Origin of the sequence: Flavobacterium sp. FlaQc-52 (assembly GCF_044007495.1) — a bacterium.
In the GTDB taxonomy this organism is placed as follows: Bacteria; Bacteroidota; Bacteroidia; order Flavobacteriales; family Flavobacteriaceae; genus Flavobacterium; species Flavobacterium cupriresistens.
Genome location: NZ_JBIPCV010000002.1, coordinates 460,593 through 518,263 on the forward strand (window position 1 = coordinate 460,593; position 57,671 = coordinate 518,263).

39 protein-coding genes (2 of these 39 cut by a window edge) are annotated in these 57,671 nt (G+C 36.3%); 28 read left to right on the forward strand and 11 right to left on the reverse strand.

Annotated elements, in window-relative coordinates:
- From ACHRV5_RS05775 to ACHRV5_RS05785, 3 genes are all read right to left on the reverse strand, one after another.
- Window positions 1–2,560, reverse strand: partial view of a CusA/CzcA family heavy metal efflux RND transporter gene (locus ACHRV5_RS05775; protein WP_395426086.1) — the 5' portion only. Its footprint begins 1,757 nt before the window's first position; only the first 2,560 of its 4,317 coding nucleotides appear in the window; its start codon is at window positions 2,558–2,560; the stop codon falls past the left edge of the window.
- Window positions 2,561–2,654: 94 nt separating this feature from the next.
- Window positions 2,655–2,981, reverse strand: a complete 327-nt coding sequence (locus tag ACHRV5_RS05780) for a DUF6660 family protein (RefSeq protein ID WP_053004236.1) — start codon at window positions 2,979–2,981, stop codon at window positions 2,655–2,657.
- A gap of 522 nt (window positions 2,982–3,503) precedes the next feature.
- Window positions 3,504–4,601, reverse strand: coding sequence for a DNA alkylation repair protein (locus ACHRV5_RS05785; protein ID WP_395426087.1), 1,098 nt, complete (start codon window positions 4,599–4,601; stop codon window positions 3,504–3,506).
- 404 nt (window positions 4,602–5,005) lie between these two features.
- On the opposite strand from ACHRV5_RS05785, the gene nadC reads away from it, so the two are divergent.
- The 5 genes from nadC (at window position 5,006) to priA (ending at window position 10,689) form a co-directional block, all read left to right on the forward strand.
- Window positions 5,006–5,863, forward strand: a complete 858-nt coding sequence (nadC, locus tag ACHRV5_RS05790; RefSeq protein ID WP_395426088.1) for a carboxylating nicotinate-nucleotide diphosphorylase — start codon at window positions 5,006–5,008, stop codon at window positions 5,861–5,863.
- Window positions 5,864–5,974: 111 nt separating this feature from the next.
- On the forward strand, window positions 5,975–6,895 hold the full coding sequence (locus ACHRV5_RS05795; protein ID WP_047775830.1) for a YihY/virulence factor BrkB family protein: 921 nt from the start codon (window positions 5,975–5,977) through the stop codon (window positions 6,893–6,895).
- A 3-nt stretch (window positions 6,896–6,898) separates the two neighbouring features.
- Window positions 6,899–7,330: a DUF2147 domain-containing protein gene (locus ACHRV5_RS05800; protein ID WP_047775828.1), complete on the forward strand. Its 432-nt coding sequence runs from the start codon at window positions 6,899–6,901 to the stop codon at window positions 7,328–7,330.
- A 25-nt stretch (window positions 7,331–7,355) separates the two neighbouring features.
- Window positions 7,356–8,111: a subclass B1 metallo-beta-lactamase gene (bla-B1-FLAV, locus tag ACHRV5_RS05805; RefSeq protein ID WP_395426089.1), complete on the forward strand. Its 756-nt coding sequence runs from the start codon at window positions 7,356–7,358 to the stop codon at window positions 8,109–8,111.
- 127 nt (window positions 8,112–8,238) lie between these two features.
- Window positions 8,239–10,689, forward strand: coding sequence for a primosomal protein N' (priA, locus tag ACHRV5_RS05810; RefSeq protein WP_230001695.1), 2,451 nt, complete (start codon window positions 8,239–8,241; stop codon window positions 10,687–10,689).
- Window positions 10,690–10,691: 2 nt separating this feature from the next.
- On the opposite strand, the gene ACHRV5_RS05815 is transcribed toward priA, so the two are convergent.
- On the reverse strand, window positions 10,692–11,390 hold the full coding sequence (locus ACHRV5_RS05815) for a LytTR family DNA-binding domain-containing protein (RefSeq protein WP_026729423.1): 699 nt from the start codon (window positions 11,388–11,390) through the stop codon (window positions 10,692–10,694).
- A 177-nt stretch (window positions 11,391–11,567) separates the two neighbouring features.
- Between ACHRV5_RS05815 and rpsF the strand changes: the two genes are divergently transcribed.
- The 10 genes from rpsF (at window position 11,568) to ACHRV5_RS05865 (ending at window position 37,737) form a co-directional block, all read left to right on the forward strand.
- Complete coding sequence (gene rpsF, locus ACHRV5_RS05820; RefSeq protein ID WP_047775818.1) at window positions 11,568–11,909, forward strand: 30S ribosomal protein S6; 342 nt, start codon at window positions 11,568–11,570, stop codon at window positions 11,907–11,909.
- A gap of 5 nt (window positions 11,910–11,914) precedes the next feature.
- Window positions 11,915–12,211: a 30S ribosomal protein S18 gene (gene rpsR, locus ACHRV5_RS05825; RefSeq protein ID WP_002987043.1), complete on the forward strand. Its 297-nt coding sequence runs from the start codon at window positions 11,915–11,917 to the stop codon at window positions 12,209–12,211.
- A 67-nt stretch (window positions 12,212–12,278) separates the two neighbouring features.
- On the forward strand, window positions 12,279–12,719 hold the full coding sequence (gene rplI, locus ACHRV5_RS05830; protein ID WP_047775815.1) for a 50S ribosomal protein L9: 441 nt from the start codon (window positions 12,279–12,281) through the stop codon (window positions 12,717–12,719).
- A gap of 99 nt (window positions 12,720–12,818) precedes the next feature.
- Window positions 12,819–16,016: a carboxypeptidase regulatory-like domain-containing protein gene (locus ACHRV5_RS05835; RefSeq protein WP_395426090.1), complete on the forward strand. Its 3,198-nt coding sequence runs from the start codon at window positions 12,819–12,821 to the stop codon at window positions 16,014–16,016.
- 109 nt (window positions 16,017–16,125) lie between these two features.
- Entirely contained in the window at window positions 16,126–16,599 is a 474-nt protein-coding gene (locus ACHRV5_RS05840) for a DUF6495 family protein (protein ID WP_230001697.1), read from the forward strand.
- A gap of 1,256 nt (window positions 16,600–17,855) precedes the next feature.
- Complete coding sequence (locus tag ACHRV5_RS05845) at window positions 17,856–31,889, forward strand: gliding motility-associated C-terminal domain-containing protein (RefSeq protein ID WP_395426091.1); 14,034 nt, start codon at window positions 17,856–17,858, stop codon at window positions 31,887–31,889.
- A 43-nt stretch (window positions 31,890–31,932) separates the two neighbouring features.
- On the forward strand, window positions 31,933–32,865 hold the full coding sequence (locus ACHRV5_RS05850; protein WP_047779272.1) for a type IX secretion system membrane protein PorP/SprF: 933 nt from the start codon (window positions 31,933–31,935) through the stop codon (window positions 32,863–32,865).
- A gap of 11 nt (window positions 32,866–32,876) precedes the next feature.
- Window positions 32,877–34,811: an OmpA family protein gene (locus tag ACHRV5_RS05855; protein WP_395426092.1), complete on the forward strand. Its 1,935-nt coding sequence runs from the start codon at window positions 32,877–32,879 to the stop codon at window positions 34,809–34,811.
- A gap of 246 nt (window positions 34,812–35,057) precedes the next feature.
- Window positions 35,058–37,064, forward strand: a complete 2,007-nt coding sequence (gene ligA, locus ACHRV5_RS05860; protein ID WP_395426093.1) for an NAD-dependent DNA ligase LigA — start codon at window positions 35,058–35,060, stop codon at window positions 37,062–37,064.
- Window positions 37,051–37,737, forward strand: a complete 687-nt coding sequence (locus ACHRV5_RS05865; protein WP_047779274.1) for a lysoplasmalogenase family protein — start codon at window positions 37,051–37,053, stop codon at window positions 37,735–37,737. The genes ligA and ACHRV5_RS05865 overlap by 14 nt, the downstream gene beginning before the upstream one ends.
- A gap of 31 nt (window positions 37,738–37,768) precedes the next feature.
- Here ACHRV5_RS05865 and ACHRV5_RS05870 read toward each other — a convergent pair whose 3' ends face one another.
- From ACHRV5_RS05870 to ACHRV5_RS05880, 3 genes are read right to left on the reverse strand one after another with little or no spacing between them, the layout of a single operon-like run.
- Window positions 37,769–38,677 (reverse strand): hypothetical protein, encoded by a 909-nt coding sequence (locus ACHRV5_RS05870; RefSeq protein WP_395426094.1) that lies wholly within the window; start codon window positions 38,675–38,677, stop codon window positions 37,769–37,771.
- A gap of 39 nt (window positions 38,678–38,716) precedes the next feature.
- Window positions 38,717–39,628 carry a bifunctional UDP-sugar hydrolase/5'-nucleotidase gene (locus tag ACHRV5_RS05875; protein WP_047779276.1) on the reverse strand — a complete coding sequence of 304 codons (912 nt, stop codon included), beginning with the start codon at window positions 39,626–39,628 and terminating at the stop codon, window positions 38,717–38,719.
- Between the two features lie 49 nt (window positions 39,629–39,677).
- On the reverse strand, window positions 39,678–40,454 hold the full coding sequence (locus ACHRV5_RS05880; protein ID WP_395426095.1) for a 5'-nucleotidase C-terminal domain-containing protein: 777 nt from the start codon (window positions 40,452–40,454) through the stop codon (window positions 39,678–39,680).
- A gap of 47 nt (window positions 40,455–40,501) precedes the next feature.
- Here ACHRV5_RS05880 and ACHRV5_RS05885 point away from each other — a divergent pair, with 47 nt between their 5' ends.
- The 13 genes from ACHRV5_RS05885 (at window position 40,502) to ACHRV5_RS05945 (ending at window position 53,140) form a co-directional block, all read left to right on the forward strand.
- Window positions 40,502–41,014, forward strand: a complete 513-nt coding sequence (locus ACHRV5_RS05885) for a DUF6913 domain-containing protein (RefSeq protein ID WP_395426096.1) — start codon at window positions 40,502–40,504, stop codon at window positions 41,012–41,014.
- Window positions 41,015–41,029: 15 nt separating this feature from the next.
- A complete protein-coding gene (dapA, locus tag ACHRV5_RS05890; protein WP_047779279.1) occupies window positions 41,030–41,923 on the forward strand; it encodes a 4-hydroxy-tetrahydrodipicolinate synthase in 894 nt (297 codons plus the stop codon).
- Between the two features lie 125 nt (window positions 41,924–42,048).
- Window positions 42,049–42,843: an outer membrane protein assembly factor BamD gene (locus ACHRV5_RS05895; RefSeq protein WP_047779280.1), complete on the forward strand. Its 795-nt coding sequence runs from the start codon at window positions 42,049–42,051 to the stop codon at window positions 42,841–42,843.
- A gap of 9 nt (window positions 42,844–42,852) precedes the next feature.
- On the forward strand, window positions 42,853–43,170 hold the full coding sequence (locus ACHRV5_RS05900) for a DNA-directed RNA polymerase subunit omega (protein WP_047779281.1): 318 nt from the start codon (window positions 42,853–42,855) through the stop codon (window positions 43,168–43,170).
- Window positions 43,171–43,177: 7 nt separating this feature from the next.
- Window positions 43,178–44,386 (forward strand): bifunctional phosphopantothenoylcysteine decarboxylase/phosphopantothenate--cysteine ligase CoaBC, encoded by a 1,209-nt coding sequence (gene coaBC / locus ACHRV5_RS05905; RefSeq protein WP_047779282.1) that lies wholly within the window; start codon window positions 43,178–43,180, stop codon window positions 44,384–44,386.
- An 81-nt stretch (window positions 44,387–44,467) separates the two neighbouring features.
- Entirely contained in the window at window positions 44,468–45,355 is an 888-nt protein-coding gene (locus ACHRV5_RS05910; protein WP_395426097.1) for a DUF4835 family protein, read from the forward strand.
- 58 nt (window positions 45,356–45,413) lie between these two features.
- Window positions 45,414–47,066 carry a DNA repair protein RecN gene (recN, locus tag ACHRV5_RS05915; protein ID WP_395426098.1) on the forward strand — a complete coding sequence of 551 codons (1,653 nt, stop codon included), beginning with the start codon at window positions 45,414–45,416 and terminating at the stop codon, window positions 47,064–47,066.
- A 41-nt stretch (window positions 47,067–47,107) separates the two neighbouring features.
- Window positions 47,108–47,806 carry a hypothetical protein gene (locus ACHRV5_RS05920; protein ID WP_395426099.1) on the forward strand — a complete coding sequence of 233 codons (699 nt, stop codon included), beginning with the start codon at window positions 47,108–47,110 and terminating at the stop codon, window positions 47,804–47,806.
- A 61-nt stretch (window positions 47,807–47,867) separates the two neighbouring features.
- A complete protein-coding gene (gene fabV, locus ACHRV5_RS05925; RefSeq protein ID WP_395426100.1) occupies window positions 47,868–49,058 on the forward strand; it encodes an enoyl-ACP reductase FabV in 1,191 nt (396 codons plus the stop codon).
- 122 nt (window positions 49,059–49,180) lie between these two features.
- On the forward strand, window positions 49,181–50,179 hold the full coding sequence (locus tag ACHRV5_RS05930; RefSeq protein ID WP_230001707.1) for a glycosyltransferase family 2 protein: 999 nt from the start codon (window positions 49,181–49,183) through the stop codon (window positions 50,177–50,179).
- Window position 50,180: 1 nt separating this feature from the next.
- Window positions 50,181–50,777, forward strand: coding sequence for a dephospho-CoA kinase (gene coaE / locus ACHRV5_RS05935; RefSeq protein WP_395426101.1), 597 nt, complete (start codon window positions 50,181–50,183; stop codon window positions 50,775–50,777).
- A gap of 59 nt (window positions 50,778–50,836) precedes the next feature.
- Window positions 50,837–52,420 carry a sensor histidine kinase KdpD gene (locus tag ACHRV5_RS05940; RefSeq protein ID WP_047779289.1) on the forward strand — a complete coding sequence of 528 codons (1,584 nt, stop codon included), beginning with the start codon at window positions 50,837–50,839 and terminating at the stop codon, window positions 52,418–52,420.
- A gap of 3 nt (window positions 52,421–52,423) precedes the next feature.
- Complete coding sequence (locus ACHRV5_RS05945; RefSeq protein WP_047779290.1) at window positions 52,424–53,140, forward strand: response regulator transcription factor; 717 nt, start codon at window positions 52,424–52,426, stop codon at window positions 53,138–53,140.
- A 582-nt stretch (window positions 53,141–53,722) separates the two neighbouring features.
- On the opposite strand, the gene ACHRV5_RS05950 is transcribed toward ACHRV5_RS05945, so the two are convergent.
- The 4 genes from ACHRV5_RS05950 to ACHRV5_RS05965 form a co-directional block, all read right to left on the reverse strand.
- On the reverse strand, window positions 53,723–54,463 hold the full coding sequence (locus ACHRV5_RS05950; RefSeq protein ID WP_395426102.1) for an acyl-[acyl-carrier-protein] thioesterase: 741 nt from the start codon (window positions 54,461–54,463) through the stop codon (window positions 53,723–53,725).
- 23 nt (window positions 54,464–54,486) lie between these two features.
- The gene (miaA, locus tag ACHRV5_RS05955) at window positions 54,487–55,404 is read right to left on the reverse strand and encodes a tRNA (adenosine(37)-N6)-dimethylallyltransferase MiaA (RefSeq protein WP_395426103.1); all 918 of its coding nucleotides are present in this window, start codon (window positions 55,402–55,404) and stop codon (window positions 54,487–54,489) included.
- 137 nt (window positions 55,405–55,541) lie between these two features.
- Window positions 55,542–56,381: an ion transporter gene (locus ACHRV5_RS05960; RefSeq protein WP_047776327.1), complete on the reverse strand. Its 840-nt coding sequence runs from the start codon at window positions 56,379–56,381 to the stop codon at window positions 55,542–55,544.
- Window positions 56,382–56,411: 30 nt separating this feature from the next.
- Window positions 56,412–57,671, reverse strand: the 3' portion of a protein-coding gene (locus ACHRV5_RS05965) for an exonuclease domain-containing protein (RefSeq protein ID WP_047776329.1). 102 nt of this gene lie beyond the right edge of the window; 1,260 of the gene's 1,362 nt are visible here — the last part of the coding sequence; its start codon lies off the right edge, out of view — the gene reads right to left on this strand; it ends in the stop codon at window positions 56,412–56,414.

Consider the following 57,671-nt stretch of genomic DNA (forward strand, 5'->3'; position numbering starts at 1 on the left):
CAGGAAGTTTGAAGTTTTTATCCAGTTTTTGCTGAATTTCTTCTACAACACTTTTCACATCACGTCCACGAACATTCAGTCCAATGGTAATTCTACGTTTACCGTCTTCACGAATTACTTGTACAGGACCTTGTTCGTATTCTACGGTCGCCACTTGTGAAAGCGGTACCTGCTGTCCGTTTGGTAACGGAATAAACAGATTGCTCACATCGGCAATGTCGTTTCGATTGTCTTTATTCATTCGAACAACAATATCAAATCGTCTGTTCTCTTCATAAATTTTTCCGGCTGCTTCCCCTGCAAAAGAAGAGCGAAGTATCTTGTTTAAGTCTTCAATATTTAAACCATACAAGGCAATTTTATCGTAATCGTATTTGATGGTAATCTGAGGTAACCCACTTACTTTATCGGCTTTTAGATCGCCGATACCTTCGATTTTATTGATTTTCTTAATTAGTTCATTGGCTTTTCTTTCCAGAACATCGAGGTTGTCACCAAATATTTTGATGGCAATATCACTTCGGCTACCGGTCATTAATTCGTTGAAACGCATTTGTATCGGCTGTGAAACTTCGATGTTGGCTCCGGGGATTTTTTCCATTTCGGCTTTCATCAATTGTGCCAAATCTTGCCAGTTATCGGCACTTGTCCATTCCTTTTTTTCCTTCAAAACAATAATCAAATCACCACTTTCTATTGGCATAGGATCGGTTGGAATTTCACCACTACCGATTTTGGTAACGATGGTTTTAATCTCCGGAAATTTGGCCTTAAGCATTTTTTCATATTCCGTTGTTGTTTTAATCATTTGTGATAAAGAACTTCCGGTCATGATCGTAGCATTAATGGCTAAATCTCCCTCTTCGATAGTAGGAATAAATTCTCCTCCCATGTTTTGGAAGATAACCAGAGAAAGAGCAAATAAGGCCACAGCAATACCTAAAACCGCTTTTTTGAAACGTAATGCTTTTTCTAAAAGAGGTGTATATAATTTTTCGAACCAAGCCATCATTCGGTCACTGAAATTCGGTTTATGTTCTGTGCTTTTAGAAAGGAATAAAGCACTCATCATTGGGACATAAGTTAGAGACAAAATAAAAGCTCCTATAACTGCAAAACCTACGGTCATTGCCATTGGCTTAAACATTTTTCCTTCAGTTCCGATCAAAGCTAAAATAGGCAGGTATACAATTAAGATAATAATCTCCCCAAAAGCAGCACTATTTCTGATTTTTGAAGCCGAAGCATAAACTTCTTCATTCATTTCAGATTGTGTTAACTCTCTTTTTTTCTTGAGTTTTTGCAAGTGGTGCATGGTGGCTTCGACAATAATCACAGCGCCATCCACTATAATCCCAAAGTCGATTGCCCCAAGACTCATAAGGTTTCCACTGACGCCAAATGCATTCATCAGAATTACGGCAAAAAGCATGGCCAAAGGAATCACAGAAGCGACGATTAATCCCGCACGAAGATTTCCTAAGAATAAAATCAATACAAAAATGACGATTAAAGCTCCTTCAAGTAGATTTTTAGTAACCGTTCCAATAGCATTATCAACCAATTTACTTCTGTCAATAAAAGCTTCGGCAACAACACCTTCAGGCAACATTTTGTTGATCTGTATCATCTTTTCTTTGACACGCTCTACAACAGCTTTCGAATTTTCTCCTTTAAGCATAAGGGTCAGTCCACCCACAATTTCACCTTTTCCGTCTTTGGTAGTAGCACCAAAACGAATCGCATTTCCGAGTTGTACGGTTGCGATATCGCGAATTAGAATAGGAGTTGCATTTCGGTTTTTAACCACAATATTTCCAATATCTTTAATTCCTGACGCCATTCCGACTCCACGAATGAAATAAGCAAATTCATCTTTTTCAATATAAGCACCACCTGTATTCTGATTGTTTTTTTCGAGCGCGTCAAAAATTTCTGTGATGGTAACGCCGGCACTATTCAATCGGTTGGGATCAACAGAAATTTCATATTGTTTTACGCTTCCTCCCCAGGTACTTACTTCGGCAACGCCTTTTACCCCTTGAAGCTGAGGTACAATAATCCAGTCCTGAATCGTTCTTAAACTGGTTGCATTGTATTTGTCTTCATAGCCTTTTTTGGCATACACGTCATATTGGTAAATTTCACCAAGACCTGTTGAAATAGGAGCTAATTCGGGTGTTCCGGCATATTTGGGAATGATTTCCTCGGCTTGTTTAAGCCTTTGAAAAACTTGTTCACGTGCCCAATACGTATCGGCACCTTCTTCAAATACAACCGTAACAACTGATAGTCCAAAACGGGAAATACTGCGCAGTTCGATTACTTTTGGTATCGTTTTTACCGACTGTTCAAGAGGGTAGGTGATCAATTGTTCTACTTCCTGGCTTGCCAATGTTGGCGCTGTAGTGATAATCTGCACCTGATTGTTGGTAATGTCAGGTAGTGCATCCAACGGTAGGTTTTTAAGGGAATAACTTCCCCAGGCTATAAGAATCAGGGTAATTAGAAGTATAATGAATTTATTCTTTATACTAAATTGTATAATGTTATCTAGCATTTTTTTGGATATAATGAATGAGAAATCAGACGAAATCGGCCTGTTTTTTTGTGGTAAGTCCACAACACATCTACCCGAAATTACTCGGGCTACATTATACTATCTGAGGCGGTTGCCAGATACTTCCGTAAAAATTAGAAGTAAGAATGGAATGGTAAGAGGATAAAGGTTTTTTAATAAGTAGTGTAGGCTTATTAAAAGAGAATGAAATAACAGGAGTTGTGCTTAGTATTTGCACAGCGCAACAATTACAGCTGCAAAACGGTGGACAAAGATCCGATCCTTTTTCGTGAGACTGATCATCAATTTGGCTTACTTTTTCTGTTGCAGGTGTAGTTGCATCAGTAGCTAGCGTATCTGCACAAGGCAAAGACGATAGCACGATTAAGTAAACTGATAATATGATATTAATCCATTTCACGGGGTAAAAATAAGGATAAAATTTTGATGGTTTATGAAAAAAATATATTTTTTGGCAGAAAAATAACATTTTTGTAGAATCTGTTTTAACCGCAAAGTGCGCAAGGATTTACGCAAAGGACGCAAGGGCTTATGCAAGGGCAGCAAAGACCTTTTTACCTATGTGTCAGGCTGAGCGAAGTCGAAGCCCCCCTTTGTTCAACGAGCCTTCGACTTCGCTCAGGGTGACAATTGTATGAAATAGTAAATGATTGTTGTTTTGTAAAAGTTGTTTAACCGCAAAGCACGTAAGGGCTTACGCAAGGACCGCAAAGACCTTTTTACCCATGTGTCAGGCTGAGCGAAGTCGAAGCCCCTTTTTGTTCAACGAGCCTTCGACTTCGCTCAGGGTGACAATTGTATGAAATAGTAAATGATTGTTGTTTTGTAAAAGTTACTTAATCGCAAAACACGTAAGGGCTTACGCAAGGACCGCAAAGACCTTTTTACCCATCTGTCAGGCTGAGCGAAGTCGAAGCCCCTTTTAAACCAACTCAAAAGACAATGTCTCACTTTCCGTCCCATTAATAATAATCGACAGCTCATGAATTCCGATATGAAAAACACGAGTGGTGATTATTTTAAAAGATTGATTTCTCTCTACTTTAATTAATTCTTCCGGTGGATAGATTTTCTCGCTTATTTTAAAGACTTTTTTGGCTAAATGACCTTTTGCTTTTTTGTAGTGAACGGCATATTCTAATCGAACCGTTTTTGGGGCTTTATTATTGTTTTTTAAATGAAATTGAAACTGTAAATAATCTCCGATTTTTACAACAGGAGTTTTGATTTCAAAATTGGAAAGTTCAATGTTAGTGCTTTCTAAGCCATAGTGACTCAATATTTCAGGATGGCCTTGTTTGAGCAAAGTTCTGCAACCGTGTTTGATAATTCCGTCGGTTTCTTTGCTGATTCCTTTCCATTTGTTGGCAATTTCAAGAACGATCTGCGGATTGTCTTTGACAATATCATTCAGGTTATTGGCTACACTTCTGCGTACATACTCGGAGGAGTCATTTTTAAGATTTTCTAAAATAGGCAGTATAGAAATTGGGTCTTTTTTCAAGAACGGAATTGCCATTGCCCAAGGTAATCTCGGACGGCTTCCTTCGCTGGCCAATCGTCTGACATGATGATTTTCATGCAAAGACCATTTTACCATTTCAGCAATCATTTTTTCTTTGTATTTTAAAATAAAAGGGCGAACGGCAAATTCACAACTAATGAATTGGGTAATGGAAACAAAAGCTTTCGTCGAAGTTTCAAAATCCTCCAAACCGTAAACTTCAATATAATCGGCAAAAAAGATAAAGGCCAGATTACCGTCTGTAAACTTGTTTTTCTTTAAGTTTTCAATGATTTTATCAATTAAAGCAACCGCTTCCGCGAAATTTTCAGGCATAAACTGATGAAAAACAACTGTGGTATGTTTCATGCGGTCTTTCCATTCTTTTTGGGCAAAATCACCTTTGTAAATGGTGTCAATGAATTTCTGCTTGTCAAATGCCGGATGTACTTCGGCTACAGCCTGACTGAATTTTTCATAGAAAGCAACCGAATAAATGTCTTTAATTAATCCCATAATTTTGTTTGAATGAATTTCAAAGATATTTAATGTTGAGCGATTTTTTATCGATTTTCGTATTAAGTTTAGTGCGGTATTCAAGGTTTGGAAACCTGGTAAAAAGTCTTGGGAGTGATTATCGTAATCATAACTAAGATGCATTCGGTGAGACATTCTAAAGCAGAAAAGCAGCAGGAGATCTTTATGAGGCCTTAGTTTTTTCTATTGGTTTTTTTGAAGATTGCTTTCTAAGAAATACTTTTTTGGACTATTGAAAATTGATTTTCAGAGGTGTTGTAAGTTTTTACTATTTTTCTTTCAGGAATTTGCGTGAATTTTGTTGTTTTAAAATTTTTAGCGTTTGTTTCCCTTTCAAATCCCCAAAATATGTCCTACTTTAGCATCTTATAAAATTTTAAAAAATGATTAGCGACGTACAATTTCAAACCGAATTACAACTACTTATTAGTAACGCTATTAGAGAAGATGTAGGTACAGGCGACTATAGTTCGTTGGCTTGTATTCCTGAAGCCGCACATGGCCAGGCTAAGCTTTTGGTGAAAGATCAAGGGATTATTGCCGGTGTTGCATTGGCTAAAATGATTTTTGAATATGTAGATCCGGCATTAAAAATTAAAACTTTTATAGAAGATGGTACACATGTAGAATACGGAGATGTTGTTTTTGAAGTTTCCGGAAGCTCTCAGTCCATTTTAAAATCAGAAAGAGTCGTTTTAAACACCATGCAGCGTATGTCTGCAATTGCTACAAAAACGGGGCAATATGTGGCACTTTTAGAAGGAACAGGGGCTAAGATATTAGATACTCGTAAAACAACTCCAAATTTCAGAGTAGCCGAAAAATGGGCCGTAAAAATCGGAGGAGGTAAAAACCATCGATTTGCACTGTACGACATGGTAATGCTGAAAGACAATCATATCGATTTTGCAGGTGGAATTACACTTGCCATAAAGAAAACTAAAGACTATCTGAAGGCTAATAATTTAGATTTAAAGATCATCGTTGAGGCTAGAAATTTAGATGAAATTCGTGAAATTTTGTTAAGCGAAGGCGTTTACAGAATTTTGATTGATAATTTTAATTATGAAGACACTAAAACCGCAGTACAATTAATCGGTACCAAATGCCAGACAGAATCTTCGGGAAATATCAACGAAAAAACCATTCGCGAATATGCTTTATGTGGTGTGAATTTCATCTCATCGGGCGCACTAACACACTCTGTTTATAATATGGACCTGAGTCTAAAAGCTTTCTAGCAGCGATCTGAATTGTAAATCATCAATTAAAGACAGAAAACAGGATCCCAAATCTAAAATCTAACCTCTACAATCTAAAATCTACAATCAAAAATCTAAAATGATAAAAGTATGTCTCAAGAGATAGAAGATCGGATTGAAAAAATTCCGGTATTGCGTTCTATAGTGCGGATTTTTAAGAGAATAAAATTGCCCTGGCTAGAGGGGTTTTCGTTATATGATTTATTGGAATTATATACTTTAGGGATTCTTGAAGGTGCATTTTCGTATCATGCCAGTGCTGTTTCTTTTAGTTTTTTTATGGCCTTGTTTCCTTTTGCGTTATTCATTTTGAATTTAATTCCTTTTATTCCGATCGAAGGATTTCAGGCGGATTTTTTGCAATTTGTGCACCAGGGGGTTCCTCCAAATACCTATGATGCTATCAGTAAAATTATTAGTGATATTTTAAATAATAGTCATTCGGGTTTATTGTCTTCGGGATTTTTGCTTTCTATTTTTTTAATGGCAAATGGAATTAACGGGATTCTTAGTGGTTTTGAATCCTCTAAACATGTTTTTGATAAACGTGGTTTTTTCAGACAATATCTGGTTGCATTAGCCATCTCGCTAATTATGACCATTATTTTGTTTGTAACGGTTGCAACAATTGTGGTCTTCGAGGTTTTTATCCAGAAAACAATTATTCAGGATGTGTTGAGTGATCGTATTCCGCTTATTATTTTAGGTCGTTATGTGTTTGTAATATTAATGATTCTGATAACATCTTCGGTATTATTGCGTTATGGTACTAAGCAATATAACAAAGTGCCATTTATTAGTATAGGGTCTGTTTTTACGACGGTCTTAATTGTTATATCTTCGTTCTTTTTTGGGATTTGGGTTATAAAATTCTCAAAATACAACGAACTTTATGGTTCTATTGGTACATTATTAATTCTAATGTTTTATATTTGGATAAACTGTATGATACTGCTTTTGGGGTTTGAATTGAATGCCACTATCAGAAAATTAAAACAAAAAAACAAATAAATTATGAAAAATTGGATGTTAACGATTGGGGTGTTTTTTCTAACATTAGGTACAATTCAAAGCCAGACTGTTATTGGAAAATGGAAAACAATTGACGACGAAACAGGCGAGGCAAAATCAATTGTTGAGGTCTATGAGAAATCCGGAAAAGTATACGGTAAAATTGTAGAAATACTTCGTGCAGACCATAAGAAGGATGTATGTGTAAAGTGTGACGGTGCAGAAAAGAACAAGCCGATTTTAGGCATGATTATTATAAACGGTCTTAAAAAAGATGGTAGTGAATACAACGGCGGAACTATTTTAGATCCTACAACAGGTAAAAAATACAAATGTTATATCACTTTAGAATCTGTAGATAAACTAAAACTACGTGGGTATGTTGGACTTTCGATTATGGGAAGAACACAATATTGGTCACGAGTAAAAAACTAAAAAATCATTTTTTTAAATCGTAAAAATGCGAAAATTAGGATCGATACTATTTTTCTTAACCATGCTGTCAAGCAGTTTTGGACAAACTAAGAATTCGTTATTACCCATAAGTCATCTCACAGGTGACTTTTATGTTTATAAAACTTTTCATGATTATAAAGGAACGCTGATTTCTGCAAACGCCATGTATCTTGTAACAGACGAAGGAGTTGTATTGTTTGATGCTCCTTGGGACAAAACGCAATTTCAGCCCTTGCTGGACAGTATAAAAGCAAGACATAACAAAAAAGTGATTATGTCTTTTGCGACACATTCTCACGATGACAGAGCTGGAGGGATAGAATTTTACAGACAAAAAGGAATTAAAACCTATACCGGAAAAGCGACTGATGCTATTTTAAAGAAAGAGAACAAGCCAAGAGCGGAATTTGTACTGCCAAATGATACTACATTTACGGTTGGGAAATATAAATTTGAGGTATATTATCCAGGAAAAGGCCACGCACCGGACAATATTGTAGTTTGGTTTGCTAATGAAAAAGTGCTCTATGGTGGTTGCTTTGTGAAAAATGCTGCTGCAGAAGACTTGGGGTATTTGGGAGATTCTGACGTCAAAGAATGGGAAAAATCGATTAAGAAAGTGCAAGTAAAATTTAAGAACCCGAAATATATTATTCCGGGGCATGAGGATTGGGCGGATATACGCTCTCTGGATCATACGCTGGAGTTGGTCAATAAATATAATGCTGAAAAAGCCTCAGGCAAATCAGATAAGAAATAGTTTGTAAATTCAGCTAAGACGAAACACTCTCTGTTTTTGTTATGGCTGAATTGATGCTTGTGTTTAGAATGAAAAAAATGTATAGAATAATTGAATCTGTAGTTGTTCTGAAATCATATAAAAATCGATGTATTTTATTGAAGTTATTTTACCGCTTTCCTTAGCTAAAACCTTTACATATAGGGTTTCTGAGGCAGAATTTCATTTTATTAAAAAAGGAATGAGGGTAGCGGTGCCTTTTGGTAAAAGCAAAGTTTATACGGCACTGGTTCTCGATGTCCATGAAAATGCCCCGACTTTGTATGAAGCCAAAGAAATCCACCAGATTTTAGATGAAAAACCTATTGCTACCGAAACGCAGATAAAACACTGGCTGTGGGTGGCGGATTATTATATGTGTGGTATTGGTGATGTGTACAGAGGTGCATTTCCGGGTGGATTATTGTTGGAAAGTGAAACAATTATTTCGCATAAAGCAGATGTTTCGGTCAATCAAAACGAACTTTCTGATGAGGAATTCCTGATCTATGAAGCTTTGCAGCAACAGAGCTCTTTGAAGGTTCAGGATATTATTTCGATTTTAAACAAAAAAAGTATTTTTCCGGTGCTTCAAAAAATGCTGGATAAAGACATCATTGTTTTAGAAGAAGAGATAAAGGAAGGGTATAAACCGAAGCTTGTTCGATATGTAAAATTACACAGTAAATATGAAACAGACGAAGGTTTGGGGCAGCTACTGGAAGTGTTGAAGAGTGCAAATAAACAAAAAGAAGTAGTACTGGCTTATTTCCAGTTAACCGCATCAGAAAAGAAGCCGGTTACCGTAAAAAAAATGATTGAAGTTTCACAGTCTACATCGACGATGGTGAAAACGCTCATTGAAAAAGAAATTTTTGAAGAATATTTTCTGCAACAAGATCGTGTTACGTATCAGGGAAAAGCTTCGGAGAATCAATTGCAGTTGAGTGAAGTTCAAAACAAGGCATTTACTGAGATTAAAGAAATTTTTGCCGAGAAAGACGTTTGTCTGCTTCATGGTGTGACATCCAGTGGTAAAACGGAGATTTATATAAAATTAATTGAAGAGTATTTAGAACTCGGGAAACAGGTTTTGTATTTGTTACCTGAAATTGCGCTTACAACACAATTGGTTTCGCGGTTGAGATTTCATTTTGGCGATAAAATTGCTGTTTTTCATTCAAAATACAGTAATAATGAAAGGGTAGAAGTCTGGAAGCAAACATTAGAAAATGCAGCTAAAGCACAGATTGTGATAGGAGCAAGGTCGGCTTTGTTTCTGCCATTTGTCGATTTAGGTTTTCTAATTGTAGACGAAGAGCATGAGCAGACATTCAAACAAACAGACCCTGCGCCACGTTATCATGCCAGAGATTCGGCTGTAGTGCTGGCTAATTTTCATAAAGCTAAAGTATTGTTGGGATCGGCAACACCAAGTATAGAAACCTATTTTAATACACAAGCCCAAAAATACGGTTTGGTATCCCTTACGGAGCGTTACAATAATGTTCGAATGCCGGATATTGTTCTGGTTGACTTGAAAGACAAGCATTTCAGAAAAAGAATGACAGGACATTTTAGTGATGTGCTGCTCGAAGAAATATCCGAAGCATTAATGTTGGGGGAACAGGTGATTTTGTTTCAGAACAGACGTGGTTATTCGCCCGTAATAGAATGTCTTACTTGTGGGCATGTTCCGCATTGCCAGCAGTGTGATGTAAGTCTGACGTATCATAAACATAAAAACCAGTTGCGCTGTCATTATTGTGGTTATGCAATTGCTAAACCTACACATTGTCATAGTTGTTCGAGTATTGATTTGACGACAAAAGGTTTTGGTACCGAACAAATTGAACAAGAATTGGGGTCTCTTTTTCCGAAAGCTAAAACCGGAAGAATGGACCAGGATACCACGCGGGGTAAATTTGGTTTTGAAAAAATTATTGACTCTTTTAAGAATCGGGAAATTGATATTTTGGTAGGAACTCAAATGCTGGCCAAAGGTTTGGATTTTGATAATGTGAGTCTGGTTGGGATTATGAATGCGGATAATATGTTGCATCATCCGGATTTCAGAGCTTTCGAGCGCAGTTTTCAAATGATGACGCAGGTTGCCGGAAGAGCTGGAAGAGCTGAAAAACAAGGGAAAGTGGTAATTCAAACTTATAATCCAAATCACAATACCATTCAGCAGGTAACGACCAATAATTATATAGGTATGTATAAGGAACAATTATACGATCGTCAGATCTATAAATATCCGCCTTATTTTAGAATTATTAAGCTGACTTTGAAGCATCGTGATTTTGATAAATTAAAGGAAGGTTCAATGTGGTTGTATCAGGTGTTGAGTCAAAACCTCAATATGCCTGTGCTTGGTCCTGAAGAACCTGCAATAAACAGAATAAGGAATGAATACATCAGAACGATCTTAATTAAAATTCCGCAAAATCTGCCTTTGGGAAGTACAAAAAAAACTATTCAGAAAATGCTGAATAGTTTTGAAGCGGTTGGACAATACCGACCTATTAAGGTGGTAATAAACGTCGATTTTTATTAAAATTAAGACGAAGTAGAAAGAGCTTTTACTAAGTCTTCTTTTTTGTTTCTGCTTAAAGGTATTTTTGTGATTCCTATTTCTGCAAATTTGCTGTTAAATCGTTCTACTTTATCGATATTGATGATGTAGGACTTGTGTACACGAATAAACTTGTCTTTTGATAAATCATTCTCAAAAGATTTCATTGTAGAAAGAACCAAATTACTGTCGTCTTCGGTTACTACCCTTACGTAGTCTCCAAAAGCTTCAATCCATTTGATTTTCGCAGTAAAAATTTTAAGTTTCTTAAGATTACTTTTGATGAAAATATGTTCACCTTCTTCTTCTTTTACTTCTTTTTTAAGCAGATGCATGTCAATGGCTCTTTTTACGGAAGCATTAAAACGGTCTACGGCAATAGGTTTTTGAAGATAATCGGTAGCGTCATAATCAAAAGCTTTCAAAGCATATTCAGCTTTAGAAGTAATGAATATAATCTGCGGCTTGGACTTTAGTCCGTCAAGGAAGTCAAAACCGTTAATAACAGGCATTTCAATATCAAGGAATATTAAATCTATATTATTTAAAGAGATACAACTTTTGGCTTCAATCGCATTCGAGAAGTCACCGATTAAATGCAAACCTGGGTGATTATTGACTAGTTTGGCGATAATGGTTCTTTGTATAGAACTATCATCTACAACAACACAGTTTAGTTTCATAACATTCAAATTTAGAATAAATTCAGGATAGCAGTAGTAAATATATTATAATTTTAGTAAAAAAACTAAATTTAGATTTTATTTTTTGCTTTACAACGAATAAACGTAAAAAAGTGTTGGATATATAAATAAAATGTCTACTTTTGCACCCAATTTTAACAAATAAATATTGTATTTATGAATCATTATGAAACTGTTTTCATTTTAAATCCCGTTTTATCTGAGGTTCAGGTGAAGGAAACAGTAACGAAATTTGAAGAATTTCTTACTAGTAGAGGAGCTGAAATGGTATCTAAAGAGGATTGGGGTCTTAAAAAAATGGCTTACGAAATCCAAAACAAAAAAAGTGGTTTTTATCACTTATTTGAGTACAAAGTAGCTGGAGAAGTCCTAATTGCTTTTGAAACTGAATTTAGACGTGATGAGAGAATTATGCGTTTCTTAACTGTAAGTTTAGATAAACATGCGATCTCTTGGGCTGAAAGAAGAAGAACTAAATTAAAATCTACTAAAGCTTAATTATTATGTCTACAATAGAGCAATCTGCAAAAGGAAAAAAAGACGGAGATATCAGATATTTAACGCCTTTAAACATTGAAACTAACAAAACTAAAAAGTACTGTCGTTTCAAAAAATCAGGAATCAAATACATCGATTATAAAGATGCTGATTTCTTATTGAAATTCGTTAACGAACAAGGAAAAATTCTTCCACGTCGTTTAACTGGAACTTCTTTAAAATACCAAAGAAAAGTGTCTGTAGCTGTGAAAAGAGCACGTCACTTAGCTTTAATGCCATACGTGGCCGATTTATTAAAATAATTTAAAAACTCAGTTGTTGGTTTCCCGTTAAAACGGAACCTAACTTCTAAAATATAAGGACAACAACATGGAACTTATTTTAAAACAAGACGTACAAAACTTAGGTTTTAAAGATGATGTAGTATCAGTAAAACCAGGTTACGGACGTAACTTTTTAATTCCTCAGGGATTCGGTATTTTAGCTACTCCTTCTGCAAAGAAAGTATTAGCTGAAAACCTAAAACAAAGAGCTCACAAAGAGGCTAAAGTTGTTGCTGATGCAAGAGCGTTAGCTGAAACTTTAAAAGCTCTAGAGATTAAACTTACTGCTAAAGCTGGTGGAGAGAAACTTTTTGGTTCTATCACAAACATCGATATTGCTGACGCATTAGCTAAATCTGGTAACGCTATTGATAGAAAATTCATCACTAGTGGTATCGTAAAACGTACAGGAAAATATGCAGCTAGCATCCGTTTACACAGAGATGTTATTGTTGAATTAGCGTACGAAATTATTGCAGAGAAATAACAGACCGTTAACTTTTTGTTAATAAAATATAAGAATCACTCCTCGGAGTGATTTTTTTTTGGTTAATTTTGAGATTATAACTCACACAAAACCAAGAAAATGAAAAAATTATTTGCACTATTGTTATGTGTTTTCAGCCTTACTGTTGGTTTAGGGCAGACTACAACATCGAGTATCAAGGGTATTGTAAAAAGTTCAACCAACGAACTGTTGCCCGGAGCTACGATCCTGGCGATTCATACTCCAACGGGTTCAAAGTACTCTTCTTTGTCTAATGAAGACGGAAGATTTAATATTTTGAACATGAGAATTGGCGGCCCCTATAAGATTATTGTCACTTTTGTTGGTTATCAGAATCAGGAGTACAATGATGTTTATCTTGATTTAGGGAAAGTTTTTAATTTAGATGTTCTTTTAGCCAGCGAAAGTCAGGCTTTGGAAGAAGTTAAAGTAGTGTCTAAAAATAAAGTTTTTCAAAGTGGAAGAACAGGCGCTGAAACCACAATTGGCAGAAGAGAGCTAACCGCCTTGCCTACCATTTCGAGATCAGCAGAAGACTTCACTCGATTGGAACCAACTGCCAGCGGAGGGTCCTTTGGAGGTAGAAACGATCAGTATAACAATTACTCTTTAAACGGAGCGATTTTTAATAATCCTTTTGGACTTGATGCAGCAACTCCGGGTGGGCAAACCAATGCTCAGCCTATTTCATTAGATGCAATCGATCAGATTCAGGTAGCGACTGCTCCTTACGATGTTACCTTATCCGGTTTTACGGGAGCTTCTGTAAATGCCGTTACCAAATCCGGAAGTAATGAGTATCATGGTACGGCTTATGTATTTTATAGAAATCAGGATTTAACGGGAAGCAAAATAAAAGGAGAAAAAATATTTGTACCCTCTTTAGAACAAACTCAGGCCGGGTTTAGTTTAGGTGCTCCGATTATTAAGGATAAATTATTCATTTTCGGGAATTTCGAAATTGATAAAAGAAACGATTTAGGCTCTAACTTTATCGCTAACAATAATGATGGGGTTACCGGAATCAATGAATCCAGAGTTTTAGAATCCGATTTAATTGCGGTATCAAATGCGCTGATGAATTTAAAAGACGCCAATGGTAATAATTTTAATTACAATCCGGGTGCTTATCAGGGATTTATTCATGAATCAAATTCAACAAAAGGAATTATCAAGTTGGATTGGAATATAACGGATAATCATAAACTGGCGCTTATTTACAATTTTCTTGATGCTTCAAAAGATAAACCGGCACACCCAACTGCTTTAGGATTCAGAGGTCCAAATGCTTCTATTCTTCAATTTCAGAATGCAGGTTATCAGATCAACAATAAGCTGAGCTCTTTTTTATTGGAACTAAACTCAAAATTCAGTGAATCTGTTTCTAATAAACTTCAGGCAGGATATACTTATTTTAACGACTTTAGAGATCCGTTTTCATCTCCTGCTCCGGTTATTAATATCCAGGATGGATCGGGATCAAATTATATTATAGCAGGTCATGAACCTTTTTCTATCAACAATACACTTAAACAAAGAGTAATTCAGATTACAGATAACCTGACCTATATTAATGGAAGTCATGTATTTACTTTTGGAACTTCTTTCGAGAAATTCAACTTCGAGAATTCTTTCAATTTAGCAGGTTATGATAATTTTGGAAATCCAAATGGGTATGCAGGGACTTTCTTTACGCCTTATTTTACAACGCAGGCTTTTTTGGATGATGCGGCTAAACCCTATGCGACAAGTATCATAGCTCAGAACATGCAATATGCAATAGATACGTATAATGCTAAAGGGAATTTTAAAGCCGGTGAAGACCATGGTTGGAAATTAGCAGAATTAAACGTTGGACAATGGGCTTTTTATGCACAGGATGATTGGAGTATCACAGATAATTTTAAATTGTCAATAGGATTAAGAGCTGATAAACCTTTGTATTTTAATACCGCAGATCTGATTCAGAAATATATAGATACGGATAATGGCGGAGCAGGAAGAGATTATAGTATTAAATATTATGACCCGTCAAACGGACAAGTGACACCGTTAATTTCTACCAATTTACCTAGTGATAAAATTTTGTGGTCGCCAAGACTTGGTTTTAACTGGGATGTAAGCGGTAATGCAACATCACAGCTTCGTGGAGGATCGGGAATTTTTACAGGTCGAATTCCGTTTGTTTGGTTAGGGAACCAGGTAAGTGGTGCTGATGATAGCTTTTTGCAGATCATGGATCCGGATTATAAATGGCCGCAAGTTTGGAGAACCAGTGTAGGTTATGACCATAAATTTGAAGGAAATTATATTTTAACTCTTGATATGTCTTATAACAAAGATATTAATGGTGTTCACGTACAAAACTGGGGTTTAAAAGATCCGACCGGAACTTTAGGTGGTGTTGACGGTAGGTTGATTTATACAGCAGCTGATAAGGGAACAAACAATGCCTACGTAATGGGAAATTCCAATAAAGGATTTGCGTTTAATAGTTCGATTAAACTTCAGAAAACTTTTGAGAATGGATTTTATGCCAGTGTAGCGTACAATTACTTAGTGTCTAAAGATGTGAACTCTATTGAAGCGGAGATTACCGGAGATGCATTTGCTTTTAATCCTGCGTTAGGAAACGTAAACAAGGATGTGCTTTCTAATTCTAAATATGGAGATAACAACCGTTTTATTGGTGTAGCATCAAAAAAATGGAAATACGGGCGCGATAAGTGGGCTACAACAGTTTCTACTTTCTTTGAATATGCCAGAGGGGGACGTTTTAGCTATACCTATGGAGGAGACATTAATAACGACGGATCGGGAGTGAATGATTTGATTTATATCCCAACGACTGCTGAAATCGGGCTAATGACGTTTACGGGAGGAGCTGCACAAGGAGCTGCTTTTGATAAATTTATTGAGCAGGATGACTATTTAAGAGACAGGAGAGGAGAATATGCAGAACGTTACGGCGCAATTTCTCCGTGGAGAGGGAAATGGGATATGAAAATTTTACAAGATTTTAATTTTAAAGTCTCATCTGCCTCAGAAAAAAAGAATACCATCCAGTTTAGTATTGATATTTTGAATGTTGGAAATTTGCTTAATTCGGATTGGGGAGTTGTTCAGGTGCCTACAAGTGTTCAGCCTATCGGTGTTTCTGTTGTTGGAAATACACCAACTTATACCTTTACCAATACGCAAACAAAAACATTTAGTTATGATGCCAGTCTGAACTCCAGATGGCAAATGCAATTTGGTGTTAGATATATTTTCTAATCGAATAAAGATATTGTAAATTTGCCCCCTCAATTGAGGGGGCTTTTTTTGTTTAAAAATTTAGACGTTTATAAAGCTATTTAGAGGGGTTTAATTTGAAAAAATAATAATGAAATACGCAAGATTAACAAAAGAGCAATTTGACGAGCTACACGCAGAATTTTCAAACTTTTTGGCCACGCAAGCTATTGATAAAGCAGAGTGGGATTCTATTAAAGAAAACAAACCTGAAGTTGCAGAACAGGAGTTGGATGTTTTTTCAGATTTAATCTGGGAAGGTGTTTTATCCAGAGCTGAATTCTTGGAGCATTTTTCCCGAAACCATATCTTTTTGTTTCAATGTTTCGAAACGCATGTGCAATCAATAGTTTTAAAAGCATTGGTTCCTGAAACTGATTTTCTGACCAAAGAGGGTTTACAATGGTTGAGTGACAATATGTTTACGGACAATATTGAAATGAAAGTTGGAAAAAAGGTGTTTACAGAAGACAGAAATGCTTCTATTTTTGAATTGATTCAGCAAGGTGCTTTTTTAAGTGACGGGCAATTATTTAAACAAATCAATACGATTATAGAATCATAACCATTTAGAAAGTATAAAGAAGGTAAACGATTGATGTTAAATTGTTTACCTTTTTTTAGTTTTTTAACTTTTGTTTAAACTTTTTTTCTTTTTTGACCCCGTATTTCTACCTGCTTTTTTGTGAAATATGCAATACAGCCTGTTTTTAGAGTTAAATTGTAAGTTTTACTTTTCAAATTTGCACTTTAGCTGTTATTCTGATCAATCGTCGAGTTTTATTTGTAATACTTTACTTTCTTTTTGTGTTTTAGTAAAACTATTTTTATTTTTTTTAACGTTAAACGAAGTCGCTTTTGGTATAAAAACTATTGATTTATATGCCATTTGGAGCATTTGTGTGTTCATTAGTATGAATTTAGTATAGTATACTCAAAAAAACATACTTGTTTTATATTTTCCTTTTTTATAATTTTAAGTAGTGAAAGTTAAACAAAATGCTTTTTTTGTACTTTTTCAAAAATACCTATTAAATAGTAAGTAATCTGATTACTTCATTAAAGAAGAGACAGGTTACAATTTTATGTTTTTTTTGCAGGATTTTAAATTTGAAGATTTTAGTAATAACTTAAATTAATCTGCTTATGGAATTGACATTTACTTTCTTTATCGAGTTTACATTTGGTGTTTTTATTATTCTAGCTTTACTCTTTATTTACAGAATTAAAATTAAGATGTCTTCGATTCTTAATTTTGATTGGATTGTAAACTTTTTCCAAAGATTTTCCCGTTACGTCAATTTTGTATTTTCAAACCCCAGTCAGCGGTTTGTTAATTAGCAGTTTTATGCTAATGATATTTCTTTAATTAAGAAATAGTATTTATTAAAATTAATGTATTCAATTTTTTAGAGTCAACTCTAAATAAAGAAGTTTATAGAAGGCCTAATCATCTTTCTATAGCGATTGAAACATACCAAATATTTTAAAGAATTCCCCAATTCTTCCAAGCTTATAATTTTCATCGCTGAAAATTAATACTACAACAAATCACTTCATAGGGAAGATTGATCCAGGTCAGTATTCCAAAAAATTTTGAGTCCGTTTTTTATTCACATTGAATAAGAAATGCTCGGCAGCATATTTAATTTAACCAAATTACAATATTATTTTTTTTTAAGAAATAGATTTTAAGTCCTTAGTTTTTAAGGTTTTAGGTTTTGTTTTAATCAATTGATTATTAGTGCTTTTTTGAATTGCCTAAGTATACGTACTTATCGCAAGAGGTATTTTATTGTCCATTTTCTAATCTTCCAAATTATGAAAAAAAATTTTACTTTTTATGATCTCCATTTTATGAAGAGATTGTTAGGACTATTATTTTTATTGTTTTTATGCAATAAAACATTTGCGCAAACATTCTGTAGACCAGTATCACAAACGAATGGTATTTCTGGTATATGTGTTGGCTCAAGTATAACTAATCCTACGGCGGCTTTCGACAATGATCCCGGTTTGACCACCTTTACGACTATGAATACGGTCGTCGGGGTTTTGTGTTCGGTCCAGGAAACAATGGTCTTGAACCAAACAGCTAAAGCTGGTGATGAAATTGTCTTTTACATTGGTAACGGCAGTGGCTTACTTAGTTTAGGATTGTTATCTACGGGTACCATTCAGGCTAAGTTAAATGGCACTAATGCAGGACCAAGTGTTGCAATGGATAGTCCTTTGCTTAATTTAAGTTTGCTTCCGGGTAATACAACCGGAATATTAAAGTTTAAGCTGACAAGTGATGCCAATCAGGTTCAAATTCAGCTGGGAGGTGTTTTAAGTGCCTTAGTTAATTTAAGAATTTATGATGTTCGTTTAGAGTTTGCAGACCCAACAGTGACAGGCGGTTTAAGCCAGACTGTTTGTTCTGGAAATTCTATTACATTAACGGCAGCTCCTTCAGTGGGAACTACTTTGGCATGGTACGATTCGGCAACTTCTACAACGGCTTTAATAGGAGGGAACTCTTTTTCAAGTCCAGTTTTAACGGCCAATACAACCTATTATATTGGAGTTACAAGGGCAGCAGGTTGCGAAAGTAATGAGAGGATACCGGTTGTTGTAAATGTCTCGAATCCCGTAGCACCGGTAATTAGTACAACCGGAACTGCAATTTGTTCGAGTGGCAGTACACAGCAAACCACCTTATCGGTCATAAATCCAATTTTAGGAACTACTTATAATTGGTATACTGCAGCAAGTGCTGGAACACTTTTAGCTTCAGGAAGCAGCTATAGCCCAACCGTTTCGGTGGGCACTACTAGTTTTTATGTAGAAGCAGTTATAGGCTCTTGTTTAAGTTCAACACGAACTCAAGTTGATGTGGTGTCAACAGCAGTCCCTGCGCTTCCTACAGTTTTAACACAAAGTGTAACAATACAATCAGGACAAAACGCGATATTAAGCGCAACAAGTTCAGAACCGGGAGTAACTATAAATTGGTATGATGTAGCCACCGGAGGAACCGTTCTGGCTAGTAATTCTCCAACTTTTACTACTCCGGTATTAACAGCCACTAAAACGTATTACGCAGAGGCACAAAGTGCTACAGGTGGTTGTGTGAGCAGTACCAGAGTACCTGTATTAGTAACCGTTATAAGTACCCCACCGGGAAGTTGTCTGCAGGCAAATAGTCAGGTGACTACTTTAAATGGACTTTGTTTATTATGTACTTCAACAAATCCTAACAATTCGGTAGATGGTAGTGCTACAACAGCAGCACAGCTAACGGTTCCTGTTGGTTTAGTAAACGGATGGGTTCAACAAACGCTTCAATTTAATAATCCGGGTAAAACAGGAGATATTGTAGATGTTGATTTAGAATTACCTTCTGGTCTTCTTGATTTGTCTTTATTGAATTATATTAGTTTGGCTACTTATAATGGAGCGACTTTTAATAACGATAGAGTTTCAATTAATAATATAGTAAGTATACAATTATTAGGAGGAAATAAATTTAGAGCCAGTGTAACTGCAGGAGCTAATTTTGACCGTGTCGAAGTTCGATTAGGTGGTTTGGCTACTCTTTTAACCAGTGTGAATATTTATCAGGCTGCTTACCGATATAAAGTACCTACTGTTACCGGAAATACAACAATTTGTAGTGGACAAACCACAACATTAACGGCAGGTCTTGCTGTTGGTGAAACAATTGCTTGGTTTGATGCTTTAACAGGAGGAAATTTATTAGCCAGTACAGCATCCTATACTACTCCGGCTTTGACCTCGGCGGTAACTAATTATATACAGATCACCAGAAATGGCTGTGTAAATAGTGAGCGCTCGGCGGTACAAGTATTGATTGATAATCCGCTGGCACCAATAGTGGCTGCTGTTCCTGCAAGTATTTGTAGCGGACAGACTTCGACTATAACCATTCAATCTCCGGTGCTTGGTACAATTTATAAATGGTATGATGCGGCGGCTGCCGGAACTTTGTTGTTTACGGGAACTTCTTTCGTAACACCAAATTTAACAGCAAACACCAGTTATTATATCGAAGCGGGAATTAACAGTTGTATAAGCGCTTTAAGAACGCAAGTCGACGTTACTGTTAATCCATTACCGGCTGCTCCAATTGCGGCATCGTCTAATGTGATCATTCAGTCCGGACAAAGTGTTAGTTTGCAAGTATCAAGTCCTGAACCGAATGTTGAATTTGATTGGTATGACGCAGCTGTTGGCGGGACATTATTAGCTACTGCCACAAGCACTTATGTAACACCAGTGCTAACAGCAAATACAACTTATTATGTTACAGCGAGAGGTCTTCTTTCTAGCTGTATAAGTAGTGTAAGAACACCTATTAATGTTGTAGTAAGTGCTTCAATTAGTTCTTGTCTGCAAGCCAATTCGGAGGTTGTTACTAAAGGAGGAACGACAATATGTTTATTATGTAGCTCAAATAATGATGGAAATGCTGCTGATGGGGATGTAACAACAGCTTCAACACTTAACATTCCTTTAGGATTATTAGGAGATCATATTGAGCAAACATTAACGTTCACTACTTCTGGTCAATCAGGTGATATTATAGATGTTGAATTGGGAATTCCTACCGGACTTCTTGATATTAGTCTTCTTTCCAATATCACTTTACAAAGTTTTAATTCAGGTGTTCCTAATAGTGATCAGATTTCTATTAGTTCACTTGTAGATATCCAACTATTAGGAGGAAATCGTTTTAAAGCTAGTTTTACAGCTGGTGGGGCCTTTACCAGTGTTCGTGTTCAATTAAACGGACTTGCTACTGTTCTGACCAGTCTGAATATTTATGATGCATCATTTAGATATAAAAATGCAACTGTTACAGGAGCTTCTTCACCTATATGTAGTGGACAAACGGCTACTTTGAATGCCAGTACAACTGCAATAGGAGAAACATTTAAATGGTTTGACTCCGCAACCGGAGGTATAGAGCTTTCTGCTTTAGCAAGTTATACTACACCTTCCTTAACAGCGTCAACAACGTATTATCTGGAAGCAACCCGTGGTGGTTGTATCAATACCGTTCGTGAACCAATTACAGTGACCGTATCTCCATTTGCAACAGCTGCAAATATTACAATTGCAAGTCCTGTTGAAGCTTCTTGTGCCGGAGTAGTTACACTTTCTCCGACATCAGCTTTGGTGGGAGCACAATTTAAATATTATGGAGACCAGGCTAAGACTATTCCAATTTTAGACGCGGGTACCGGTGGATCAGGTGAAACTTATGCAATAAATCCAACTACCTATGCTTTGACTGTTAGTGGGTTAACAGCTGGAGCATCTCCTTACTCTTATTTTATTTCCGTTGTGAATGCAACCAATTGCGAAAATGAAGCAGGAAATTTAAAAGAAGTAACCGTTACCTATCCAACAACGACAGCTTTAACTTTAATAGCAGTTCCACTACAAGGATGTGGAAGCGTTAATTTGAAAGATGCAATAGTTGGTTTCGATACTTCAGGAAATACAACTTATACTTTTTATGATCCGTCAAATGCGATTATAACTGCAGACGCTGCAGCAAGTGTAAGCACAAGCGGCGTTTACTCTATTCAGGCGCAGGGCAATGGAATTACCTGTCCTTCGTCTAAACAAACGGTAACCGTGACGATCAATGCCTTACCAACTTTGGTGGTAACGCCTTCGATATCTGTGAATACTGGAAGCAATGTAGCTTTAAACGCAGTATCTGATGGAACATTGGCATGGTTTGATCCACAAGGGAATGCTTTAGTAGGACCAGCCTTTGAAACTGGTGTATTAAACACTCCTGGAATTTATACTTATACAGTAGTAGCAAGTAATGCTAATTGTACAAGAACCGGAACTGTTTCTATTAATGTTATTGATCTGAATAGTTGTCAATCATTAACAGAACGAGTTTATGCTACTACACAAACCTTTGGGTTTAATATAACGGGAGGAGTATCAAATCCGGGTAATGCCGTTGACGGAAGTACTAAAACGTACTCTACCATTACAACCGGAATTGGACTTTTAGGAGTTGGGACTACCTGGCAAGATTTGAAATGGCCGGCCAATATTGTAAAAGGAACTCCGGTAACGGTTAAGTTGGGAACTGAATTAAGTCTTTTGGCCTTAGGACAAAACCTATCTGTGATCGGAACTAAAAATGGAGTAAACATAGGAACTTTTCAAACGGTTTCAGGATCATTGTTGAACCTATTGTCAGGAGACAGTGCTTTCGAGTTTACTTTTGTTCCAAGTGATGGTACCGGACCACAAGATTATGATGGAATAAAAATTCAAATGGCATCACTTGTAAGTGTAGCACAAAGCACAAAAGTATATGATGCTTATTATACAAGATCAGTTTCTACTGTAGCATGTACTCCTGGAGATATTCAGGATATTTATTACGGAGCAGTAGATTTAGGAGTAGGAGCTTTGACTGCTACAGTGGGTGTTAGCGATGCATGGAATGTAGCAGATAACGATATCAGTACTTTTGCTACTATGTACAGCGGTGTTGGGGCACTTGCTGCGGCTGATTTAACTGTAGCATTTAAAACTCCCTCAATAGTAAGTGATACTTTAAGAATAGTAATCTCAAAACCGGGAACTATTTTGGCAATTAATTTACTTACCGGATTTACGATTCAACGTTATTTAGGTGATGTTGCGGTTGGAGCTCCGATAGATAATACAAGCACCTTGTTAAGTTTGAAATTGTTAGCGGGTGATTCAATGGCTATCGTTTTAGTGAATTCGCAACCGGAACCTTATGACAGAGTTAGAATTCGTTTTGGTGGTGTTGCGGGAGTATTGGATAATCTAAGAGTTCATACCGTTGACCGAGTAGCCAATACGAAAGTAGTAGGGGGTGATATAAACAATAAGGTCACGGTCTGTCCGGGAACGGCGGTCACGCTCCAGATACCCGAAGTAGCTTGTTCAACTTATAAATGGTATGATGCACCAACAGGAGGTAATGTTGTGGCAACCGGTATTTCTTATACTATTCCGACTACCTTGGCGGCAGGAATTTACAAATATTATATACAACCGGTAAGATACAACTGTGAAGCTTTTACAAGAGGAGAAGTAACCGTTGAGGTTAGAGCTTCAAGCCCGGTAAATGCTTTAACAAATATTACTTTAAACGGAGGAGCAGTTACTTCTATTTGTTCTCCATCTGGAACCGTAACTTTAGCAACTGGCTTAAGTGGTACTCCGGTACTAACAAATCCGATATATTATTGGTATAGTTTTGATGGAACAACAAGTCAGTTAATTGCGGGAGAAACAACTGCCCAATTAATTGTAAACGGTTTAACACCGGGAACCTATACTTATTATGTAGGGGTTAGTTCAGATGAATTATGTGAAACCGCGGCGATAGATAGAAAACAGATTACATTTACAATACTTCCTCCTTCTATCAAGACCGATATTCTGGTTGATGGTACATCTATATGTCATAACGTACCGGCATCCTTGACACCAACCGCACCTACCTTAACAAATGCATTATTTACGTGGTATTTGGATGCGAATAAAACGCAGCCTATAACAAATGGAGCTGTTATTGGAGGAGTTACTTATGCAATAAGCGGCACAGGTGTTTTAACAGCAACTGGCTTAACAAAAGCCTTGAGTCCAATTATATATTATGTGGCCGTTTCCAGTGATGGAACCTGCGAAAATATTGCCGGCACACTTCAGGAAGCGACAATAGTTATAATTGATCCTAATACACCAACTACAACCGATACTACTCAGGATTTCTGTTTGATAAATGCTCCAACTTTTGCGAGTATTCAGGTAAATGAAAGTAATGTAGTTTGGTATAATGTAGCAACGGGAGGAACTGCTTTTGCGCCAACAGCAGCATTGACCAGCGGAGTTTATTATGGTGCTGTTTTAGACCTTTTAAACAGCTGTGAGAGTTCTGTTCGTTTGCAGGTAACTATCAGTGTAACCGATCCGGGCACACCAACTACAACCGATACTACACAAGATTTCTGTTTGGTAAATGCACCAACCTTTGCGAGTATTCAAACGAATCAAGCTAATGTCGTTTGGTACAGCGTTGCAACAGGAGGAGTAGCGATTGCACCAACAACAGCTTTAACGAGCGGTATTTATTTTGCTGCCTTGTTAGACGCTACAACAGGTTGTCAAAGTAATGTGAGATTACAAGTTACCATCAGTGTAACCGATCCGGGCACACCGACTACAACAGATACTACACAAGATTTCTGTTTGGTAAATGCGCCAACCTTTGCGAGTATACAAACCAATCAGCCTAATGTGGTTTGGTACAGCGTTGCAACTGGAGGAACTGCTATAGCACCAACAACAGCTTTAACGAGTGGTACCTATTATGCTGCTTTGCTAGACGCTACAACAGGTTGTCAAAGTAATGTGAGATTATTAGTTACGATCAGTGTAACCGATCCGGGTACACCAACTACAACCGATACTACACAAGATTTCTGTTTAGTAAATGCACCGACTTTTGCCAGTATTCAAACGAATCAGGCTAATGTAGTTTGGTACAGTGTTGTAACAGGAGGAACAGCTATTGCGCCTACAACGGCTTTAACCACTGGTGTTTATTACGCTGCTTTGTTAGACGCTACCACAGGTTGTCAAAGCAACGAAAGATTGCGAGTTACTATTAGCGTAACCGATCCGGGCACACCAACTACAACAGATACTACACAAGATTTTTGTTTAGTTAATGCACCAACGTTTGCCAGCATTCAAACGAATCAGGCTAATGTCGTTTGGTACAGCGTTGCAACAGGAGGAGTAGCGATTGCACCAACAACAGCTTTAACGAGCGGTACTTATTATGCTGCCTTGTTAGACGCTACAACAGGTTGTCAAAGTAATGTGAGATTATTAGTTACGATCAGTGTAACCGATCCTGGTACACCGACTACTACAGATACTACACAAGATTTCTGTTTGGTAAATGCGCCAACCTTTGCAAGTATACAAACCAATCAGCCTAATGTCGTTTGGTATAGTGTAGCAACTGGAGGAGTAGCGATTGCACCAACAACAGCTTTAACGAGCGGTACTTATTATGCTGCCTTGTTAGACGCTACAACGGGTTGTCAAAGTAATGTGAGATTATTAGTTACGATCAGTGTAACCGATCCGGGTACACCAACCACTACAGATACTACACAAGATTTTTGTTTAATAAATGCGCCAACGTTTGCAAGTATACAAACGAATCAGGCTAATGTCGTTTGGTACAGTGTTGTAACAGGCGGAACAGCCATTGCACCAACAACAGCTTTAACCAGTGGGGTTTATTATGCTGCCTTGTTGGATGCTACCACAGGTTGTCAAAGCAACGAAAGATTGCGAGTTACTATTAGCGTAACCGATCCGGGTACACCAACTACAACAGATACTACACAAGATTTCTGTTTGGTAAATGCGCCAACCTTTGCGAGTATACAAACGAATCAGCCTAATGTCGTTTGGTATAGTGTAGTAACAGGTGGAACTGCCATAGCACCAACAACAGCTTTAACCAGTGGCGTTTATTATGCCGCTTTGTTAGATGCTACCACAGGTTGCCAAAGTAACGAAAGATTGCGAGTTACTATTAGTGTAACCGATCCGGGCACACCGACTACTACAGATACTACACAAGATTTCTGTTTGGTAAATGCGCCAACCTTTGCAAGTATACAAACCAATCAGCCTAATGTAATTTGGTACAGTGTTGTAACAGGAGGAACCGCTATTGCACCAACAACAGCTTTAACCAGTGGTGTTTATTACGCTGCTTTGTTAGACGCTACCACAGGTTGTCAAAGTAACGAAAGATTGCGAGTTACTATAAGTGTAACCGATCCGGGAACACCAACTACAACCGATACTACACAGGATTTCTGTTTGGTAAACGCACCAACATTTGCGAGCATACAAACCAATCAGGCCAATGTGGTTTGGTACAGTGTGGCAACAGGCGGAACAGTAATAGCTCCGACTACAGCTTTAACCAGTGGTACTTATTATGCTGCTTTGCTAGACGCTACAACAGGATGTCAAAGTGCTGTGAGATTACAAGTTGCCATTAGTGTAACCGATCCGGGCACTCCGACATTAGTAACTGCAGGAACTCAAAACTTCTGTTTAGTTAATGCACCAACGTTTGCAAGCATTCAAACCACTCAGGCTAATGTCGTTTGGTACAGTGTTGCAACGGGTGGTATAGCTATAGCTCCGGCTACAGCCTTAACGAGTGGTACTTATTATGCTGCTTTATTAGATGCTACAACGGGTTGTCAAAGTGCTGTGAGATTACAAGTTACCATTAGCGTAACAGATCCGGGTACACCGACTACTACAGATACAACACAAGATTTCTGTTTGGCAAATGCACCAACGTTTGCGAGTATACAAACGAATCAGGCTAATGTCGTTTGGTATAGTGTTGTAACAGGTGGAGCCGCTATTGCACCAACAACAGCTTTAACCAGTGGTGTTTATTATGCTGCTTTGTTAGACGCTACCACAGGTTGTCAAAGTAACGAAAGATTACGAGTTACTATAAGTGTAACCGATCCGGGTACACCAACTACTACAGATGCCACACAAGATTTCTGTTTGGTAAATGCACCAACATTCGCAAGTATTCAGGTAAACGAGCCAAATGTGGTTTGGTACAATGCGACAAGTGGAGGAACTGCTTTTGCTCCAACAGCTGCACTGACCAGTGGAATTTTCTATGGAGGTATTGTAGATCCGGTTACAGGTTGTCAAAGTGCCGTAAGATTACAGGTTACCATCAGTGTAACCGATCCGGGCACACCGACGACTACAGATGCTACACAAGATTTCTGTTTGGCAAATGCACCAACATTCGCGAGTATTCAAACGAATCAGGCTAATGTTATTTGGTACAGCGTTGCAACAGGAGGAACAGCCATTGCGCCAACAACATCTTTAACCAGCGGCGTTTACTACGCAGCTTTACTAAATGCTACTACAGGATGTCAAAGTGCTGTGAGATTACAAGTTACTATTAGTGTAACCGATCCGGGCACACCAACATTAGTAACTGCAGGAACTCAAAACTTCTGTTTGATAAATGCGCCAACGTTTGCCAGTATTCAAACTACTCAGGCTAATGTCGTTTGGTACAGCGCTGCAACAGGCGGAACTGCTATTGCTCCGGCAACAGCTTTAACGAGCGGTACTTATTATGCTGCTTTGTTAGATGCTACAACGGGTTGTCAAAGTGCCGTGAGATTACAAGTAACTATAAGTGTAACCGATCCGGGCACACCGACTACGACAGATACTACACAAGATTTCTGTTTGATAAATGCACCAACATTCGCCAGTATTCAAACGAATGAGACTAATGTCGTTTGGTACAGTGTTGCAACAGGAGGAACAGCCATTGCACCAACTACAGCTTTAACGAGCGGAGTTTATTATGCAGCTTTGTTAGACGCTACAACAGGTTGTCAAAGTAAAGTAAGGTTGCAGGTTATCATTAGTGTAACAAATCCGGGTACACCAACTACAACAGATACAACACAAGATTTCTGTTTGGTAAATGCACCTACATTCGCAAGTATTCAAACGAATCAGACTAATGTAGTGTGGTACAGTGTTGCAACAGGAGGAACAGCTATTGCACCAACTACAGCTTTAACCAGCGGTACTTATTATGCTGCTCTGCTAAATGCGATAACAGGTTGTCAAAGTACCGTAAGATTACAAGTTGCTATTAGTGTAACTGATCCGGGTACACCAACAACAACAGATGCAACACAAGACTTCTGTTTGGTAAATGCGCCAACTTTTGCCAGCATTCAAACGAATGAAACGAATGTCGTTTGGTACAGTGTGGCAACGGGAGGTACAGCTATCGCTCCGGCAACAGCTTTAACAAGCGGTACTTATTATGCTGCTTTGTTAGATGCAACTACAGGTTGTCAAAGCGCCGTGAGATTACAAGTTGCCATTAGTGTAACTGATCCGGGCACACCGACATTAGTAACTGCAGGAACGCAAAACTTCTGTTTGATAAATGCACCAACGTTTGCAAGCATTCAAACTACTCAGACTAATGTCGTTTGGTACAGTGCTGCAACAGGCGGAACGGCCATTGCTCCGACAACAGCTCTAACAAGTGGTGTTTATTATGCTGCTTTATTAGATGCCACAACGGGTTGTCAAAGTGCTGTGAGATTACAAGTTACTATTAGTGTAACCGATCCGGGCACACCAACATTAGTAAATGCGGGCACTCAAAACTTCTGTTTGATAAATGCACCAACATTTGCGAGTATTCAAACGAATCAGGCTAATGTAGTTTGGTACAGTGTTGCAACAGGTGGAACAGCAATAGCTCCTGCAACAGCTTTAACCAGCGGTGTTTATTATGCTGCTTTGGTAAATACTACTACAGGTTGTCAAAGTGCGGTGAGATTACAAGTTACTATTAGTGTAACCGATCCGGGCACACCGACAACGACAGATACAACACAAGATTTCTGTTTGATAGATGCGCCAACTTTTGCGAGTATTCAAACGAATCAGGCTAATGTAGTTTGGTATAGTACTGCAACTGGCGGAACAGCGATTGCTCCGGCAACAGCTTTAACGAGCGGTGTTTATTACGCTGCTTTGTTAGACGCAACTACAGGTTGTCAAAGTGCCGTAAGATTACAAGTTACCATTAGTGTAACCGATCCGGGCACACCGACATTAGTAAATGCGGGCACTCAAAACTTCTGTTTAGTAAATGCACCGACATTTGCGAGTATTCAAACCACTCAGACTAATGTCGTTTGGTACAGTACCGCAACAGGAGGAACAGCAATTGCTCCAACTACAGCTTTAACGAGTGGTGTTTATTACGCTGCTTTGGTAAATACTACTACAGGTTGTCAAAGTGCGGTGAGATTACAAGTTACTATCAGCGTGACCGATCCGGGCACACCGACATTAGTAAATGCAGGAACTCAAAACTTCTGTTTGGTAAACGCACCAACGTTTGCGAGTATTCAAACCACTCAGGCTAATGTGGTTTGGTACAATGCTGCAACAGGTGGAACAGCAATTGCTCCGGCAACAGCTTTAACCAGCGGTGTTTATTATGCTGCTTTGGTAAATACTACTACAGGTTGTCAAAGTGCAGTGAGATTGCAAGTTACCATTAGTGTAACTGATCCGGGCACACCGACAACGACAGATACAACACAAGACTTCTGTTTGATAAACGCACCAACGTTTGCGAGTATTCAAACGAATCAGACTAATGTAGTTTGGTATAGTACTGTAACTGGTGGAACAGCGATTGCTCCGGCAACAGCTTTAACCAGCGGTACTTATTATGCTGCTTTATTAGACGCAACAACAGGATGTCAAAGTGCGGTGAGATTGCAAGTTACGATCAGTGTAACCGATCCGGGTACACCATCACTAGTAAATGCAGGAACTCAAAACTTCTGTTTGATAAATGCACCAACGTTTGCGAGTATTCAAACGAATCAGGCTAATGTAGTTTGGTACAGTACCGCAACAGGAGGAACAGCGATTGCTCCGGCAACAGCTTTAACCAGCGGTGTTTATTATGCTGCTTTGGTAAATACTACTACAGGTTGTCAAAGTGCGGTGAGATTACAAGTTACTATTAGTGTAACCGATCCGGGCACACCGACATTAGTAACAGCAGGAACTCAAAACTTCTGTCTGATAAATGCACCAACGTTTGCGAGTATTCAAACCACTCAGACTAATGTCGTTTGGTACAGTACCGCAACAGGCGGAACAGCGATTGCTCCGGCAACAGCTTTAACCAGTGGTGTTTATTATGCTACTTTGTTAGATGCAACAACAGGTTGTCAAAGTGCGGTAAGATTACAGGTTACCATCAGCGTAACCGATCCGGGCACGCCAACATTGGTAACTGCAGGAGTTCAGAACTTCTGTTTGTTAAGCTTACCGACATTTGCGAGTATCAAAACCAATCAGGCTAATGTAGTTTGGTATAGTACTGCTGTTGGTGGAACAGTAATTCCGCTAACAACACTCTTGACGACAGGTACTTACTATGGAGCTATTCTGGATCCGGTAACGGGTTGCGCAAGTGCTAACAGATTACAAGTTCAAGTTACTGTTGGAGCTCCAAATAACCCGACCACACCAAACTCTCAACAAGTATTTTGTTCTACAGCTGCTGCTACAGTGGCAGACATAGTAGTCAATGAAACAAATGTTGCTTGGTTCTATACCGTTTCGGGTGGTACACCAATTCCAGCAAATACGCTCTTAACAACACAATCGTATTATGGAGCTATTTATGATGCCACAAACGGCTGCGAAAGCTTAGTGAGATTGCAGGTTAGAGTAACAGTAGTACAACCTAGTCCTAAACCAACTACAGGTTCAGTTACACAAAACTTCTGTATTGTTGATGCTCCGACTGTTGCCAGTATTCAGGTAAATGAACCGAATGTGGTTTGGTATAGCACTCCTGCTGGTGGAACTATAATTCCATCGACAACAGCTTTGACCAGCGGTTCTTATTACGGTGCTGTTTTAAGTGCTGTTAATTGTGAAAACCCGGATAGATTAGAAGTGATCGTAGATGTAAATTCGCAAGGAATTATTACAACTTCAAAACCAGTACAAACTTTCTGTTTATCTGCAAATCCAACGATAGAAGATATCGAGGTTAATGAAACAGGTGCAATCTGGTATACTTCAGCTACTGGAGGAACTGTATTACCGGCAGGAACACTTCTTGTTGCAGGAACCTACTATGCTACAGCACAGGATAATATGACTAATGGCTGTAATAATGCTGTACGATTAGCAGTTGTAGTTAATTTCTCTAATGATGATTTGGTTCTGATCACAGCTAGTGACGATACGCCATGTGTTTTTGACGGGGTAACCTACTCAATTGCCAATGGAAAATCAAATTACGTATGGTCTATTACTAATGGAACGATTCTTTCAGGTGGAGGAGCATCAGACGGTTCAGTAACAGTTTCATGGTCCGATATCGGTCCTGGTAAAGTTGAGGTTGCCTATTTAAATACCTGTAATGATAATACTTATAAATCATTAGATGTAATAGTAGCTACCTGCTCAGACTTAACCATATCGAATGTTGTTAGTAATCCTACAGCAAATTTTGGAGATACTGTAATGTTCACTATAGTAGTAGGGAACGTAGGAATGGGGAACTTTATTAATGTAGAAGTTAATAACTTTTTACCAGCCGGCTATCGTTTTATCGGAGCATTTGTGACTTCAGGTGTATATACGGCTTCTACCGGAATGTGGAGTATACCAACTTTAAATTCAGGTCAGACCGTAAAACTGGAAATCACAGCTGAGGTATTACCACCTTTAAGTGTTAACACTAATAAAATGGGTAGTTCTCCACAAGGCAAAATGGCAGCAGCAATACCTGCGGATTATTATTTAGATGTCGCAAAAATTGTGGTTTCAATGCCTCTGGATGTTAATTTACTCAATAACACCGCTACAGCAACAATTACTCCGACCTGTTTAACAGTGTACAACGAGTTTACGCCAAATAGCGATGGACTAAATGATTTTTTCAGAATTGATTGTATCCAAACCTATCCGGACAATGAACTAAAAGTCTTCAATAGATATGGTGCATTAGTATACAGTAAAAGAAATTATGAAAATACTTGGGATGGAACTGCGAACGTTTCCGGAGTTGTGAATAGAGGAGATATGTTACCAACAGGTACTTATTTCTATGTGATAGACACTGGAGACGGAACGATTAAAAAAGGCTGGTTATCTATAATGAGATAAGCTTCTATTAATCATCTAATTAATTAACTAAATAAGTATCGTTATGAAACTATATATAAAATTATTAGAAACGTATTTCATTCTAATATGTTCTTTTATTACATTTTGTGCCAGCGCACAACAGGATCCACAGTACACGCAATACATGTACAACACTATGGCGATAAATCCGGCTTATGCCGGATCTACCGGAACTTTAGAAGCAACACTTTTGCATCGTTCTCAATGGGTTGGAATTTCCGGTGCTCCGGAAACACAATCGTTTTCTGCTCACACACCACTCCGCAATGAGAAAATTGGTCTGGGACTAAGTGTCGTAAACGACAAAATTGGTCCTTCAAGCGAATTGTATTTGGATGGAAACTTCTCTTATTCATTGCCACTTGGTTATGAAAAAAGATTAGCATTTGGTTTGAAAGCAGGTTTTAGAATGTTGGATATAGATTGGTCTAAAGGGAGATTTTATGATGAGAACGATGTTTTGTTAAATCAAAACATTAGTAACCAGATGAAACTGGCAGTTGGAGCGGGAATTTATTATTACACCGACAAATGGTATGTTGGGTTTTCAGTTCCAAGCTTCATTCAGAATGATTATTATGATGATGTACAAGAATCAATAGATTATGATCGCTTGCATTATTATTTAATGGGAGGATATGTATTTGACTTAAGTCCAAATTTAAAATTTAAACCGGCATTTTTAGTAAAAGCAGTAAATGGAGCTCCACTTACTGCTGATGTGTCGGCGAATTTTATGATTGCGGAAAAATTTGTAATTGGAGGTGCCTACAGAACGGATGATTCCGTTAGTATCTTGGCAGGTTTTCAAATAACAAAAAGTTTTTACCTCGGATATGCTTTCGATTATACGGTCAGCCAGTTAAATAAGTACAACGATGGTACACATGAATTCATTCTGCGTTACCAGTTTACTAAAAATCAAAGTAAAATCAAATCCCCAAGATTCTTCTAAAAATGAAGCTTATGAAAAAATTGTATATACTAAGTTTATTCGTGAGTTTTACGGTTAGTTTTGCTCAAACGAATTTAAAGAAAGCGGACGCATTGTTTAAAAACTTTTCTTATTTAGATGCTTCAAAAGCCTATGAGGAGTGTTTGCAAAACATAAAAAGTCCTTCAGCACAAACGTTAAAGAACGCTGCTGATTCGTATTACTTCAATTCCGATTCAAGGAATGCACTCAAATGGTACAGGAAGTTATACGAAGTGCAAGGCAATAATTTAACAGATATCTACTACCTGCGTTACATTCAATCTATGAAAGCAGTTATGGATTATGACGAGGCAGATAGGGTCACAAAAGAATATTTAAATAAAAAAGGTGATCAAAAAGAGATCAATCGCTATGTCGCTCAGAAAACTCAAATGGATAGTTTAGCTAAAACGAAATCTCTTTATCAAATTAGAAATTTAGATATTAACACCAGTAAATCTGATTTTGGAGCTACTTATTTTGTAGATAAAATTGTATTCTCTTCTGCCCGAGACACAACAAAATTCGGAGATAAGTTATACACCTGGAACAATCAGCCTTTCCTGAATTTGTATTTGGCCGACAGAAATCCTGCCGATGGTAGTTTGTTTAACGAAACAGTGTTTCTGGCAAACGTAATGACTAAATACCATGAGGCGACAGCTACTTTTGACAGTAGCGGGAAAACCATTTACTATTCGACAAATATTGTAAAGAAAAACAAACTGGTTGTAGATGAAAACAAAATCAACAATTTTCAAATTATCGAAGGAAGAATAGTAGATAATAAACTCGAGAATCCGCAAAAAGTGTTTTTTGACAGTGAAGAGTATTCCGTTGGACACCCATCTTTAAGTGATGACGGGCAGTTGCTCTTCTTTGCGTCAGACATGCCGAACGGATTTGGTGAAACAGATTTGTATTATGTAAAAATTGCGGCCGACGGAACCATGAGTTCTCCTGTGAATTTAGGACCAAAAATCAATACAATTGGGAATGAAGTTTTTCCTTTTTTCAGAAACGGAGTTCTTTATTTTTCTTCAGACGGGCATTATGGCTGGGGAGATTTAGATATTTATGAAAGCAAAATGTTGTCTGATGGAAGTTTTACGACACCCCGAAATTTAGGAGCGCCAATAAACAGCAACAAAGATGATTTTTCTTTTATAATTGATAAGGCCGGTGAATTGGGCTATATTTCTTCCAACAGAGACGGCGGTAAAGGAGACGACGATATTTACGCTTTTGAAAAAGGAAAACCAATTTGCAATCAATCGATATCCGGTATGGCAGTTGACAGAAAAACCAAATTGCCACTGGAAGACGTTGTAATTATGGCTTACAATTCCTATAGCGAAGTTCTGGGCGAAACAAAAACCAACTATGAGGGCAAATATGCAATAGAAGTTCCTTGTGGAAAAGTGATTAAAATGATTGCGGCAAAAATGAACTACAGTAGTGATGAAAAAACAGTAGAAACTACCAAGGTAAATGGAGGCGAAATCAAAGATGTCAATTTTGAACTTAGTAATTACGATGACTTAGTTGTAAAGAAAAAAGGAGTTGAAAAAGTAGACGTAAAACCAATTTATTTTGATTATGATAAGTACGATATTACACCTCTGGCTATCGAAGAGCTAACTAAGGTTGTTTTTATCATGCAAAAATTTCCAAACATCCGAATCAAGATAGAATCTCATACCGATTCTCGCGGAAAAGATGCTTATAATATGGTGCTTTCAGATAAAAGAGCCAAATCAACCCGTGATTATATTGTTTCTCAGGGGATTGATGCTTCCAGAATAGAAAGTGCAATAGGGTATGGGGAAAGCAGACTAATTAACAAATGTAAAAATGGTGTAAAATGTTCAGAAGCAGAGCATTTATTAAACAGACGTTCTGACTTTATCATTATCCAGAAATAGTTTTGTATTCCGGCTCTGGTGGTTTGATCAGAAGCTTAAAAGTGCAACACGAAGATACCATTGGAAGTTGGTTTTTATTAATTCTTTTTTTAAGAATGATGGACATGAAGGAAATCAGGTTGTATGAATTTACAACCTGATTTTTGGTTATTTAAAACTTTCATTTTTTGATGTTTTTCAATAAAAATAATCCTAATTTTGAGGTACAATTAAACAACATTCCAATCTGTATCATTTTAGTATTTTATGAGTATTCAAGAGACCATTCAAACGTTACGAAACGAACTTAATCAGCACAATTACAATTATTATGTACTTGATAATGCTACAATTTCGGATTATGAATTTGACATCAAATTAAAAGAGCTTCAGGACTTAGAAAATAAGAATCCGGAGTTTTTTGACGAAAATTCACCAACGCAGCGAGTAGGAGGTACAGTTACCAAGAATTTTAAAACAATTGCACATCAATACCGAATGTATTCTCTGGACAATTCCTACTCCAAAGACGATTTGGAAGATTGGCAAAACCGAATCCAAAAAGTACTGGGTAATGTTGATTTGCAATATACCTGCGAACTAAAGTATGATGGTGCTTCAATAAGCATTACGTACGAAAATGGAAAATTGACTCAGGCTTTAACACGTGGTGATGGTTTTCAGGGAGATGATGTAACGAACAATATTAAAACCATAAAATCAATTCCGTTACAGCTAAAAGGAAATTACCCGGATCGATTTGATATCCGTGGAGAAATTATACTTCCTTATGCCGGTTTTGAAAAAATGAACCAAGAATTAATCGAAATTGGTGAAACACCTTATTCCAACCCAAGAAATACAGCTTCGGGAAGTTTAAAATTGCAGGATAGTGCTGAGGTTGCCAAACGTCCGTTAGAATGCCTATTGTATTTTGTAACCGGTAATAATCTGCCTTTTTCCTCTCAGTATGATGGATTGGAATCAGCCCGAAAATGGGGCTTTAAAGTGCCAAATGAAGCCAAATTAGTTCATAATCTGCAAGAAGTTTTTGATTTTATTGATTATTGGGACGTTCATCGTCACGAACTGCCTTATGAAACGGATGGTGTAGTAATAAAAGTAAACAGCATTCAGCATCAGGAAGAATTAGGTTATACAGCAAAATCACCGCGATGGGCGATTGCTTATAAATTCAAATCAGAACAAGTTTCAACGAAATTAAATTCAATCTCCTATCAGGTAGGGCGTACAGGAGCAATTACACCCGTGGCAAACTTAGAACCTGTTCAATTGGCAGGAACCGTTGTAAAAAGAGCTTCTTTGCATAATGCAGATCAGATTGAGAAATTAGATATTAGAATTAACGATACGGTTTTTGTTGAAAAAGGAGGAGAAATTATTCCTAAAATCATTGCTGTAGATTTAGAAAAACGTCCCGAGAATTCGGAAATAACACACTATATAACACACTGTCCGGAATGTCAGACCGAGTTGGTCAGAAACGAAGGGGAAGCCAATCACTACTGCCCTAATTTTTATGGATGTCCGCCGCAGATTATCGGACGTATTCAGCATTATATTTCAAGAAAAGCAATGGATATTGAAGGTCTTGGAGGTGAAACGGTTGCTTTGCTTTTTAATAACGGATTGGTACATAATTATGCCGATTTGTATGAATTGACCGTGGAGCAAATCTTGCCTTTGGAAAGAATGGCGCAAAAATCGGCTGAGAATCTGGTAAATGGAGTTCAAAAATCAAAAGAGATCCCGTTCGAGAGTGTCTTGTTTGCTTTAGGAATTCGTTTTGTCGGAGAGACAGTAGCAAAAAAACTGGCCAAACATTACAAGAATATCGACGCATTAGCCCAAGCTTCTTTAATGGATTTGATTTTGGTGGATGAAATTGGCGAAAGAATTGCAAAAAGTGTTATTGAGTTTTTTGAGAATGAGGAAAATCAAAGTATAATTGAGCGCTTGAAAAATAAAGGCGTTCAATTTGAAATTGTTGAAAAAGTAAATCCGAACGCTACTGATAAATTCGCAGGAAAAACATTTGTGGTATCAGGTGTTTTTACTCAATTTTCGCGCGATGAATTAAAGAAAGCGATCGAGGATAACGGAGGAAAAGTAGGAAGTTCGATCTCTGCCAAAACAGATTTTGTGGTGGCAGGAGATAATATGGGACCAGCCAAATTAGAAAAAGCGAATAAGTTAAATATTCCAATATTGTCCGAAGAAGATTTTATAAACAAATTAAATGAAAGCGAATAAACCGTCTTTGATTTTGTTTTTTCTAGCCTTACTCTTTACGATCATTTTTGATTGTATGGAACAGGATTTCTTGGTAATCTATACGAAATCAATCGTTCTGCCGGCTATTTTTATTTATTTTCTGATTAGCAGTGATTTTAGAATCGGTAAGATAGAAAGTTTAATTTTTCTATTCTGTTTTATAGGCCAGGTCTTCGAAATCATGGCGATTGAAGCTTCTGAAATTGGTGGTGTACTGAGCTTTTTGATTGTTTATATCTTGCTTTTAATGATTTTTGTACGGGAACACGAAAAATTGAAACTAACCAGAAAAGATGTTTTGCCAATCGGTATAATTGTTATATTTCTGGTTTATCTGTTGGTTTCTATACTAAACCTACAGTTTTATAACATGAAGAAGTTTATTATTCTGTATACTATTTATGGCGTTGTTTTGGGGTTTGTGAGCTATTTTTCGTTTGCAAGTTATATCACAAAAGGAACCCATATCGCCTTGCTAATGTCATTAATGACGATTAGTTTTATGTTCTCCGATGTGTTTTACGTATTCAATCAAAGTTTTTCGCATTCCATTGTTTTAGTGATAATCCGGGATGCCACCCAAATTATGGCGTACTATTTTATGGTAGAATATTTTCTGGAAAAGATTAAAATTCAAAAGAAAATCAGATAAATTTTTTGGGTAGACAAAATTTCGTTTAACTTTAGATGACAGGATTTTCAGATACTTTACCGGTAATTAAATCAATTGTGTTGTGGGTGTAAAGCAACACCTTATTTTCGAAAAAATCACTTGAGAACCCACCACGAAATTGATACGCTTCAATTTGGTTTACAATTTCTCCATTGGTAGCATCCACCACATATTCTGCTCCCCAACTATTGGATTCAGTAGAAGAAGCGTAAAGGGCTAAAAGTTGTCCATTTTCTGTTTGAAATATATCAGAAGAGTTTATTCTTCCGCCATCTTTTCCTAAGTAGTTAAAGTCTTTATACCACTTTATTTTGTAATCGCGATCAAAGCAATACAAAACATTTGTTTCGGTGATCAGATAGATAAAAGTGAAATCGACCGAAAATTTTATTCGGCCTATCATTGCTTTGGTACCAAATTTAATCGATTCAGTCTTACCGGTAGCAAAATTGAATAAATAACAAGTATCTTTAGTATTCTCACAAGGCGCAAGAAAAGTATCATTTTCAGGATCTAGATCTCCTTTATAGGTTCTTATTTGTTTGGGTAATTCGGCGGTGATTTGCTGGAGTGACAAATCATAACAAAAGGGTTTCTTTTTGCTTGCGACGATTATAATTTTATTTCCTTTAGCATTAAACTCAACGTCATAAATACAATAATTGTCGGTATTTAGTAATACAGTTTCATTTTCATGATCTGTAATTACTAAATCCGTTCTGTAAGCTCTGGTGTTTGACGAAGTTCTGGTAATGGCAATCCTTTTTCCGTCAATTGAGATGTTTTGGGGCTCCCATTCCGGAAAATCAGTTAAGTATTTTTTTTCCTGAGTATTAAAATCAAATAAAAAAAGTCCTTTTGTATTATTTGGTTTTCTATTTCCAAACAATCCAATTTTAGAATGCCTGTTTACGATCATGTCTTAGTCTTTGTATTTTAGGAATCAAATAAAAGGTAATTACACAATAATAGACCTTCCTTGATTGCTGTGTGCTTTGTCTTTGTCAAAGTAGAAATCAATTCGGCCTAAGTTAATTCCGTAACAACCAACTTGATTTACCAATACTTCTGTTCCGATTTTGTTTTTTACAACAGTCGGTTTGTCCAGAAAAGTATGCGTATGTCCGCCAATAATTAAATCAATATCCTGAGTTAATTGCGCCAGTTTTAAATCGCAGATTCTTGAGGGATCATTTTTATATTCGTAACCCAAGTGAGAAAGGCAGATTACCAAATCACATTTTTCTTCTTTTTTTAATAATTGAGTCATATCCTGAGCAATTTCGACAGGATTGTTATAGATGGTCTCTTGGTACATTTGTTTGTCAACTAAACCGGCAAGCTCAATTCCAACACCAAAAACACCTACTTTGATTCCGTTTTTGTGAAAAATTTTATACGGTTTTATAAGCCCGTTCATAACGGTGTTTTTAAAATCGTAATTAGAACAAATAAAATCAAAACTGGCATGAGGCATTTGAGCATGTAAACCATCAAGTCCGTTGTCGAAATCATGATTTCCGATCGTTGAGGCATCATATTTCATCATACTCATCAGCTTAAATTCAAGTTCACCTCCATAGTAATTAAAATACGGAGTTCCTTGAAAAATATCACCGGCATCCAATAAAAGCACATTTGGATTTTCTTTGCGAATGGTTTCTATAAGAGCCGCTCTGCGAGATACACCACCTTTATTTGCATTACGCGGATCATCAGCCGGAAAAGGGTCGATGTGACTGTGCACGTCGTTGGTGTGTAAAACAGTTAAGTGTTTAATATCGTTGGATTCAAAACTGCTTAATGATAAACCTAAGCTTAATAAAGCAGTACTGGCAGCCGTTTTTTCGATAAATTCTCTTCTTTTCATTGGTATATTTTTTAGCTGGACGCTGAGTGTAATTGTAATTTAAATGGAGTTATTCTTCTGTTATTCTAATGTCTTTGGCCACCGGAATCGTGTCTACTTCCTTAAAGTAATCAATCAGTACATTTCGAAGTTTGTAATTCAAATCAAATTTCTGAGTAGTTTTTAAGAAAAAGTTCATGTTGTCTCCGCCATTTGCCAGGTAATCATTGGTAGCAACATAATACGTTTTGTTGGTATCAAGCGGTTTTCCCTGAACAAGTATGTTTTTTGGTGTATTGTCTTTAGAGATTGTAAAAGTCATTCCTGCCAAAGGATGCGGTTTTTTCTCCTTAATAATATAAGAGGTCATTGCTACGAGTTGTTCTCCTTTTAGAGCCAGAACCACCAGATTGTTTTCGAAAGGCATAATTTCAAAAGCCGTTCTTTTGGTAACATTCCCTTTTGGTAATATAGCACGGATTCCGCCATGATTTAAAAAACACAAATCGATATCTTTTTTCTCACGAGCATTAAAAACGGTATTCCCTCTTTTTAAGCAAACATCAGCAATTAGATTACCAATACTGGTTTGCCATTTTCCGGTACTTTTTTCCAGTGTTTCAGGGGAATAAGCTAAAATACTGTCCAAATCTTTATTGATGTTATTGCGATAGGGAGTAATAAAAGTTTCGATTTCCGGAGTTTGTGGAGCTTTCTCGGTTATAGGAAGTTGTTTCCCTTCTATCTTCGTTAAATTGTAGTTCTTGCTACAAGAAGTTATAAAAAAAAGTGTTAAGAATATAACAAAAAGTTTTAAAAACCCGTTATACTTTTTTAGTTTTACCATCTTAAATGCGACTTAAATAATTAATTTTGTAATCTCGTAAATGTACTATGTTTTTAAATTACATAAAGGAATTTTTTATAAAAAAATCGTTAAAAAATAACTTGCGTAGCGTAAAAAATGAAGTCTTTACAAGTGCTATACAAACAATTGGTTTACTGGTTGATGAGACTAAGTTTAAACATTCAAAAGAGCTGATAAAAGAGCTTGTCTTGAATGGAATCAACCCCGATAACATAAAAATTGTTGCGTATAGAGATAAATTTAAGGAGAAAAAAACGTATTCAAGACCCACATTTGGTAGAAAACACATCAATTGGAAAGGGGAGATTGAAACAGATTTTTTAACTGAATTTATCGAAACAGAATTTGATCTTTTGATTAGTTATTACGACATCGAAAAAACGATTTTGATGTTGATAACGGCGAAGTCAAAGGCAAAATTTAAAGTTGGTTTTACATCCGTCGATAAAGAATTAAACCGATGGATGATAGATACCACCCTGGAAAATTATAAACTTTTCGTTTTCGAATTGTTTAGGTATTTAAAGAACATTAAATAAATTATAAAGTAGAATATGCAATCATTAATAGGAACCGGTGTTGCTCTGGTAACTCCATTTAAAAAAGACTTTTCAATTGATTTTGAAGCATTACAACGAATCGTTAATTTTTCGATCGATGGAGGAGTTGAGTATCTTGTTGTTATGGGGACCACAGCAGAAAATGCTACCTTGACGCAAGCAGAAAAAGAATTGGTTATAGATGCAGTTGTAGAATATAATAAAGGAAGATTGCCTCTTGTACTGGGTGTTGGAGGTAATAATACCATGCAACTGGTTGAGGAATTAAAGACTAGGGATTTTTCTGCATTTGAAGCTATTCTTTCTGTTTCTCCTTATTATAATAAACCGACACAAGAAGGTATTTATCAGCATTTTAAAGCAATAGCTGAAGCTTCTCCTATACCTGTGATATTGTATAATGTACCGGGAAGAACGTCAAGTAATATGTTGCCGGCAACAGTAGTGCGTCTGGCAAATGATTTTGAAAATATAGTAGCCATAAAAGAAGCAGCAGGAGATGTAGTGCAAGCCATGCAGCTGATAAAAAATGCACCGAAAGATTTTCTTGTAATTTCAGGAGATGATATGATTGCTTTGCCAATCGTTTTGGCCGGTGGAGCAGGAGTAATTTCTGTAATTGGACAAGGTTTTCCAAAAGAATTTTCAGAAATGATCCGTTTAGGATTGAATAAAAAAGTAAATGAAGCTTTTAAGACGCAGTACTTTTTATCCGATTGTATTGATATGATTTTCGAACAGGGAAATCCTGCCGGAATCAAACAAGTATTCAAAGCCCTTGGTATTGCTGAGAACACAGTGCGTTTGCCATTGGTAACGGTAGACGATGAACTGGCAAACAGGTTGAATGAATTTGTTAAAAAAAGCATTAAAGTAGAGCAGGATTAACGGTATTTTATTATACCAAAAAAATATTTTGTAGTAGCTAAATTAATAACTAAATTTGCCACCGGAACTTCGGTGTGATTTTGCTTTGGCACAATTGTCTGAGTAATCATAATAAAAGTAATAAAATGAAAAAAATAGTATCTCTATTAATTGTTGTTGCCCTTTTTTGTTCTTGTAGTGATTACCAAAAAGCATTAAAAAATGAAGATGTTGCAGCAAAGTTTGAAGTAGCAACAAAAATGTATGATGCTGGCAAATATTCAAAGGCAATTCGTCTTTTTGAACAATTGGCACCTACGTATAGAGGTAAACCTCAGGCTGAAAAACTGTTTTACATGTTTTCTCAGTCGTATTATAAGACCAAACAATATTATTTGGCAGGTTACCAGTTTGAAAGTTTTGTTTCGGGTTACCCACGAAGCGAGAAAGTGCAGGAAGCTGCTTTTCTTGGGGCTTACAGTTATTCAAAATTATCACCTGTTTACAGTTTAGATCAGACTGATACAGCAAAAGGATTAGAGAAATTACAAGCCTTTATTGATAATTACCCGAATTCAGAATACATTGGTCAGGCAAATGATGCCGTAAAAGTTTTAAATGGGAAACTAGAGAAAAAAGCATACGAAAATGCCAAAGGATATAATTTGATTTCAGATTATAAATCAGCTTTAATCGCTTTTGATAATTTTATTGCTGATTTTCCGGGAACACCTTTTAAAGAGGATGCATTGTTCTATAAATATGATTCTGCATACAAATTGGCAATAAACAGTATTCCGGCAAAAATGCAGGAACGTTTAAATGTGGCAAAGGTGGCGTATGGTAACTTAATTAAGTTTAAGAGCGATACCAAATACAAAGTGAAGGCTGAAGAAATGAATGCCAGAGTTGAAACAGATTTACAAAAATTTACTAAATAAAATAAAGTCATGGATTTAAAAAAGACGAATGCTCCTGTAAATACAATAACTTACAATAAAACAGTTATTGAAGAGCCAACAGGAAATGTGTATGAGGCAATTACCATTATGGCTAAAAGAGCAAATCAGATTAATTCTGAAATCAAAAAAGAATTAACTGAGAAGTTAGAAGAGTTTGCTACTTACAATGACAGTCTTGAGGAAGTTTTTGAAAATAAAGAGCAAATTGAAGTATCTAAATTTTACGAAAAATTACCTAAACCACACGCTTTAGCTGTTCAAGAATGGTTAGACGGTAAAACATACCACAGAGGTACAAACAAATAATAGTATAATGTCAGTTTTAAACGGAAAGAAAATTTTACTGGGAGTTTCCGGTGGAATTGCAGCGTATAAAACAGCATCATTAGTACGACTTTTTATAAAAGCAGGTGCACATGTCCAAGTGATAATGACACCTGCTTCTAAGGATTTTGTAACGCCACTTACGTTATCTACACTATCCAAAAATCCGGTACATTCCAATTTTTTTAATCAGGATGATGAAGATGCTGTTTGGAACAATCATGTCGAATTAGCACTTTGGGCTGATTTAATGCTTATTGCTCCGGCAACCGCAAATACATTATCTAAAATGACAACCGGTAACTGTGATAATCTTTTGATTGCAGCTTACTTATCGGCTAAATGTCCTGTTTACTTTGCTCCGGCAATGGATTTGGACATGTACAAACACCCTTCTACAATTGCGAGTTTTACTGCTTTAAAGCAATTTGGTAATACTATGATTCCTGCAGAAAACGGAGAATTGGCCAGTGGCCTTTCCGGTGAAGGAAGAATGGCTGAACCTGAGAACATAATCGCATTTCTTGAAGCTGATTTAGAGAGCAAATTGCCTTTAAAAGGAAAAAAAATACTAATTACTGCAGGACCAACATACGAAGCAATAGATCCTGTGCGTTTTATAGGAAATCATTCTTCGGGAAAAATGGGGTTTGATATTGCAAATGCAGCGGCAGATTTAGGAGCCAGTGTTGTTTTAGTTTCGGGGCCAACCCATTTTAAAGCAAAAAACACCTCAATCAAAGTTGTAAGTGTCGTATCAGCACAAGAAATGTACGATGCCTGTCATCTGTATTTTGACGATGTTGATGTGGCTGTTGCAGCAGCGGCAGTTGCCGATTATAAGCCAAAAGTAGTAGCCTCGCAGAAAATAAAAAAAGCAGCGGATGAATTTTCGATTGAACTCGAGAAAACAAAAGATATTTTATTATCACTTGGCAATACTAAGAAAAATCAATATTTGATTGGCTTTGCATTAGAAACTGAAAATGAAATTGAGAATGCTAAGTTGAAAATTCAGAAAAAAAACTTAGATTTGATTGTTTTAAATTCCTTACAAGACGAAGGTGCCGGTTTTAAGAAAGAAACCAATAAAATTACTTTTATTGATAAAAATTTTAAAATTGAGCCGATGGAATTAAAATCAAAAGAATTAGTGGCTGCTGATATTTTGAATAAAGTGATTTCACATTTTTCATAAACAGCACTATTGATTTTAAATCGAAAACGGAATTAAAAATTAGCGCTAGTCTATTTCGCTAAAAGCAAATATTATGTTCGTATGTGTAAAAAAATAGTTACTATTCTGGTATTTTTGATTTTTGGCTTTTCGCAGGCGCAGCAGTTAAATTGTACTGTAACTATAAATACGGAAAGACTTGCAACTCCAAATCAACAGGTTTTCAAAACGCTTGAGACCGCTTTGTCTGAATTCGTAAATAAAACCGATTGGGCCGGATCTGTTTTGAAGCAAAACGAACGCATCAATTGTTCGATGTATATTACGCTGTCATCGTATAATTCCAATCAGTATTCGGGAACAATCCAGATACAGGCTTCAAGAATGGTCTATAATTCGACTTATTCCTCTCCGATTTTTAATTATAACGATAAAGATTTTAGTTTCAGTTATACCGAATACGAGCCTTTATTATTTAATCCGACTAATTTTGAATCTAATTTAGTTTCTTTAGTTTCCTTTTACAGTTTTATGATTTTAGGAATAGATGCCGATACGTTTCAGATGGGTGCAGGAAGTTCTTATCTGGAAACGGCTCAGAATATTGCAAACGTTGCGCAACAAGGTGGTTATAAAGGATGGAGTCAGTCAGACGGTGTACAAAACCGTTATTTTTTAATAAACGACATGCTTTCTCCTACTTACAGTGATTTAAGACAAACGTGGGCTTTATACCACTCAGGTCTGGATACCATGAACCAGGATTTAAAAGCAGCAAAAGAGAAGATAAAGTCTTCTATACTGCTTATTGCTAAAGTAAATTCGGTTAAACCGAACGCTTTTTTAACCCGGATATTTTTTGATGCCAAATCAGATGAGATTGTTTCAATCTTTTCGGGCGGTCCCAGTATTCCGATCACCGATTTAACGGATGTTTTAAGCAGAGTTTCGCCATTGAACGCTACGAAATGGTCGCAAATAAAATTTTAATTGCTTGCTGTTATTTTAGTTTCCTCATTACTATTTTTTATACTTATCAATTTTTCTTATGATTACTTCACTGTCAATTAAAAACTATGCTCTGATTGAAAAACTCGCTATTGATTTTTCAAAAGGATTTTCGATAATTACAGGAGAAACAGGTGCCGGAAAATCGATTATTCTGGGAGCAATAGGTTTGGTTCTTGGAAAAAGAGCCGATTTAACTTCACTAAAAAATAAAGAAGAGAAATGTGTTATCGAAGCACAATTTGAAATCTCAAAATACAATCTGAAAGAGTTTTTTGAAGCAAATGATCTCGATTATGAAGAAGAAACAATTATTAGACGTGAAATTCTGCCTTCAGGAAAATCGCGTGCTTTTATTAATGACAGTCCGGTAAATCTTCAGGAATTACAGGATTTGAGTTTGTTTTTGATTGATATTCATTCGCAACAGCAAACTCAGGAGCTTTCTGATGAAAGTGTTCAGTTTAAAATAATTGACGCAATTGCCAATAATACAGAGGTAATAGGTTCCTATCAAAAACTACTCAAGACTTATAAATCTGATAAGTCAAAACTAAATGCGTTGCTGAAAAAGCAAAGTGATTCAGGGAAAGAGCAGGAATACAACACTTTTTTATTGAATGAATTGGTTTCGGCTAAATTAAAATCAGGGGAACAAGAAGAACTGGAAGCTGAGTTTGAAAAACTGAATAACGTTGAAATTATAAAAGAATCAATCGATAAATCGTTGTCGATTTCTAATGAAGAACAATTTGGAGTTTTTCATAATCTGAACGAAATCAAAACTTCTTTGCAAAAAATAGCTCTTTTTTCTGTGGAATATCAGAGTTTGTTTGAAAGAATTACCAGTGTTGCAATTGAATTTGATGATGTTTCGAGAGAATTGCAAAATGCTTCCGAAAAATTAATAAATGACCCTGAGAAGTTAGAACTAACCAATCAGAAATTGCAATTGATTTACAATCTTCAAAAGAAACATCAGGTCACTACCGTTGACGAATTGCTTCAGATTCAGGCTAATTTGGAAAGTGCAGTTATTGAATTAGGGAATATCGAGGAAGAAATTGCGGTTTTATCACAGTCACTAGAGCAGAAAACATTGGAATTAGATGCTTTCTCAGTGATAATTCACCAAAATAGAGAGAATGCCATTCCGGTTTTATCGAATCAGTTAATTACGATTCTTGAAACTTTAGGAATGCCAAATGTTCGTTTTAATATGGAACTTTTGCCTTCTGAGACCTATTTTCAAAACGGAAAAGACGAATTGCAATTTTTGTTCTCTGCCAATAAAGGAACCGATTTCGGATTGCTTAAAAAAGTGGCTTCCGGAGGAGAAATGTCCCGTATCATGTTAGCTGTTAAAGCAATTTTGGCAAAGTATTCTAAATTACCTACTTTAATTTTTGATGAAATCGACACCGGAGTTTCGGGAGAAATTGCCATCAGAATGGGGGAGATTATGAAAGAAATGAGCGCTACAATGCAGATATTTGCCATTACCCATTTGCCACAGATTGCGGCAAAAGGAGATTCTCATTTCAAAGTCTTCAAATCTACGGTTGATGAAGATACACAGTCCGAATTAAAGTTACTGTCTCAGGAAGAAAGAGTTACGGAAATCGCTCAGATGCTTTCCGGCGCCAACATTTCAGATTCGGCGTTAAATCATGCAAAAGAATTATTAAATTAAATATTTAATTTATATTTGCTCAACAAATTTATATATAATCGATGTTTAAAGAAATAACTTTTTTTTTCTTTTTTATTATCCAGCTCAATGCTCAGGATGGTAATCAGAATGTTGTAAGTTCTGAATTAAATACGAGTGGAACTTCTTACTTAGTTAAAGATTATCCGCAAGGTGTTTATCCTACATTCGATGATCTTCTTCAAAAGAAGGGGATAAATATGGGGGACGCTATAGAAAGAAGACCTATTGTTGGTTATCAAAAAAATTCTCTTGCTAAAGATGTTGTTGCTGATCAGGTTTACTTTTATTTTAAAAGAGACAGTGTTAGAGTAAGTAATTATGCTGCAATATCTTATAACGGTAGTTTGTATATTCAACAAAGATTAATTAAAAAGCTTGCCTCTAAAAAAGATAAAAATCAAGAAGGTAATGATTTGAATTCTTATCATAGAGTTATAAGTGATGGTAAGTTCTGGTATTTTGAAGGGCCTTATGCAAACATGTGGTCTAAAGCCTTTGCGTATGGAACAGGAGGAGCGGTTGGAATGGTTGTTGGTTCTAATTTGAACAAATTGAAAGGAATTGTATTTAACGTTGAAAAAAAAGAGTTTAATTTCATAAGAGATTGTGAAGGTTTGAATCTTCTTATTGAAGAATATAAAGGAACCAGGATAGAGTGTAGTGATAAGGAGGTGGGTATTTTGGTTGTCCGTGAGAATATCGATAAAATTATTAAGTAATACTGTATTCAATAGTATTTCGGTATAAAAAGAATAAAGCTAAAATTGAAATAAAAAAAATATGATTATAGAGCCTAGAATGAGAGGATTTATTTGTTTGACATCACACCCAAAAGGATGCGAGCAAAATGTTAAGAATCAAATAGAATATATCAAATCAAAAGGACCAATTGCCGGAGCTAAAAAAGTATTGGTTATTGGTGCGTCAACAGGTTTTGGATTAGCTTCCAGAATTACAAGTGCTTTCGGGTCTGATGCGGCTACAATTGGAGTGTTTTTTGAAAAACCACCAGTTGAAGGAAAAACAGCTTCTCCGGGCTGGTACAATTCTGCGGCTTTTGAAACTGAAGCGCATAAAGCAGGTTTATATGCAAAAAGTATCAACGGTGATGCTTTTTCAAATGAAATTAAAAGACAAACTTTAGATTTAATAAAAGCTGATTTAGGACAAGTAGATCTTGTAATTTACAGTTTGGCTTCGCCAGTACGTTTGCACCCTGTAACAGGAGTTTTGCACCGTTCTGTTTTAAAGCCAATCGGACAAACATTCACAAACAAAACAGTTGATTTTCATACCGGAAATGTAACAGAAGTTTCGATTGCACCGGCTAATGACGATGATATCGAAAATACCGTTGCTGTAATGGGTGGTGAAGACTGGACCATGTGGATGGATGCTTTAAAAGAAGAAAATTTATTAGTTGAAGGAGCTACAACAGTTGCTTATTCATATATCGGGCCATCATTAACAGAGGCAGTTTACCGTAAAGGAACGATAGGTCGTGCAAAAGATCATTTAGAAGCTACAGCATTTTCGATCACTGAAAGTTTGAAATCAGTAGGAGGAAAAGCGTATGTATCAGTAAATAAAGCTTTGGTTACTCAGGCAAGTTCTGCAATTCCGGTTATTCCATTGTATATTTCTTTGTTGTATAAAATCATGAAAGAAGAAGGAATTCACGAAGGTTGTATCGAACAAATTCAACGTTTGTTTCAGGACAGATTGTATTCCGGATCAGCAGTTCCAACAGATGATAAAGGAAGAATCAGGATCGACGATTGGGAAATGCGTGAAGATGTTCAGGTAAAAGTGGCTAAACTTTGGTTAGAGGCAACTACAGAATCTTTACCGGGAATTGGAGATTTAGCAGGATACAAAAATGACTTCTTAAATTTATTTGGATTTGAATTTGCAGGAGTTGATTACAAAGCAGATGCAAATGAAGTTGTAAATATTGAAAGTATTAAATAAGTACCGCTTATCATATATAAAACCATCAACCAAAAGTTGATGGTTTTTTTGTGAATATACCATATCTTTGTTGAAATTTTTAAGCTTAAAACAGTTACTACTCTAATACCCCCTATTCCATTATGATTTTTTCTTTAATTATACCCGTGTATAATCGACCAGACGAAGTTGATGAACTTTTAGAAAGTTTATCTAAATCTGATTATAATGAAGCTTTTGAAATTGTTCTTGTTGAAGATGGTTCTTCAATACCATGTAAAGAGGTGGTGATGACCTATCAGGGAAAACTTAATATTTCCTATTATTTCAAAGAGAATTCAGGACCGGGAGATTCAAGGAACTTTGGGATGCAAAAGGCGAGAGGAGATTACTTTATCATTTTTGATTCTGATTGTATTATTCCGCCTCACTATCTGACCGAAGTGCGAAAAGAACTTAATGCTAATTATGTAGACTGTTTTGGAGGACCTGATAAGGCCCTGGATAGCTTTTCTGATATTCAGAAGGCAATCAACTTTGCGATGACTTCTTTTCTTACTACAGGAGGAATTCGTGGGGGGTCTGAGAAAATCACCAAATTTCAGCCAAGAAGTTTTAATATGGGAATTTCGAAGAAAGCTTTTGAAGTTTCAAACGGTTTTGGAAATATTCATCCCGGAGAAGATCCGGATCTATCGATTCGTTTGTGGAATTTAGGTTTTGAAACCAGATTGTTTCCTGATGCATTTGTGTATCACAAACGTAGAATAGACTGGGAAAAGTTCTCGATTCAAGTACATAAGTTTGGAATCGCGAGACCTATTTTGAACAGTTGGTATCCGGAGCACAATAAAATTACTTTTTTCTTTCCGACAGCTTTTATAATCGGCTTGTTAGTAGCTTTTTTATTGTTAATTTTTAATATTGATCTTTTCTTACAAATATATTTTGTATATTTCGTTATTATTTTTCTTACTGCCAGCATTCAGAATAAAAGCATTAAAATAGGGTATTTGTCAGTAATAGCAGTTTGGAAACAGTTCTACGGTTATGGAACCGGGTTCTTGAAATCATTTGTTAAGATTATTCTATTAAAGAAAAAACCGCAAGAGGCGTTTCCTCGTATGTTTTTTAAATTGTAGTATGACAAAAGTTATTGGTTTGACAGGTGGCATTGGAAGTGGTAAAACAACAATCGCGAACTATTTTAAGGAGTTGGGGGTTCCGGTTTATATCGCAGATGACGGAGCCAGAAAAATAATGCAGTCTGAAGTCATTCTAGAACAGATAAAAACGATTTTCGGAAATGCTGTTTTCGAGAATAATGTTTTAAGCAGACCCAAACTGGCTGAGATCGTATTTAAAGATAAGGAGAAGTTAGACCGGTTAAATGCAATTGTGCATCCTGCCGTTAAAGCGGATTTCGAGGCATGGTTATTGCAACATGAAAAGTACGAATATATAATTTACGAAGCCGCAATTTTATTTGAAAGCGGTCGTTATAAAGAATGTGATTTTATAATAACAGTTACTGCCCCGGAAGAAATAAGAATTAAACGGGTTTTAGAACGTGACAATACCACAAGAGAGCATGTTTTAAGCCGCATGAAAATGCAATGGAATGATGAAAAACGCATTTCTGGAAGCAATTTTGTAATTAATAACGAGAATCTTAAAAAAGCTAGAGAAGAAGTTGTTAAAATTCTTAAAATTTTAAATATAAAACAAAATCAGTCTTAAATGTTAATATTTGGTTAATGTATTATTTAGTATATTGTTAAAATATTAATTTTGTTTCGATGAATAAATTATTTTTTAGAATACTTGTTTTACTGATGAGCTTGTCCTTAATTGGGATAATTCTGGTTCAAGTATATTGGTTTAACTCTTCGTTTAAGAACAATGACGAACAGTTTAAGTATCATGTTACTCAGGTAATTGGAAATGTTGCAGACAAGCTTGAGCAGCAGGAAGAGTACAGTTTTTATGACAAATACAACAGAATAAAAGACAGTACCGGTAAAACTCCGAAAAAAGAAGATTTGCTTCAGGTTTATTACGTTCAAAGAAATACAAAAACAAATAAGACTATTATTTATTCTAATACGCTGACCTCTGAGGATTATGATATAAATGGTTCGCTTTTTAATAAAAAATTCAGCAGCGAGCGATTTAAAAATTTCAGTGCAAAACGCGTTACAGAAGTTTACAATAATAATGGTATTGACAATAATTCGTTGAATCAAACTGTTATACCGGATCTTAAAATAGAGAAATCAGGTAGTTTAGACATTTTAAATAAAGTACAACAACAAATTCAGTACAAAGATATTGCTTCTTTAACCCCAATAGAAGGAAGAATTACCGGAGATAAGCTTCAAAAACTATTAAAAAAGGAATTAGAAGAATATGGTGTTAAAACCAAATTTGAATATGGTGTTTTAAATAGTGGCCTGGCAACAAAAGTGAAATCGGAAGGTTTTCATTATGACAAAGACGCAAGTTATCATGTACCTATATATACGGACAATGAAGGAAATAGTAAATATGAATTGTTTATCACCTTCCCACATAAAAAGAAGTTTTTATTATCTGAGTTATTAAGTATTACGATACTATCAATAATTTTTACATTAATTATAATAGTTGCCTATACAAGTGCGTTAAATCAATTAATACGACAAAAGCATATTTCTGAAATCAAAACCGATTTTATAAATAATATGACGCATGAGTTTAAAACTCCGATTGCAACAATAAATTTAGCGCTTGACGCCATTCGGAATCCGAAGATTATTGAAGATAAAGAAAAGGTTTTCCGATATCTTCAGATGATTAGAGATGAAAACAAGAGGATGCATGCACAAGTAGAGAATGTTCTTAGAATCTCTAAATTAGAAAAAAGAGAATTAGATATTTCAAAAGAGCCAACTGCCGTTCACGATATTATTGATGATGCAATTGAGCACGTAAATTTAATTTTAGAAGACAGACAAGGAACTGTTGTGAAGCATTTGAATGCTGCAAGAACAACCTGTCTGATCAATGAAGTTCATTTTACAAACGTTTTGGTAAATATTTTAGAAAACGCAATAAAATATTCGCCAGATATACCTGAAATTGAAATTTTTACAGAAAACGTCAAAGACATGATTCTGATAAAAGTAAAAGATAATGGTTTAGGTATGAGTAAGATAGCTCAGAAAAGAGTTTTTGAGAAATTTTACAGAGAACATACCGGAGACTTACATAATGTAAAGGGACATGGTTTAGGCCTTGCTTATGTAAAAAGAATAGTAGAGGATCACAATGGTCAAGTATATGTTGAAAGCGAAAAAGGAAAAGGTAGCACCTTTATAATAAAAATACCATTAATAAATTAAAATATGGAAAATAATAACAAAAGAATACTTTTAGTAGAAGATGACCTTAATTTTGGGGCAGTTCTTAAAGATTATCTAATGTTAAATGACTTTGAAGTTACTTTAGCTAAAAACGGTATGGAAGGTTTCGAAAAATTCAAGAAAGATGTATATGATTTATGTATTCTTGATGTAATGATGCCGTATAAAGATGGTTATACCTTAGCAAAAGAAATTAGAGAGAAAAACAGCGAAGTGCCAATTATCTTCTTAACAGCAAAATCAATGAAAGAGGATGTGTTAAAAGGATACAAAGCAGGTGCTGATGATTACTTAAATAAACCTTTTGATTCAGAAGTTTTATTGATGAAAATCAAAGCCATTATCCAAAGAAAATCTGCGGATACAAAAGCAGAACAAGTGCAGTTTGAGTTTAATATTGGTAAATTCCACTTAAACTCTAAACTTAGATTCTTAACTTTTGAAAATGATGAAGCAATTAAATTATCTCCAAAAGAGAACGAATTGCTTAAGATGCTTATTCTTCATGAAAATGATTTGATGCCAAGAGAATTAGCGTTAACTAAAATCTGGAGAGACGATAACTATTTTACTTCAAGAAGTATGGACGTTTATATCGCTAAACTTAGAAAATATCTAAAAGCAGATGAAGATGTTGAGATCTTAAACATTCACGGAGAAGGTTTCAGATTAGTTGTTAAAAGCAAAATTGCTGAATAAGTAGATTCACCTTATCGAAAATAAATGGAAGCTCTGAGAAATCAGAGCTTTTTTTATGATGTATCGGTAAAACCTTTGGAGGAATCTGAGACTTGCCTTGCAAGTTAGAGAAAGAACTTTTGATCTGTTCGGCACTGACGAGGGCGTTCCGCGCGCGGACTTAAGTCAATTAAATGAGCAAACGTTACTACTGTTCCCGTTTTGTGTTCTTTCGACGAAGGAGAGGTTTTCGTTTACAAGCTCGTATTTATGGAGTTTCTTACGGAGATTTCTCCTTCGTCGAAAGGACAAATGGGGCGTGCTATTTTAAATAAAGGGGGGGCGTAAACCACTTTGCAACTTTTGATCTGAATTTCACCAATTGGCACGAATTATTTTTTTGCCACTGATTAAAAGGATTTACACAGATTTTGTAAATCATTTAATCCTTTAATCTGTGGCTTTCTTTGCTCATAGGTCTGTAAAGTTAGCAACTCTTTGTCAAAGTTGTAAACCCACTTTCTTGAAATCTGTGACAAAAAAAACGCACACAGGTTAAATGGATTAAAAGAATTTGATTTCAGATTCTGATTTAGTTGTATTTTATTTCCAGTTAACTTGTAAGGCAAAACAGATTTTATCTTTTTTGGTAATGCTAAAAGTGGAATCAATTTCCGTTTCGCTTTCATGAATAACAACAGCATCATTTAGCGATAACTCTTTCATGAAATTCATTTCAAAACTGGCGATTTCCTGCTTTAAAATTTTGTTTGGATCAACGTGGTCTAAACACCATTCCAGATATTTTACATTGTTGGCGTGATTTACAATATCTAAATCAGATAAGTAAACGGTTTTTTCAAATACAGACTCTTTTTCCGGATTGACATTTATTTTAGAGAAACCTTCTACAGTTGCTCTGTTTTCAGGAAATAATTCAAAATGTTGGTAGGGTAACGCTAAGGCTTCGGGACGACGGGCTTTGGTGTTGAATACGGCCCAGAATGTTTCACTTCCAACAATCTTTTTACCATTAACATATATTTCCAGTGCACGAACAGAACGTGAATTCTCAAGACTGTTTATCCATGTTTTTACCGTTACGGTATCCTGCCATTTTGGTAAAGCGGTTACTTCAACACGCATTCGGCTTAATACCCAGGCCTGATCAAATTCCTGCATATCAGCAAAACTAATGCCTCCAACTTCTGAGTGTGCCGCAGCGGTTAGTTGCAGAAGGTTACACAAATCAGTATATTTTAAATAACCGTTTGGGGTGCATTGTGTAAAATTAATTTCCCATTCTTTGCTTAAAACGGAAGTGAAATTTGGAGATATAGGCATTTTTTAATTTTAAATTTATGACTTTAGATTTTAGATTGAATGTACTTGATGATTTCGCTTTTTGGAGTAGCATAATCAAACCATTTGGTACTTTCATTTCGTTTGAACCAGGTCAATTGACGTTTGGAAAAACGACGCGTGTTTTTCTTGATTTCTTCAATCGCAAAGGCAAGCGTGAATTCTTTGTCAAAATAACTAAATAATTCTCTGTAACCGACCGTTTGAAGTGCATTTAACGCTTTATTAGGATAAAGTCTTTCGGCTTCTGTAAGTAAACCTTCCTGTATCATTATATTAACACGTTGATTGATACGATCGTAAATAACAGCTCTGTCGGCTTCTAAACCAATTAAGATCGGAGTGAAGTTTCGGTTGCCTTTTTTCTGATTCAGGAAAGAAGAATAGGGTTTTCCGGTTCCTAGGCAAACCTCTGTAAAACGCATCATACGCTGTGGATTTTGTAGCGTTTGTGGGTTTTCCAGGTTTATTTTTTGATAATAATCAGGGTCCAGCTTTTTTAGTTGTTCTTGCAGGTAGTTGATTCCGAGTTTTTCATAATTGGAATTTACTTCGGATCTGATTTCGGGATCAATTTCCGGAAATTCATCAAAACCTTTTAAAACGGCATCGACATATAAACCTGAACCACCAATTAAAATGGCGAAATCATTTTCCTGAAACAACTGCTCCAGTTTAATCAGTGCTTCTTTTTCGTAGTCACCAACTGTGTAATTTTCGAAAATAGATTTATTTTGAATGAAATGGTGTGTTGCAGCTTGTAGTTCTTCTTCGTTCGGTACCGCAGTACCAATAGTCATTTCTTTAAAAAACTGACGACTGTCGCAAGAAAGGATCTCGCATTTGAAATGTTGCGCCAAAGCAATGCTTAAGGCAGTTTTGCCTATAGCAGTTGGTCCGACGATGGTAATTAAATATTTCATATTTTTTGGTCCGGTGGAGAATCAAAATCCGGAGTTATAATTTATTTAGTATAAAAGAACAGCAGTTGAGATCTTCTTTTTCTTCGGCAAAGATACTAATAGAGTCGTTAACTGTTGTGTTGGAATGGTGGTATTGATTAAGTCTTTTGTAATTCGGTTCCGCATTCATGACAATATTTTGCACTGTCAAAGTGTACTTGTGCATTGCATTTTTTACACGTATTTTTTGTACTGACAGCGTTGCCTCTCAGGCTGCTTTTTGCAAATTCAGCAGTAACAATTCCTGTGGGAACAGCAATAATTCCGTACCCCATAATCATAACCAGAGACGCTAAAAACTGTCCTAAAGGTGTTGCCGGTGATATATCGCCATATCCAACCGTAGTCAAAGTTACTATTGCCCAATAGATACCTACAGGGATGCTTGTAAAGCCGCTTTCACGTCCTTCTACGACATACATTAAAGCACCGATAATTACAGCGCTAATGATGACAAAATAGATAAAAACAAGGATTTTTTCTTTACTCGCCTGCAAAGCTTCTTTTAACTGAAAAGACTGATGCGAAATTTGGGGTATATGCAGAATTTTGAATAATCTGAGAAACCTCAATATTCTTACGATCGTCAGTATATTGGTAGCAGGAAAAAAAATCGACATGTACATGGGTAAAATAGCGAGTAAGTCGATTATGCCATAAAAACTAAAAACATAACGTAATGGTTTTTGAATGGCTATGATGCGTAAAATGTATTCAATGGAAAAGAACACAGTGATAATCCATTCGCAGATAAGCAGTTGTGAGTGGTATTTACTATTGATTCCTTCCACGGTATCCAGCATAACCAAAATAACACTTAGAAGAATCAAACCGAGCAGTACCAAATCAAACATGCGTCCCCAAAAGGTGTTTGTTCCGTAGAGAATGATTTTTGTTTGCTCTCTAAAAACCTCGTATTTTGATTTAGGTGTTGTCATTTCTACGAAGATACGTAAAGTTTGTAAGTATTAGAAATATAGGATTTTTAACGTCTTGCTTCTACGAATGTCGTTTTGAATTATATTTTTCACATCACGGTTATTTTGCATCGGAATAAGAATATTCTTCAGGATTTCGATGTTTGTAATTTGATAATTCAGATCATAATAGGCATATCCCTTGTAAATTCCGTTTTCGATCAGGACAGCGCTTCGTTCGTTTACGTTTCGGCCTTTGTCAATCAAGATCATGCTTTTGTTTTCGAAGCTGTTTTCAGATATGAATTGTTGCACTCTGGCATTGTATACTTCGGGAGTTACTTCACCAAGGCAAGCGCCATCGCATTCTTTTATTTTGTATTGAAAACACTCTTTTTTACTTTGATACAATCCGGTCAGTTTCTGACATAAATGGTATTTTGTCGTAAATCTGAAAAGAGCATTTTTACCTTCTTGCAAAGAGGCAAAGGAGGTGATTTCTTTTTTGCGGCCGTCCGCTTTTTCAAGTCTGAGATTGATATAACCGTTTGCATCTTTTTCGGCATATAAAGCGTACTGAAAAAGCGTTTTTCGTTGCGAGCGGTTGTATCTTGGTCGGTTTATTTTTATTTCTTCGCTTTCTTTTAAAAGTGCGATTAATTCGCTTCCGGTCTCGTCGTAAGTTATGGTAAAAGCTTCCGCTTGTATTTTTTTACTTTTAGTTGTAATTCCGGTAAAATGCTGGTTGATTCGTTTTTTTATGTTTTGACTTTTACCAATATAAATCAGGGTACCACTTTCGTTATGAATGTAGTACACGCCGGTTTTGCTTGGCATTTGTCTTAGAAGATCCAGTAATTTTGGCGCAATTCCTTTTTCGACTTCAAGTTTTATGAAATCTTTGACAATTGTTTTTTCCAAATCTTTTTCCAAGAGCATTTTGAACAATTTTACAGTTGCCATGGCGTCTCCGCTGGCGCGATGTCTGTCTGCCATTGGTATTCCAAGTGCCCGAACTAACTTTCCTAGACTATAAGAAGTTTGTTCCGGTATTAGTTTTTTGGAAAGCTCAACGGTACAAAGTGTTCTGGCTTCGAAATCATATCCTAAGCGACGAAATTCTGTTCGCAGTATTCGGTAATCAAAAGAAGCGTTGTGGGCTACAATGATACAGTCAGAAGTGATTTCGATGATTCTTTTGGCAATTTCAAAAAATTTGGGAGCTGAACGCAGCATAGCATTGTTAATTCCGGTTAATTTAACCACAAAAGGCTGAATCGGAATTTCAGGATTAACGAGGCTAATGAATTG

Bases quoted from the DNA above. Each gene is read 5' to 3' on its own strand.
- ACHRV5_RS05930 (WP_230001707.1), top strand. From the start codon at position 49,181: ATGATTTTTTCTTTAATTATACCCGTGTATAATCGACCAGACGAAGTT.
- fabV (WP_395426100.1), top strand. From the start codon at position 47,868: ATGATTATAGAGCCTAGAATGAGAGGATTTATTTGTTTGACATCACAC.
- ACHRV5_RS05785 (WP_395426087.1), bottom strand. From the start codon at position 4,601: ATGGGATTAATTAAAGACATTTATTCGGTTGCTTTCTATGAAAAATTC.
- ACHRV5_RS05835 (WP_395426090.1), top strand. From the start codon at position 12,819: ATGAAAAAATTATTTGCACTATTGTTATGTGTTTTCAGCCTTACTGTT.
- bla-B1-FLAV (WP_395426089.1), top strand. From the start codon at position 7,356: ATGCGAAAATTAGGATCGATACTATTTTTCTTAACCATGCTGTCAAGC.
- rplI (WP_047775815.1), top strand. From the start codon at position 12,279: ATGGAACTTATTTTAAAACAAGACGTACAAAACTTAGGTTTTAAAGAT.
- ACHRV5_RS05815 (WP_026729423.1), bottom strand. From the start codon at position 11,390: ATGAAACTAAACTGTGTTGTTGTAGATGATAGTTCTATACAAAGAACC.
- ACHRV5_RS05870 (WP_395426094.1), bottom strand. From the start codon at position 38,677: ATGATCGTAAACAGGCATTCTAAAATTGGATTGTTTGGAAATAGAAAA.
- ACHRV5_RS05845 (WP_395426091.1), top strand. From the start codon at position 17,856: ATGAAAAAAAATTTTACTTTTTATGATCTCCATTTTATGAAGAGATTG.
- ACHRV5_RS05795 (WP_047775830.1), top strand. From the start codon at position 5,975: ATGTCTCAAGAGATAGAAGATCGGATTGAAAAAATTCCGGTATTGCGT.
- ACHRV5_RS05865 (WP_047779274.1), top strand. From the start codon at position 37,051: ATGAAAGCGAATAAACCGTCTTTGATTTTGTTTTTTCTAGCCTTACTC.
- recN (WP_395426098.1), top strand. From the start codon at position 45,414: ATGATTACTTCACTGTCAATTAAAAACTATGCTCTGATTGAAAAACTC.
- ACHRV5_RS05920 (WP_395426099.1), top strand. From the start codon at position 47,108: ATGTTTAAAGAAATAACTTTTTTTTTCTTTTTTATTATCCAGCTCAAT.
- ACHRV5_RS05840 (WP_230001697.1), top strand. From the start codon at position 16,126: ATGAAATACGCAAGATTAACAAAAGAGCAATTTGACGAGCTACACGCA.
- coaE (WP_395426101.1), top strand. From the start codon at position 50,181: ATGACAAAAGTTATTGGTTTGACAGGTGGCATTGGAAGTGGTAAAACA.
- ACHRV5_RS05885 (WP_395426096.1), top strand. From the start codon at position 40,502: ATGTTTTTAAATTACATAAAGGAATTTTTTATAAAAAAATCGTTAAAA.
- dapA (WP_047779279.1), top strand. From the start codon at position 41,030: ATGCAATCATTAATAGGAACCGGTGTTGCTCTGGTAACTCCATTTAAA.
- nadC (WP_395426088.1), top strand. From the start codon at position 5,006: ATGATTAGCGACGTACAATTTCAAACCGAATTACAACTACTTATTAGT.
- ACHRV5_RS05800 (WP_047775828.1), top strand. From the start codon at position 6,899: ATGAAAAATTGGATGTTAACGATTGGGGTGTTTTTTCTAACATTAGGT.
- coaBC (WP_047779282.1), top strand. From the start codon at position 43,178: ATGTCAGTTTTAAACGGAAAGAAAATTTTACTGGGAGTTTCCGGTGGA.
- ACHRV5_RS05855 (WP_395426092.1), top strand. From the start codon at position 32,877: ATGAAAAAATTGTATATACTAAGTTTATTCGTGAGTTTTACGGTTAGT.
- ACHRV5_RS05895 (WP_047779280.1), top strand. From the start codon at position 42,049: ATGAAAAAAATAGTATCTCTATTAATTGTTGTTGCCCTTTTTTGTTCT.
- ACHRV5_RS05950 (WP_395426102.1), bottom strand. From the start codon at position 54,463: ATGCCTATATCTCCAAATTTCACTTCCGTTTTAAGCAAAGAATGGGAA.
- ACHRV5_RS05960 (WP_047776327.1), bottom strand. From the start codon at position 56,381: ATGACAACACCTAAATCAAAATACGAGGTTTTTAGAGAGCAAACAAAA.
- ACHRV5_RS05880 (WP_395426095.1), bottom strand. From the start codon at position 40,454: ATGGTAAAACTAAAAAAGTATAACGGGTTTTTAAAACTTTTTGTTATA.
- ACHRV5_RS05940 (WP_047779289.1), top strand. From the start codon at position 50,837: ATGAATAAATTATTTTTTAGAATACTTGTTTTACTGATGAGCTTGTCC.
- ACHRV5_RS05875 (WP_047779276.1), bottom strand. From the start codon at position 39,628: ATGAAAAGAAGAGAATTTATCGAAAAAACGGCTGCCAGTACTGCTTTA.
- miaA (WP_395426103.1), bottom strand. From the start codon at position 55,404: ATGAAATATTTAATTACCATCGTCGGACCAACTGCTATAGGCAAAACT.
- ligA (WP_395426093.1), top strand. From the start codon at position 35,058: ATGAGTATTCAAGAGACCATTCAAACGTTACGAAACGAACTTAATCAG.
- rpsR (WP_002987043.1), top strand. From the start codon at position 11,915: ATGTCTACAATAGAGCAATCTGCAAAAGGAAAAAAAGACGGAGATATC.
- ACHRV5_RS05850 (WP_047779272.1), top strand. From the start codon at position 31,933: ATGAAACTATATATAAAATTATTAGAAACGTATTTCATTCTAATATGT.
- ACHRV5_RS05900 (WP_047779281.1), top strand. From the start codon at position 42,853: ATGGATTTAAAAAAGACGAATGCTCCTGTAAATACAATAACTTACAAT.
- ACHRV5_RS05910 (WP_395426097.1), top strand. From the start codon at position 44,468: ATGTGTAAAAAAATAGTTACTATTCTGGTATTTTTGATTTTTGGCTTT.
- rpsF (WP_047775818.1), top strand. From the start codon at position 11,568: ATGAATCATTATGAAACTGTTTTCATTTTAAATCCCGTTTTATCTGAG.
- priA (WP_230001695.1), top strand. From the start codon at position 8,239: ATGTATTTTATTGAAGTTATTTTACCGCTTTCCTTAGCTAAAACCTTT.
- ACHRV5_RS05945 (WP_047779290.1), top strand. From the start codon at position 52,424: ATGGAAAATAATAACAAAAGAATACTTTTAGTAGAAGATGACCTTAAT.